General features: G+C 68.9%; 37 protein-coding genes and 1 pseudogene. 17 read left to right on the plus strand and 21 right to left on the minus strand.

Annotation, left to right across the window (positions count from 1 at the left end; genetic code table 11):
* Positions 1–25 precede the first annotated feature (25 nt).
* Genes secD through ACFVM3_RS30745 form a run of 3 tightly spaced genes read right to left on the minus strand, consistent with a single transcriptional unit; the run spans position 26 to position 3,355 of the window.
* Entirely contained in the window at positions 26–2,299 is a 2,274-nt protein-coding gene (gene secD, locus ACFVM3_RS30735) for a protein translocase subunit SecD (protein ID WP_378443435.1), read from the minus strand.
* 57 nt (positions 2,300–2,356) lie between these two features.
* Positions 2,357–2,749, minus strand: a complete 393-nt coding sequence (locus ACFVM3_RS30740; RefSeq protein ID WP_378443436.1) for a hypothetical protein — start codon at positions 2,747–2,749, stop codon at positions 2,357–2,359.
* Between the two features lie 30 nt (positions 2,750–2,779).
* Entirely contained in the window at positions 2,780–3,355 is a 576-nt protein-coding gene (locus ACFVM3_RS30745; RefSeq protein ID WP_378443471.1) for a TetR/AcrR family transcriptional regulator, read from the minus strand.
* Positions 3,356–3,436: 81 nt separating this feature from the next.
* On the opposite strand from ACFVM3_RS30745, the gene ACFVM3_RS30750 reads away from it, so the two are divergent.
* Complete coding sequence (locus ACFVM3_RS30750; protein WP_378443437.1) at positions 3,437–3,766, plus strand: rhodanese-like domain-containing protein; 330 nt, start codon at positions 3,437–3,439, stop codon at positions 3,764–3,766.
* Here ACFVM3_RS30750 and ACFVM3_RS30755 read toward each other — a convergent pair.
* Positions 3,757–4,407 (minus strand): maleylpyruvate isomerase family mycothiol-dependent enzyme, encoded by a 651-nt coding sequence (locus ACFVM3_RS30755; RefSeq protein ID WP_378443438.1) that lies wholly within the window; start codon positions 4,405–4,407, stop codon positions 3,757–3,759. The two genes, ACFVM3_RS30750 and ACFVM3_RS30755, sit on opposite strands and share 10 nt — an antisense overlap.
* 104 nt (positions 4,408–4,511) lie before the next feature.
* Between ACFVM3_RS30755 and ACFVM3_RS30760 the strand changes: the two genes are divergently transcribed.
* Both ACFVM3_RS30760 and ACFVM3_RS30765 read left to right on the plus strand, forming a co-directional pair.
* Entirely contained in the window at positions 4,512–4,925 is a 414-nt protein-coding gene (locus ACFVM3_RS30760; protein WP_378443439.1) for a RidA family protein, read from the plus strand.
* Positions 4,926–5,097: 172 nt separating this feature from the next.
* Entirely contained in the window at positions 5,098–5,538 is a 441-nt protein-coding gene (locus ACFVM3_RS30765; protein ID WP_378443440.1) for a hypothetical protein, read from the plus strand.
* A gap of 25 nt (positions 5,539–5,563) precedes the next feature.
* Here ACFVM3_RS30765 and ACFVM3_RS30770 read toward each other — a convergent pair whose 3' ends face one another.
* Positions 5,564–11,944, minus strand: a complete 6,381-nt coding sequence (locus tag ACFVM3_RS30770) for an Ig-like domain-containing protein (RefSeq protein WP_378443441.1) — start codon at positions 11,942–11,944, stop codon at positions 5,564–5,566.
* Positions 11,945–12,182: 238 nt separating this feature from the next.
* Between ACFVM3_RS30770 and ACFVM3_RS30775 the strand changes: the two genes are divergently transcribed.
* Positions 12,183–13,109 (plus strand): hypothetical protein, encoded by a 927-nt coding sequence (locus ACFVM3_RS30775; protein ID WP_378443442.1) that lies wholly within the window; start codon positions 12,183–12,185, stop codon positions 13,107–13,109.
* On the opposite strand, the gene ACFVM3_RS30780 is transcribed toward ACFVM3_RS30775, so the two are convergent.
* The 6 genes from ACFVM3_RS30780 to ACFVM3_RS30805 form a co-directional block, all read right to left on the minus strand.
* Positions 13,084–13,950: an alpha/beta fold hydrolase gene (locus ACFVM3_RS30780; RefSeq protein ID WP_378443443.1), complete on the minus strand. Its 867-nt coding sequence runs from the start codon at positions 13,948–13,950 to the stop codon at positions 13,084–13,086. The genes ACFVM3_RS30775 and ACFVM3_RS30780 overlap by 26 nt on opposite strands.
* Positions 13,947–14,165: a hypothetical protein gene (locus tag ACFVM3_RS30785; RefSeq protein ID WP_378443444.1), complete on the minus strand. Its 219-nt coding sequence runs from the start codon at positions 14,163–14,165 to the stop codon at positions 13,947–13,949. Before ACFVM3_RS30785 ends, ACFVM3_RS30780 begins: the two co-directional genes overlap by 4 nt.
* Before the next feature lie 157 nt (positions 14,166–14,322).
* Complete coding sequence (locus tag ACFVM3_RS30790; protein ID WP_378443445.1) at positions 14,323–15,021, minus strand: TetR/AcrR family transcriptional regulator; 699 nt, start codon at positions 15,019–15,021, stop codon at positions 14,323–14,325.
* Positions 15,022–15,231: 210 nt separating this feature from the next.
* Positions 15,232–16,770: a S8 family serine peptidase gene (locus tag ACFVM3_RS30795; RefSeq protein WP_378443446.1), complete on the minus strand. Its 1,539-nt coding sequence runs from the start codon at positions 16,768–16,770 to the stop codon at positions 15,232–15,234.
* A gap of 27 nt (positions 16,771–16,797) precedes the next feature.
* On the minus strand, positions 16,798–18,255 hold the full coding sequence (locus ACFVM3_RS30800) for a trypsin-like serine protease (RefSeq protein WP_378443447.1): 1,458 nt from the start codon (positions 18,253–18,255) through the stop codon (positions 16,798–16,800).
* 159 nt (positions 18,256–18,414) lie between these two features.
* Positions 18,415–21,234, minus strand: a complete 2,820-nt coding sequence (locus ACFVM3_RS30805) for an ATP-binding protein (protein WP_378443448.1) — start codon at positions 21,232–21,234, stop codon at positions 18,415–18,417.
* Between the two features lie 383 nt (positions 21,235–21,617).
* Between ACFVM3_RS30805 and ACFVM3_RS30810 the strand changes: the two genes are divergently transcribed.
* The 3 genes from ACFVM3_RS30810 to ACFVM3_RS30820 all read left to right on the plus strand — a co-directional run bounded on the left by ACFVM3_RS30810 (position 21,618) and on the right by ACFVM3_RS30820 (position 23,931).
* Entirely contained in the window at positions 21,618–22,208 is a 591-nt protein-coding gene (locus ACFVM3_RS30810) for a papain-like cysteine protease family protein (RefSeq protein WP_378443449.1), read from the plus strand.
* A gap of 4 nt (positions 22,209–22,212) precedes the next feature.
* The gene (locus ACFVM3_RS30815; RefSeq protein WP_378443450.1) at positions 22,213–22,965 is read left to right on the plus strand and encodes a hypothetical protein; all 753 of its coding nucleotides are present in this window, start codon (positions 22,213–22,215) and stop codon (positions 22,963–22,965) included.
* Positions 22,966–23,052: 87 nt separating this feature from the next.
* Positions 23,053–23,931: an alpha/beta fold hydrolase gene (locus ACFVM3_RS30820; RefSeq protein ID WP_378443451.1), complete on the plus strand. Its 879-nt coding sequence runs from the start codon at positions 23,053–23,055 to the stop codon at positions 23,929–23,931.
* Here ACFVM3_RS30820 and ACFVM3_RS30825 read toward each other — a convergent pair.
* Positions 23,916–25,418: a flavin-containing monooxygenase gene (locus ACFVM3_RS30825; protein WP_378443452.1), complete on the minus strand. Its 1,503-nt coding sequence runs from the start codon at positions 25,416–25,418 to the stop codon at positions 23,916–23,918. The two genes, ACFVM3_RS30820 and ACFVM3_RS30825, sit on opposite strands and share 16 nt — an antisense overlap.
* 48 nt (positions 25,419–25,466) lie before the next feature.
* Between ACFVM3_RS30825 and ACFVM3_RS30830 the strand changes: the two genes are divergently transcribed.
* From ACFVM3_RS30830 to ACFVM3_RS30850, 5 genes are all read left to right on the plus strand, one after another.
* Entirely contained in the window at positions 25,467–26,099 is a 633-nt protein-coding gene (locus tag ACFVM3_RS30830) for a TetR/AcrR family transcriptional regulator (protein WP_378443453.1), read from the plus strand.
* 199 nt (positions 26,100–26,298) lie between these two features.
* Positions 26,299–27,081 (plus strand): alpha/beta fold hydrolase, encoded by a 783-nt coding sequence (locus ACFVM3_RS30835; RefSeq protein ID WP_378443454.1) that lies wholly within the window; start codon positions 26,299–26,301, stop codon positions 27,079–27,081.
* Positions 27,082–27,180: 99 nt separating this feature from the next.
* Positions 27,181–27,318 (plus strand): hypothetical protein, encoded by a 138-nt coding sequence (locus tag ACFVM3_RS30840; RefSeq protein ID WP_378443455.1) that lies wholly within the window; start codon positions 27,181–27,183, stop codon positions 27,316–27,318.
* A 239-nt stretch (positions 27,319–27,557) separates the two neighbouring features.
* Positions 27,558–27,752 carry a hypothetical protein gene (locus ACFVM3_RS30845; RefSeq protein ID WP_378443456.1) on the plus strand — a complete coding sequence of 65 codons (195 nt, stop codon included), beginning with the start codon at positions 27,558–27,560 and terminating at the stop codon, positions 27,750–27,752.
* Positions 27,753–27,766: 14 nt separating this feature from the next.
* On the plus strand, positions 27,767–27,904 hold the full coding sequence (locus ACFVM3_RS30850; protein ID WP_378443457.1) for a hypothetical protein: 138 nt from the start codon (positions 27,767–27,769) through the stop codon (positions 27,902–27,904).
* A gap of 811 nt (positions 27,905–28,715) precedes the next feature.
* Here ACFVM3_RS30850 and ACFVM3_RS30855 read toward each other — a convergent pair.
* Both ACFVM3_RS30855 and ACFVM3_RS30860 read right to left on the minus strand, forming a co-directional pair.
* Positions 28,716–29,893, minus strand: a pseudogene (locus ACFVM3_RS30855) (DUF222 domain-containing protein).
* A gap of 122 nt (positions 29,894–30,015) precedes the next feature.
* Positions 30,016–31,068, minus strand: a complete 1,053-nt coding sequence (locus tag ACFVM3_RS30860; protein WP_378443458.1) for an FAD-dependent oxidoreductase — start codon at positions 31,066–31,068, stop codon at positions 30,016–30,018.
* A gap of 81 nt (positions 31,069–31,149) precedes the next feature.
* Between ACFVM3_RS30860 and ACFVM3_RS30865 the strand changes: the two genes are divergently transcribed.
* On the plus strand, positions 31,150–31,713 hold the full coding sequence (locus tag ACFVM3_RS30865) for a TetR/AcrR family transcriptional regulator (RefSeq protein ID WP_378443459.1): 564 nt from the start codon (positions 31,150–31,152) through the stop codon (positions 31,711–31,713).
* Here ACFVM3_RS30865 and ACFVM3_RS30870 read toward each other — a convergent pair.
* From ACFVM3_RS30870 to ACFVM3_RS30895, 6 genes are all read right to left on the minus strand, one after another.
* Entirely contained in the window at positions 31,710–32,705 is a 996-nt protein-coding gene (locus ACFVM3_RS30870; protein ID WP_378443460.1) for a TerC/Alx family metal homeostasis membrane protein, read from the minus strand. The genes ACFVM3_RS30865 and ACFVM3_RS30870 overlap by 4 nt on opposite strands.
* A gap of 39 nt (positions 32,706–32,744) precedes the next feature.
* Entirely contained in the window at positions 32,745–33,659 is a 915-nt protein-coding gene (locus ACFVM3_RS30875) for a LysR family transcriptional regulator (RefSeq protein WP_378443461.1), read from the minus strand.
* Positions 33,656–34,837, minus strand: coding sequence for a glycine C-acetyltransferase (locus ACFVM3_RS30880; protein WP_378443462.1), 1,182 nt, complete (start codon positions 34,835–34,837; stop codon positions 33,656–33,658). Before ACFVM3_RS30880 ends, ACFVM3_RS30875 begins: the two co-directional genes overlap by 4 nt.
* Entirely contained in the window at positions 34,837–35,868 is a 1,032-nt protein-coding gene (tdh, locus tag ACFVM3_RS30885; protein ID WP_378443463.1) for an L-threonine 3-dehydrogenase, read from the minus strand. The genes ACFVM3_RS30880 and tdh overlap by 1 nt, the downstream gene beginning before the upstream one ends.
* 70 nt (positions 35,869–35,938) lie before the next feature.
* Entirely contained in the window at positions 35,939–36,619 is a 681-nt protein-coding gene (locus ACFVM3_RS30890) for a GNAT family N-acetyltransferase (RefSeq protein WP_378443464.1), read from the minus strand.
* A 55-nt stretch (positions 36,620–36,674) separates the two neighbouring features.
* Complete coding sequence (locus ACFVM3_RS30895) at positions 36,675–37,355, minus strand: TetR/AcrR family transcriptional regulator (protein ID WP_378443465.1); 681 nt, start codon at positions 37,353–37,355, stop codon at positions 36,675–36,677.
* An 88-nt stretch (positions 37,356–37,443) separates the two neighbouring features.
* On the opposite strand from ACFVM3_RS30895, the gene ACFVM3_RS30900 reads away from it, so the two are divergent.
* Positions 37,444–38,199, plus strand: a complete 756-nt coding sequence (locus ACFVM3_RS30900; protein ID WP_378443466.1) for a sigma-70 family RNA polymerase sigma factor — start codon at positions 37,444–37,446, stop codon at positions 38,197–38,199.
* A gap of 6 nt (positions 38,200–38,205) precedes the next feature.
* On the opposite strand, the gene ACFVM3_RS30905 is transcribed toward ACFVM3_RS30900, so the two are convergent.
* Entirely contained in the window at positions 38,206–39,945 is a 1,740-nt protein-coding gene (locus tag ACFVM3_RS30905) for an ABC transporter ATP-binding protein (protein WP_378443467.1), read from the minus strand.
* Positions 39,946–40,019: 74 nt separating this feature from the next.
* Here ACFVM3_RS30905 and ACFVM3_RS30910 point away from each other — a divergent pair, with 74 nt between their 5' ends.
* From ACFVM3_RS30910 to ACFVM3_RS30920, 3 genes are read left to right on the plus strand one after another with little or no spacing between them, the layout of a single operon-like run.
* A complete protein-coding gene (locus ACFVM3_RS30910) occupies positions 40,020–40,589 on the plus strand; it encodes a TetR/AcrR family transcriptional regulator (protein ID WP_378443468.1) in 570 nt (189 codons plus the stop codon).
* A gap of 52 nt (positions 40,590–40,641) precedes the next feature.
* The gene (locus ACFVM3_RS30915) at positions 40,642–41,205 is read left to right on the plus strand and encodes a hypothetical protein (RefSeq protein WP_378443469.1); all 564 of its coding nucleotides are present in this window, start codon (positions 40,642–40,644) and stop codon (positions 41,203–41,205) included.
* The gene (locus tag ACFVM3_RS30920; RefSeq protein WP_378443470.1) at positions 41,178–41,498 is read left to right on the plus strand and encodes a CPBP family intramembrane glutamic endopeptidase; all 321 of its coding nucleotides are present in this window, start codon (positions 41,178–41,180) and stop codon (positions 41,496–41,498) included. The genes ACFVM3_RS30915 and ACFVM3_RS30920 overlap by 28 nt, the downstream gene beginning before the upstream one ends.
* Positions 41,499–41,620 lie beyond the last annotated feature (122 nt).

Genomic DNA, 41,620 nt, shown 5'->3' on the forward strand with positions numbered 1-41,620 from the left:
GGGAAAGTCCACAAAGGACCGCTGATCACACCACCGCGCCGTTGTCGTCCCGCTGCCGCGCGGGCGACGCCTTCCGCACGGGCCGCCCCGCCCCGGGCCACCGCTTGTCGAGCAGGATCGCGACGGGTCCGGCGGTGGCCACTGTGGACACTGTGCCCGCGACGAGACCCAGCAGGAGCGCGAGGGCGAAGTCGGCCAGCGATCCGTCCCCGAGGAACAGCAGCGCCCCGAGGACGAACAGCACCCCGATCCCGGTGTTGATCGTCCTCGGCAGCGTCTGCAGGACCGCCGTGCCGACGACCCGTGAGAACGGCTCCTTGCGGCGTTGCCCCCGTACCTCCCGCACCCGGTCGAAGACCACCACCGAGTCGTTGACCGAGTAGCCGATCACCGTCAGCAGTGCGGCGAGGAAGACACCGTCCATGGACTTGCCCAGCCAGGCGAAGATCCCGAGAATGATCAGGACGTCCTGCGCGAGCGCGGCCACGGTGGCCACGCCGAGCCGCCAGTCGAACCGGACCGCCAGGTAGATCAGCTGCGCCAGCACCGCGAGGCCCAGCGCGATCATCGCCTTGGTGCGCAGTTCGGCGCCGAGGCTCGGGCCGATCCGCTCGTCGCGGATCTCGGTGGCGTCGCCCGCGACCCCGGCGACGGCGGTCCGGATCCGCTCGGTGGCGTCCTCGTCGATCGGCTCGGTGCGGACGGAGATGTCCTTCTCCCCGGACGTCTGCACGACTGCGCGGGGGAATCCGGCGTCGGAGACCGCGTCCCGGACCCGCTCGACGTCCGCGGGCGCCGAGGTGCTGTATTCGACGACCCTGCCCCCGGTGAACTCGACACCGAGGTTCGGTCCCGCCACGAACAGTCCCGCGATCGCGGCGATGACGACCGCGCCCGCGACCATCAGCCAGTGCCGGGGTTTCCCGAGGAACCCGGGATCACGGCGGTTCACCCACCGCCGGACCCGGCCCTCGTGGGTGAGCCCGGACAGCCGCGGTTTGCGCGCGACCACGCCCCGCATCGTGAGGTGCAGCAGCAGACGCGTGAGCACGAGCGAGATGAACAGCGCCACGACGACACCGATCGACAGCGTCACCCCGAATCCGCGCACCGGGCCGGACGCCAGCCAGAACAGCAGCCCCGCGGCGAGCAGGGTGGTCACGTTCGAATCGACGATCGCCGACAGCGCCCCGCTGAACCCGCGGCTGACCGACCGCGGCAGCGAGCCTCCCCGTTTGACGGAGTGTTCTTCTCTCGCCCTTTCGAACACGAGCACGGTCGCGTCGACGGCCATACCGATCGCCAGAACGAATCCGGCGAGCCCTGGCAAGGTCAGTGTCGCGCCGACGGCGAGCAGCGCGGCGTAGGACACAGCGGCGTACGCCACCAGCGTGCCCACGGCGATCAGCCCGGCCAGGCGATACACCGCGAGCAGGAACAGCGCGGTCAGCGCCAGGCCGATCACGGCGGCACGGGCGCTGGCGTCGATGGCGGCCGCGCCCAGGGTGGGCCCGACGGTCCGCTGCTCGATGATCTCGACCGGCGTCGGCAACGCGCCCGCGTTGATCAGCAGCGCCAGATCCTTGGCTTCGGCAGGCGAGAACTGCCCCGTGATCTGCGTGCTCCCGCCGACGATCCCGACACCGCACGCGACCTGCGGGCTCACCTGCGGCGACGAGATCACCTTGTCGTCGAGCGCGATCGCCACCCGGCGGGTGGGATCACCCGGCGGCGAGCAGGCGGCCTGCCCGGTCAGCCGCTCCCAGGCACGACCGGCGTCCCCTTTGAAGTCGACCGAAACGAGCCACCCACCGCCGCCCTGCGAGTCGATCGACGAGAGCGCCTCGTCGACACCTTCACCGGTCAGCGCGGCAGGCCCCAGCGTGATCGGCTGCCCGCTCTCGTCGTTGAGGACGCGGGAGTCCGCGGCGCCGGGGGCGAGTACGGGATGGAAGGACAGTTGCGCGGTCCGGCCGATCACCTCGACGGCCTCGCGCGGATCCCGCACGCCGGGCAGTTCGACGATGATCCGGTTGTCACCGGAGCGGGCCAGCATCGGCTCGGCGACGCCCAGTGCGTCGACCCGCCGTCGCAGCACTTCGAGTGTCCGGTCGGTGGTCTCGGCGTCGGCGGTGACGGTGGGCGAATCCTTGGTCTCCAGCACGATCTGCGTGCCACCACGCAGATCGAGCCCCAGACGCGGGGCGGTGGTCAGCAACAGGTACACGGTCGCGGCGAGGACGACCAGCGAGACGACGGCTCGCCCGGTCATGGCTCGCCGCGCGGTTTCGCGCGGCACGAAGTTCTCCTCGAGGGGTTTCCCGGTTCGGGCACGCGGACCGCGCGCCCGTCAGCTTCAGACGGCAGCCGGGAAAGGAGGAGCGCGATCGCCCAGCGCGAGGCGGTTCGCCGCGCGCGAGGGCGGGGTGACGTCTTCGTGGAGTTCGCTCAGGCGGAGCAGCGTCGTGGACGCCGGCCCATGCGGGACGGTGCCGAAGAGAGGCAGGTCACCGTGACCGTGCACACCCAGGAGCGCGGGTTCGGCGGCGAGCCTGCCCGCGGCGCGCACCGGCGCGACGGCCTTGGAGGCCGAGGAATCGACCGTCGTGTTCGCCCCGCGCGGCTCGTCCGCCGAAGCGGAGCCGCCCGTGTGGAGCGCGAGGAACAGCCCGAGCGCGGTCAGCACGGCGGCGAGCAGCGCCGGCACGGCCTGCCTGGCCGCCCGGTACCTCCGGCTCTCCACCATCATCGACGCACTCCTGGGGTTCTCGCCGACACCCTACTGGGATCCGGCCAGCCGCCACAGCCGCGTGATCCCGGTGCGGACGCGGTCCTCCCCCAGTTCCGGCAGCAACGCGGTCAGATGTTCGGCCGCGAGCGGGGCCAGCAGGGCGTGCGCGGCGTGCTCGGGGTCGGGTGTGCCGTCGAGCAGGATCGCGACGTGCCGGTGCCAGAACCGGTAGGCCCCGATGCGGTAGCGCGCCCCGGGCGCGGCGGTCTCCGACATCCGCACCAGCGGCAGGTGTTCGAGCACGTAATCGAGGTACGCGTCGGCGAAGGCAACGAGCCGTTCGACCGGCGGAGCGCCAGGGCCCAGCGGGGGCGGGCCGTGCAGGATTCCTTCCTGGAGCAGGCGTTCGCGCGCGTCCAGCAAGGCGACGGCCAGCCCCGCCTTGTCACCGAAGCGGCGGAACAGCGTGCCCTTGCCCACTCCGGCGGCCGCCGCCACCTGATCCATCGACACCGCCTCGACGCCGTGCTCGGCGAACAGCGCGGCAGCCGCGTCCAGGATCGCGGCCCGGTTGCGGGCGGCGTCGGAGCGCTCCCTGGGCGGTGGCGTGCGCAGGAGTTCCAGCGAGGTTGCAGAAGCGGACTGCGGTCCGTTATGGTCGTGAGGCACATCCGGACTATAGTCCGATTAACTGGAGGTAGCGACATGACCGCACTCATCACCCGTGACGAACTGAAGGCCGCGATCGACGCGAAGACCGTGACGGTGGTCGACGCACTGGGTGGCGAGTACTACGCCAAGCAGCATCTGCCCGGCGCCGTTCCCCTGGTCCTCGCCGACGTCGACGCGGACGCCGCGACCGTGCTGCCCGATCGCGGCGCCGCCATCGTCACGTACTGCTCGAACCCCGCCTGCCCGAACAGCGGCCAGGTCGCCGACCGGCTCACCGCCCTCGGCTACACCGACGTCCGCAAGTACCGGGAGGGCATCGAGGACTGGGCCGGCGCGGGCCTGCCCGTCGAATCTCAGTCCTGAGCCAGGACACGCTTCCGCAGGATCGGGACCCCGGCGCCGTCGAGTTCGGCGAGGTGGGCCGCCCGTCCGGTCATGGCCATGATCAGCGCCAAGGTCGTGCCCGAGACGAGCGGCCCTGACCCCGTGGCGAAGGGACCGTCGGTGGCTTGCAACCGCAGCCCGCCGATGCGTCCCTTCGCCATCACCACCAGGTCCGACCCCCGGTAGTACTCGGCCAGCGCGGTGAGGACGTCGATCGGGTGGTCGCGGCGGATACCGAGCGGACGACGGATGTCCTCGCCGTGCACGATCGTCTCGCCGAGCATCGCCATCTTCGGCAAAGGGGGTTTCGTCGTGCTGGCGACGACGCCGCGGAACCGCTCCAGCGTCTCGGCGCCGTCGTCCCCCATCTGCTCGGCCAGCCGCATGGCGACCTGCTTGTCGAAATCCCACCGGCAGCGGATCACGCCCGCCAGCCACCGCAGCGGGGTGAGGGTCGCGGCCGAGGTGACATGCGCGAGCACCTCGCGCACCGTCAGTCCCGCGCACAGCGACGGTGTTCTCCACTGCTCCTCGGTGAGCCCCGCCAGGTCGTCCGCCAGTGCCGCCCGCTCGGCGTGGATCAGCGGCCAGACGTCGGTCTTCGTTCGTGGCTCGGTCATCCGGAGTCCCTCCAGTCGTCGTTGTCCGGAGGTGAGACTCCCGCCGCGGCCCGGAATCATCGGTACTTTGGAGGCGATTTCCTTGGTGGACGAGAGAGGGCCCGATGATCCAACGCTGGAGTCCGGAGACCGTGGCGGCGCCGATCGGCCCGTACAGCCATCTGGTCCGCGTTCCCGCAGATCACGAACTCGTCGTCGTGTCCGGGCAGGTCGGCGTCGGGCCCGACGGCGAACTCGCCGGCCCCGACGCCGAGTCCCAGACCCGGGCGTTGCTCGCCAACCTCGAACGGCTTCTCGAAGCCGCGAGCGCCGGACCGGAACATCTGGTGAAGGTGTTCAGCATGCTCTCCGGCACCGAGCACCTCGCCGGGTTCCGCACGGCGATGCGCGAAACCTTCAGCCGCTGGTACCCGGAAGCGGACTGGCCCGCCCAGTCGCTGATCGTGGTGGCGGCACTGGCGAAGCCGGAACTGGTCGTCGAGGTCGAAGCGCTGATCGCGGTGCCGAAGACCAGGTGACGGTGCCTCACGCCGCGCGTAGGTGACGGCTCGGTCCTTCTTGCCCGGAGTCACCTCCGCAAGGGATTGTTTTCGCTCGGGCGCAAAGGTGTGGCCTTTGCCGGCCTGCCACTCCATTCTCCTAAGCGCCGTCGCGGCCATCAGGGCCGGGCGATCGATACGGGAGTACACCATGAAGAACCGCACGCGATTTGGCGTGGTCGTCGCGGCATTCGCCGCCGCCCTGTTCGTTCCGGCCTCCGCAGGCGCGGATACGGCGCCGGCCGCGGAAACCCAGGCCGCTTCCTGTAGCAGCGGGAACGAAGGTCACTGGTACATCCCTGACGGAGGGGGCTCTCAGGCGGGCAGTCTCTACTGGCACGACTACAACGAAAGCACCGGAAACGACCAAGACAACTTCAAGATCGTCGACCGGCCTTTCGATGCGCAATCCTCGTCCCTCTGGGTGAAGAACAACTACACCGGAAAGTCCTATTACAAGCACGTCTACAGCGGCGAATCCTATTGCATGGGCGTGGGGAACATCCCCAACGGCAAGACGGCCAGCTGGAAAGCCTGCGGTTGGGACGACGGCGCGGTCGTCGCGTGCAGGACAGGCACTATCACCGAATAAGGCCGTTCCAGAATCGCCCGCGTTCCTAGGACTCCCGACGCCTCCGTCCGGCGAGGAGCAGCAGCGCGCCGATGGCCAGCATGCCCAGCGCCAGCACCGTCATCGTCTTCACCGGTGAGCCGGTCACGGCCAGCCCGGGCGGACGCGGGGTCGCCGGCGGCTGCGGGTTCGGCTTCTCCGGCGGCTGGGGCGTCGGGGGCTCCGGCGGCACGCGGGTGTCGGTGCCGCAGTCGGGGTTCGCCGAACCCGGCGGGCAGTTGCCGCCCGGGGTGTCCGACGTGACGACGTTGTGGAGGCGGTGGTCACCGGTCGCCGGCTTCCGCACGGTGACGGCGTAGGTGACGGTGGCCTTCTCCCCCGGCTTGAGCTCGCCCTTCCACGTGAGCTTCGGCGCGGAGTAAGTGACCGTGCCCGCGCTGGCCTTGGCGGTGCCATCGAAGGTGGCGTCGTCCAGCACCTGGGTCAGATCGTCGGTGAACGTCGCGTCGTCCACCGGGGCCTGCCCGGTGTTCTCCACCGTGACGGTGTACGTCACGACCTCGCCCGGTTTCGCCTCCGTCTTGTCGACGGTCTTCTTGATTTTCAGGCTGGACAGGGGCGTCGTCGTGCCGCACTTCGGATCCTTGCTGCCCGGCGGGCAGTTGCCACCCGGAGTGCCGGAGGTGATGACGTTGGCGAGTTTGCCGTCACCGTCGGTCTTGGTCACCTTGACGCTGTAGGTGACCGTCGCCGTCTGCCCGATCTCCAGATCGCCGGTCCAGGTCAGCTTCGGTTCCTCGTAGGTCACCGAGCCGATCGTCGCCGCACCGTCCTTCTGGAACACCGCGTCGTCGAGCACCTCGGTGAGGTCGTCGGTGAACGTCGCACCGGTCAGCTTCGTCTTGCCGGTGTTGCGCACGGTCACCGTGTACTTCACGACGTCGCCAGGGTTCGCCGTGGTCTTGTCCGCCTTCTTCTCCAGCGCGATGCCGGGCACCGGGGTGACGGTCGAGCACGCGGGGTCGTCGGACTGCGGCGGGCAGGTGCCCGGGGTGTTGGTGCTGACGGTGTTCCGCAGTTCGTGGTCGCCGGTCACGGGGTCCTTCACCTTCACCGAATACTTCAGCGTGGTCGAAGCACCCACCGGGAGATCACCGGACCACACCAGGTTCGGCGCGGCGAAGGCGAACTTCCCGGCGACCGGGGCCGCCGTGGCATCGTCGGCGTAGTCGGCGTCGTCGAGCACCTCGGAAAGGTCGTCCGTGACCCGTGCGGCGTCCTCGCCGACCAGGTCGACCTTGCCGGTGTTGGTCACGACGACGGTGTACGTGACGACGTCACCCGGGTTCGCGGTCTGCTTGTCCGACGTCTTCTTGACCGTCAGTTCGCGGGACGGCACGTCCGCGACACAGTTCGGGTCGGTCGAATCCGGCGGGCAGTTGTTGCCCGGAGTCTCCGATGTGACCACATTGGACAGCTTCTTGTCGCCGGGGTTCGGGTTCTTGATCTTGACCGTGTAGGTGACGGTCGAGGTCTGCCCGACCTCCAGCGAACCGGCCCACGTCAGCCTCGGCGCCGCGTACGTGACGCCGCCGATGGTCGCCGCGCCGTCGTTCTGGTAGTCGGCGTCGTCCAGGACTTCGGTCATGTCGTCGGTGAAGGTGGCGTTGTCCTGCTTGGTCTGCCCGGTGTTGGTGACGGTGATCGTGTACTTCACCGTGTCGCCGGGGTCGACCGACTTCTTGTCGGCGGTCTTCTTGATGAGCAGCCCGGAGATCGGGGTGGTCGTGCCACAGTCCGGGTCGGCGGAGCCCGGCGGGCAGTTCCCGCCCGGGGGCTCCGAAGTGACCACATTGGACAGCTTCTTGTCGCCGTCTCCCGGGTTCTTCACCTGGACCGAGTAGGTCACCGTGGAGGTGGCGCCGATTTCGAGATCGCCGGTCCACGTCAGCTTCGGTGCCGCGTAGGTGACGCCGCCGATCGTCGCGGCACCGTCGTTCCGGTAAACGGCGTCGTCGAGCACCTGGGTCAGGTCGTCGGTGAAGGTGGCGCCGGTCAGCTTCGTCTGACCGGTGTTCTTGACCGTGACCGTGTACTTCACGACGTCACCGGGGTTCGCCGACTGCTTGTCGACCGTCTTCTTGATTTCCAGGCCCGAAATCGGCGTTTCCGTGCCGCAGTCCGGATCCGTGGAGCCCGGCGGGCAGTTGCCGCCCGGCGTCTCCGACGTGACCACGTTCTTGAGCCGGTTGTCACCGGTGTTCGGGTTCTTGACCTTCACCGAGTACGTGACCGTCGACGTGGCATCGACTTCCAGGTCGCCGGTCCAGGTCAGCTTCGGTGCCGCGTACGTGACGCCACCGATCGTCGCCGCACCGTCATTCTGATAGTCCGCGTCATCGAGAACCTGGGTGAGATCGTCCGTGAACGTCGCACCGGTCAGCTTCGTCTGCCCCGTGTTCTTGACCGTGACCGTGTACTTCACGACGTCACCGGGGTTCGCCGACTGCTTGTCGACCGACTTCTCGATCAGCAGCCCGGAAACCGGCGTGGTCGTGCCGCACTTCGGATCCGTCGAGCCCGGCGGGCAGTTACCGCCCGGCGTCTCCGACGTGACGGTGTTGATGAGTTTCTTGTCGCCGGGGGCCGGATTCTTGACCTTCACCGTGTAGGTCACCACCGACGTGGCACCGATTTCGAGGTCGCCGGTCCAGGTCAGCTTCGGTGCCGCGTACGTGACGCCACCGATCGTCGCCGCACCATCGTTCTGGTAATCAGCGTCGTCGAGAACCTGGGTCAGATCATCGGTGAACGTCGCTCCCGTCAGCTTCGTCTGACCCGTGTTCCGCACCGTGACCGTGTACTTCACGACGTCACCGGGATTCGCCGACTGCTTGTCCACCGCCTTCTCGATCAGCAAACCGGAAACCGGCGTCGTGGTCCCACACTTCGGATCCGCCGAACCCGGCGGACAGTTACCGCCCGGCGTCTCCGACGACACCACGTTCCTGAGCACGTTATCGCCGTTGTTGGGGTTCTTGACCTTCACGCTGTATGTGACCGTGGAGGTGGCACCGACTTCCAGGTCACCGGTCCACGTCAGCTTCGGCGCCGCATAGGTGACACCGCCGATCGTCGCCGCACCATCGTTCTGGTAATCAGCGTCGTCGAGAACCTGCGTCAAGTCATCGGTGAACGTCGCACCGGTCAGCTTCGTCTGACCTGTGTTCTTCACAGTGACCGTGTACTTCACGACGTCACCGGGATTCGCCGACTGCTTGTCGACCGACTTCTCGATCAGCAGACCCGATACCGGCGTCGTCGTGCCACACTTCGGATCCGTCGAACCCGGCGGACAGTTACCGCCCGGCGTCTCCGAAGTGACCACATTGGACAGCTTCTTGTCACCGGGGTTGGGGTTCTTGACCTTGACCGAATACGTGACGGTTGACGTGGCACCAACCTCCAGATCACCGGTCCAGGTCAACTTCGGCGCCGCATAAGTGACCCCACCGATCGTCGCCGCACCATCGTTCTGATAGTCGGCGTCATCGAGAACCTGGGTCAGATCATCGGTGAACGTCGCTCCCGTCAGCTTCGTCTGACCCGTGTTCCGCACCGTGACCGTGTACTTCACGACATCACCGGGATTCGCCGACTGCTTGTCCACCGACTTCTCGATCAACAGCCCGGAAACCGGCGTCGTCGTCCCACACTTCGGATCCGTCGAACCCGGCGGACAGTTACCGCCCGGCGTCTCCGACGACACCACGTTCCTGAGCACATTGTCGCCGGTGTTCGGATTCTTGACCTTGACCGAATACGTGACCGTGGAGGTGGCACCGACTTCCAGATCACCGGTCCACGTCAACTTCGGCGCCGCATACGTGACCCCACCGATCGTCGCCGCACCATCGTTCTGGTAGGCGGCATCGTCGAGAACCTGGGTCAGATCATCGGTGAACGTCGCACCGGAGATCTTCGTCTGACCCGTGTTCCGCACGGTCACCGTGTACTTCACGACATCGCCGGGATTCGCCGACTGCTTGTCCACCGACTTCTCGATCAGCAAACCCGATACCGGCGTCGTCGTCCCACACTTCGGATCCGTCGAACCCGGCGGGCAATTCCCGCCCGGCGTCTCCGTCGTGACCACGTTCTTCAGCCGGTTGTCGCCCGTGTTCGGGCTCTTGACCTTGACCGTGTAGGTGAACTCGGCGCTCTCCCCCGCGGCGAGCGTGCCCGTCCACGTCAGCTTCGGCTCCACATAGGACACAGAACCGGGCGCGGCGGTCGCGTCGCTCTGGTAGGCCGCGTCGTCCAGTACACCGGTCAGATCGTCGACGACCTTGAGGTCCGCCGCGGTCACCCTGCCGGTGTTGGCGACCGTGACCTTGTAGCGCACGACGTCGCCGGGGTTCGCGGATTCCTTGTCCGCGGTCTTCGTCACCGTGTACGACGGTGACGGCACCTTGGTCTCCGCGCACGCGGCGGTGGGATCGTCCGGGCAGCGGTTGTCCGGCGGGACGACCGGCGGCGGCCCGGCCGGGACGTTCGCGCGGTTCACCAGTTCCTTGCCGATGGCGGCCTCTTCGACCTTCACGCGCACCGTCAGCGTGGCCGTTTCTCCGATGGCGAGGCCGCTCACCGCCCAGTCGATCGGCCCGGTACCGGACGCGGTGCCCTTCGACGGCGTGGAGGACACGTAGGTCGTCCCCGGCGGCAAGGTGTCGCGCACCGTCAGCGCGGGTACGGGGATCACCCCGGTGTTCCGCAGGGTCACCTGGTAGGTCAGGGTGTCGCCCGGGATCGCCTCGGCGAGGTCGACCGTCTTCGTCAGCTGGTATCCCGGCGAGGCGACCGTGTTCCGCACCGTGTTCGACGTGCGCTCCTGCGGGCGCCCGGTGTCCTCACCGCGGAAGGTCAGCTTGGCGGTGTTGTCGAGTTTGGTGCCGTCCGGCACGGAGGCACCGACCTTGACCTTGAAGTCGACCTTCTGCGCTTGCCCCGGCCTCAGGTTCCGCAGGTTGCAGGTGACCAACTGGCCGACGGCCGAACAGTTCGGGTTGGATCCGGCCACGAACGTGACGCCGTCGGGCAGGGTGTCGGTGAGCACCACGTTCGTCGCGGTGTCGAGGTCGGTGACACTGCCGTCGGCGTGCCGGTTGGCGACGTCGAAGCTGTAGGTGATCTCGCCACCCTTGGTGACGTAGCCCGGCGGGTTGTCGTCGGTGTTGCCGACCGGGTCGTTGGCCTTGGTGATCTGGAGGTCGGGTTCGAGCGCGTCGGTGACGAGCCAGATCGTCTGCGGGTACAACGCGTCGCCGACGGTGCCGATCTTCACCTGGAGCGCGGTGGTCCCCGCGGGGACCTTGCCGGTGATGTCGACGCTGCGGGAGTCGTAGCCGACGTTGTTCACCGGGTTGGGCAAGCGCGAAGTGACGTTGGTGCCCGAACCGGTGGCCGTGACCCGGTCGATACGGCTGCTGAACGCGTTGTTGGTCGCCACGCCGCCCGGCGCGGGCATGGCGATGGTCTGGAGACTGGACGCGTCCGGGCCGACCTGAAGGTAGTCGCCGGTGATGGGCGCGTCACCGTCACCCGCGACGATGCCGAGTTCGACGTTGGGCTGACGCGAGGTCGGCGCCTTGATACCGCTCAGCGCGATGGTCGCCGAGCTGGGCGTGGTACCGCCGGCGACCCGCTGCAATCCGTCCCACACCTGCAGGTAGCGCAGCGGCTCGCTGGGCAGTTCGTACGCGACCACCAGCGACCAGCCGCCCCAGCAGCCGAGGTTCGTCCCGCTGATCGACTGGCCTTGGCAGGCCTGGATGTCGGCCACCGTGTACTGCCCGGTGCCGGCGCCCTCCACGAGAGACGTGACGTCGGCGGCGCCACCGTAGGCGTACAGGGTCGGGAACCCGCCCGTGGTGGTCGCGGGGAACCAGTCGTAGGTCTCGGCGGTGATCCGCTGGTACGTACCGGAACCAGGGGTCTTCACGGAGACCTGGTTGCCGCGGTTCCCGTCGCCGGAGGTCCCGTTGCTGGCGACCGGATTGAACTGCCAGTACAGGCGGGCGTTCAGCACCTTCGCACCGGCCGGGACGTTCAGGTTCGCCGCGGAGGCGGTGTTGCCGGGCGCGGCCGGGTCGGTCTTGATCCACGACACCGGGCTCGCGTTACTCGTCGACTCGTTGCAGACCACGCCGACGCCGCACTGGACGACGGAGTTGGCGGCCATCGTGATCCCACCGTGCGCCAGCCCGGAGTACACCGGTTCCGGCCCGATCGGCCGTTCGGTGCCCGCTCCGCGCGGCTGGATCTGGGCGTTCGCGGGCAGCGGGGCCCCCATCAGCAAAGCCACGAGCGCCACCGTGAGCACCGCGATGCCCCGGCGCCACCGATTCCGCCCACGACGTTCCGCCATGCCGCCTCCGCCTCACCCCTCGCTCCCGTCGGCCCAGGTCAGGACGGCGGGGACAGCGAGCCCAAGTGATCGCCATCCTGGTTCGGCGAGATCTCCGACGGCAACCGTGATCGGTGGTGTCGCCTGGATAAAACCCGTTGAGTGGCCCCGAAACCCCCGGACGGGTGATGAAAGCACTGTCCACAACGGACGCGACCGGGAGTGGCGTTTTCAGCCGAAAAATGCCATCGTCGAACACGTGATCGATATTCCTTATCGCGGCTCCGGCCCCTATTGCTACGCCCATTCCCTCGCGATGATGCTCGGCTCCGAGGCGCCGGGAGCCGACGTGCTCGAAACCCTGACCGGCAGTCCCTTCGGCATGCAGCTGATCGGCGGTTCGCTGCCGTTCTTCGACGCCTTCGGCTGGGACCCCGATGTCGGTATCGAAGAGGCCCTCGACGTCCTCGGCTGGCGCGCGGAGACGGCGAGCGAGCCAGATCCGGACGCCGCCTTCGCCCGGCTCGTCGAGAGCCTCGCCGACGGCCCGGTGTTGCTCGGCCCGGTCGAAATGGGGCATTTGCGCCACCAGCCGGGTATGACCGGCCCGATCGGCGCCGACCATTTCCTGGTCGCGCTCGCCGCGGACGACGAGTCCGTCACCGCCCACGACCCGCAGGGCTACCCGTACGCGCGGATCCCCCGAGCGGATTTCGCCGCCGCCTGGCGTGCCGAAACGGTCGCCTACGGCAAACCGCACACGATGCGGACGAAGTTCGCTCGGCACACCGTCGTCGATGAGGAGGCCGCGATCGTGGCGTCGCTTCCCAGGGCGATCAGGCGGCTCAGCGGGGAAGACGACACCGGGCTCCCGCCTGGCACGCTCGGCAACGGCGACGCGGCACTCGCGCTCGCCGACCGGATCGACGACGGCGGCGACCCGGAATCGCGCGGGCTGCTCATCCATTTCGTCGTGCGTCTTGGCGCTCGACGGACCGTCGACGCCGCGGCGTGCCTGCGCCGAGTCGGCCGTGACGAGGCCGCCGCCGTCCTCGTCACGCAGGCTCGGCTGATCGGCTCGTTGCAGTACGACCTCGTCGTCGAGGCCGACGCACGTGCCGCCGCGACCCTCCGGACGCTCGCCCCGACCTACGAAGAACTCAGGCTGGCGCTGACGTCATCCTGACGATTTCGCGGACGATCACCTCGGGCTCGGTCAACGGGACGTAGTGGCCGGACCGCTCGGCGATGACGTGCCTGCCACCGGGTGAGAGGCTCGCCCGGTGAGCGTGCGAGGCGTTCGTCCGCGCCCTCATCCCCGCGGAGAATCCGCCCCCGCCGAGGCCGCCGGACACCACGGTGACCGGGATGTCCCCGAGCACCGGCGGATCCTGCCGCCAGAGGGCCAGTTCGTCGAGGAAGGTGCGGGCCTGCTCACGCTGGGTCCGCACCGTCCCGACGGTGAACGCCTCCCGTTCGAGGTCGCGGCGGACGTCGTCCGGGATGCCCCGCAGCAGACCGCGGAAGAGGACCTTGAGCAGGCCCAGCCGTGCGAGCACGGCGCCGAGCCGGAGCATGACGCGTTCACCGGTGCGGAAGGCGCGGCCGAAGAGGACGTCCGCCGTTTCGTCGGTCGGATCGACCAGCACCAGCCCGGCGATCCGCTCCGGACGGCCGGCGGCGGCCTGCCGCACGATCGGCCCCCCGGCGCTGTGCCCGGCGAGGACGTACGGCCCCTTGCCGAAATGATCGAGGACGTCGTTGAGGTCGTCGGCCATCCGCCGCAGCGTGCGGCCGCCTGGGTCGGGGGCGCTGCGGCCGAGCCCGGACCGGTCGTAGACGATCGCGCGGGCGTGCCGGGCGACCTCCGGCTGGACCGCCGCCCACGACGACCGGGTGGCGGCGGCGCCCGCCTCGAATACGACCGTCGGCCCGGTGGCCCCCTCCGGCCCAGGGTGCACCATCGCGTGGAGCCGCCTGGCGTCGCGGGTGACGACCCATTCCGGCTCGCCTTGGGTGTGGGTCATCCCGCGGTGATCCTCCAGCCGGTGGCATCGCTCTGCCGCCGCCAGAACCCGGCGAAACGTCCTTCCGCGGCAAGGAGTTCTTCGACGGTGCCGTCCTCCGCGATCCGCCCGTCCTCCAGGAACAGCACCCGGTCCGCGTGCCGGATCCCGGCGATCCGGTGGGTGACGATCACTCGCGTCCGGCGTACGGGATCGTCACTGAGCGAGCGGACCACGGCGCCCTCGTTTTCAGTGTCCAGCGCGCTGGTGGCCTCGCCGACGGCCGTGTGCTCCAGCAGTTCGTCCGCCCTGGCGAGCCTGGCGACCTCGGCGACCCTTCGTGGTCCCTGGCTCCGAAACCCCGCATCACCGCGCCCTGAAAGCCGCGCGCCATCACAGATCCTCCCCCGTGGCCGCCAGATCGGCCACCATCTCGGCGACCGGTCTGCCCGGTGGGCAGGACTCGATCAACCCGCGGATCGACGCGGTCAGCAGCATCCGCACGTACTCGGGCCGCGGTACCTCCGGCAACGCGGCGGACGGCCCGGCGAGCCGGTCGTCACGGGACAGCCGGTCGCGGACGGCCTGCCGCTCCCGGTCCAGCCCGTCACCGTCGGCCTCCTCCGCGGCCATGCTGTTCTCCTCGGACGCGGTCATCGCGATGGTCAACGACGCGACCGCTCCGCTGACCACGATCGCCGCGGCGGGCTCGTAACCCCGGCGGACGAGGGCGTCGACCTCGGTGTTCACCAGGCGCTGACCGCCGTCACCACGCGGGAACAGCAACTGGAGGTAGGCGACCAGGCCCGGATACTCCAGCATGAAGGCCCGCATCTGCAGGGCGAACGACAGCAGATGCCGTTCGAGGTCGTGCCGCGGATCGTCCCGGAGCCGCAACTCGGCGAGAATGCTCTCGCCGACCAGCCGCTCGAGCCCCCACCGGCCGTCGACGTGCCGGTACAGGGCGGTCGCGGTCACCCCCAGCCGGACCGCGACCGCCTTGACACTCAGCCGGCGCATCCCCAGCTCACGACCGGCGCGCAGGATGTCGTCCCGCGCGATCATCGCCGGACGGCCACCGATCTTCGGCATTTCGCCCCTTCGTGAGCGCAGAAAGTTACAGGGGGAAACTAAGGGTAGGCTTAGTTGATGTCAAGGCACAGTGCGGACGGTGACCGGAAGCTGCCAAGCGGTTGCCGGACCAGGGCCGGTGCACCCCCGGCGAACGGACACCGGCGGGACCGCCGAAGCGGCCCCGCCGGTGCTTTCCCTTCCCGCCCTGCCGGCGAGTCTCAGCAAGGATCAGAACGTGATGGCGAACCCGTCGATCGAACCGGCGTCGAACCTGTAGACGTCCTGCGCGCTCAGCTTCCAGGTGCCGTTGGCCGCCTCACCGGAGGCGTCGACCGTGAAGGTCTCGTGCACACCGGTGGCCGAGCCGACGCCGCCGGGCTCCTTCAGCCGATAGGCCTTGCCGCTCGGCCCGATCAGATCGAGCACGAGGTCCGCGGTGTAGGTGTGCGAGATGTCCACCTTGACCGGCAGCGAAGCGGAAGCCTTGCCGTCACAGCCTTCCTGGATCACGGAGCTGGTCACCGCCGCCCCGGCGTCCGGAATGGACACCGGAGTGGTGTTCGACTTGGCCTCGCATCGCGGTCCGGGGCCACCGCTGCCGATCGACGAGACGTTCAGCAGCTTGTTCGGCGAGCCACTGCCCGCGTTCTTGAGGACGCCCGCGGTCGCTCCGGTCACCAGCGCGTCCCGGACCTGCTGCGGAGTGGCGCCGGGGTTGGCCGACAGGTACAGCGCGGCCGCGCCGACGACGTGCGGCGTCGCCATCGAGGTCCCGTTCATCACCGCCGAACCGCCGCTGCTCGGGCTCAGCGACGTGATGTTCGAGCCGGGGGCGAAGATGTCGGTGCAACTTCCGTAGTTGGAGAACGAAGACCGGTTGTCCGAGGAGTCCGAGGCGTTGACCGTGATCGCCTCGGGCACCCGAGCCGGGCTCGTGTTGCAGGCGTCGGTGGAGGCGTTGCCCGCCGCCACGCCGTAGACGACGCCCGACGCGATCGATCGCTTCACCGCGTCGTCCCCGACCCCGGGGGCGTCCATGGTCAGGCTCATATTCGCCACGGCGGGCTTCTTGGCGTTGGCCGTCACCCAGTCGACAGCGTCGATGATGCCAGAGTCCGGTCCGGAGTTGTTGCAGCCCAATACTTTCAGTCCGACGATCTTGACTTTCTTCGCGACCCCGTAGGTCTTGCTGCCGATCGTGCCCGCGGTGTGGCTGCCGTGTCCGTGGCAGTCCTTGCCGTCACCACCCATGAAGTCCTTGCCGAGGCTGGCGCGCCCTTCGTACTCCGGGTTCGACGGGTTGATTCCGCTGTCGAGGTCGTACGCGGTGACGCCCGCGCCCTCGTTGGGGTAGGTGTAGGCCTTGTCGAGCGGGAGGCTTTTCTGGTCGACCCGGTCCAGGCCCCATGTCGGGTTCTGCTGGGTGCCGGTGCCGCGTGCGGTGCCGTCTTCGTACACGGCCTTGACCGACGGGTCCGCGGCCAGCTTCCGCGCTTCCGCGGGGGTCATGCTCTTGGCGGAGAACCCGCGGACGGCCGCTGTCCAGACCGAGCGGACCTCACCGCCGTACCGTTTCGCCAGATCGGCCGACGCCGACCGTCCCGCCGCGGCGACGTCATGGAGGACGACGATGTACTGGTCGCCGTAGTGCTCCTTGGCCGGGATCACCACGCCTTCGGCCTGGGCGGCGACGGCCGTTCCGGCGCCGAGGGCGAGCAACGGGCTCAGCAGACCGAGCGCCAGCAGGGTCTTCGTCTTGTCACGCATGGGAATTCCCCTCTGTTTCGGTGAAGATCACTGGACGGTGAGGGTGTACGTGGTGGTCGCGGTCTTGCCGCCGCCGTCCTTGGCGGTCACCGTGACCGGGTACGTGCCCGGCTGGAACGGCGCGAAGACCTGCATGGTCGAACTGCCACCGCTCGACACGCTCTGCGGCGAGAAGAACGGGTTGATCGGCAGCCCCGATCCACTGGCGGACAACATGATCGAGCCGGTGCCCCCGGTCGCGGTGACGATCGCGCCGACCAGCGAACCCGCACGTCCGGATCCCGAAGACGGGTTCACGGTCACCTTCAGGTCGCCGACGGGAGGTTCGCCGGCGCCGACGGTGAGCGACAGGGCCGCGGTGGCCGTCTCGGTGGTGCCCTTACCGGAAATCGTGACCTGGTAGGCCTTTTCCGGCGTCCCGGCGGCGGTCTCGATGGTCAGCTTCGCCACCTCGCCCGCCTTGATCGTGGCGGGCTGGAACGTCGCCTTGGCACCTTCGGGCAACCCCGACGCCGACAGGGTGACGCTCTCGGCGCCGTTCTTGCCAGGCTTGCTCGTGACACTCGCCGACACGTACTTGCCCGGCAGGACCTTCACCGACGACGGCGAAGCCGCGAGAGTGAAGGCGTCGCCTGGCTGCTGTCCGCCGATCTGCTCGGCGACCCAGTCCCCCATCTCGTTGTTGAGCCTGCTGTAGACGCTGTACCAGCGGAAGTCACTGCGGCTCCAGGACGCCACCCCGACGACCTTCCCGCCGACGACGAACGGGCCGCCACTGTCCCCCGGCAGGATGGTCTTGCGGCCGTCGGAGTACCCGGCGCAGATCATCGTCTTCGGGTCGACGCCGTTCTCCACGCCGGTGCACTGGCTCGCGTTCACGATCGGCAGCGTCAGCTTGTGCAGCGTGACGTCCTGTGCGGAGTCGTTGATGTCCTTCTTGCCGTACCCGAGGCTGAACCCGTCCTTGCCCGGCGTCTCCAGACCGGTGTCGGCGGACGTGGCGACCTTCGCGTAGCCGCCGGGCGGAACGGGGATGTCGCCGTCGACGGTGATCACCGCGACGTCGTAACCGTTCCAGGGCTGCGTGAACCTGGGGTGGATCTTGTAGTCGACGGCCTTGAGCTGGGTACCGCCCGCGCTCTTCAGGTCATCAAGTCCATAAAGGACACTCTTCTCACCGGCCAGCTCCTTGCAGTGGGCCGCGACCAGGACCTTCCGCGGCGCGATGACGGAGCCGGAACAACTCTGCCCCTTCGGCCGCGAACCGCCTTCCCGCAGGGCGGCGATGACGTACGGATGATCCTTCACCGACGCCGGCGTGCCGCCGATGCTCTGACCGTGGACACCGCCCGTCGGCAAGGGCGCGGCGTCGGTCGGGGTGATGGCGCGCAGGGGGTCCGCCGGCGCCGCACCGGCGAGACCCGCCGCCGGCGCCAGCGCGGCCAAGGTCAGGGCGACCACGCCCAAGATCCGTTTTCTGCTCACGGTGATTCCTTTCGAGGAAAGCGCGACTGCCCGACAACTGTCGGTCGGCGGCGAAAACGGAACAATAGTGGAATACGGCGATTGCCCCACTATTTAAAGAAACCGCCCTTGACCTGCGGTTTCTCATGCCTTACCCAGCGAATGGACGAATACGTGCCCTTAGGGAATGTCGCTGAGCAGATCAGCGGTCAGGACGGTGCGCGAAGGCAGCCCCAATTTCCGGAGCGCCCGTCCGACGTGGATCTCGACCGTCCTCGGCGACAGGAACAGCCGCTCGCCGATCTCCCGGTTCGTGAGGTTCTGGGCAGCGAGCCTGGCGACTTCGAGTTCCCTCGGCGACAACGCTTCGCCGTAGCCCTTACGGCCGCGCCGCGGCATCTCGGGATCGCACCGCCGCAGCGAGCGACGACAGCGGAGCGCGTCCACGGCGGCACCGAGGCTCGCGTACGTCGTCTCCGCGGTGGTGAAGGACGCGACGGCACGCGCCCGCTCCCCGGCTTCGGAGAAGCAGCCGGCCGCGAGTTCGTCGGCGTAGGCGGCGAAATACGGGAGAGGTAGCGCGCTGTAGGCCTGTGCGGCTCCGAACAGCAGCTCCGCGGCGGGCAGCGTTTCGCCACGCGCCTGGGTGAGCATGCCCCGGCACAGCAGCGCCGACGCGTTCGCGACCGGGGCGTCCTTGCCGTCGATACCCTGCCGGTACTCCGCGAGGAGTTCGCGCGCCTCGACCTGCTGCCCCAACCCGAGCATGGTGCGCACGGCGAACGGCATCAGTTCGGCCGCCCAGACCCAATTGTTCTTGCGGCGCACGGTTTCCAGGCCGAACTCGGCGAGGCGCCTGGCCGCCTGCAGGTCCTTGCCCGCCTGATGGACCGCGACGCGGCCCGCGTACGCCGAAGCCTGCACCGGAACACTTCCCGCGGACAGCGCGAACGCCGCGTCGAAACTGCGCAGTGCCGCCGTCGGCCGGTGCTGCCCGTACTCGTACCAGCCGAGCACCAGTAGCGGCTCGGCCGCCAGCGAACCGTCCTTGTCGACCCGCGTCAGCATCGCCCGCGCCTTCTCCGCGACACTCGCCCACTCCCCCATCGCGAGGTCCAGCCGCAGCTCCGTGCCGTCGGCGAGCGCGTCGAGATAGGGCTGGTGATCGTCCCGGATCAGCCGCCGCGCCGTCGTGAGGTAGGCCCGTGCCACTGCGAAATGCCCGTTCCACGCCACCGCGTCGGCCAGGTTGATGTAGGTGCGGGCCACCTGACGGCAGACCTCTGCCGACTCCGGGGCACGCGGCAGATCGGCGATCTCGTCCCAGGCCTCCGGATCGGCGATCTGCATCCGCGCCGAAAGCCGGTTCGCGGTGATCGCGGCGAGCAGCCCGGCGTCGTGTTCCCCCTTGCTCACCTGGACGGCCTCGTCGAGCCAGCGGAAGTTCTCCTCGACCGGGACGGTGCCGATATGAGGGAGCGCCAACGTGACCAAACCCCTGGCGAGCAGCGCCTGCCGTCTGCCGAGGTCGGCCGCGCCGAGTTCGATCTCGAGCCTGCCCGCTTCGACCTTGCCGACCTGGTTGATCAGCACCTGTCCGAGATGGACCCGGATCTCGCCCCGCGCGGCCTTGCTCAGCGGCCATTCGCGCAGGATCTCCCGCAGCAGCCGGACCGTACCGGCGTGCGCGATACTGCGCGGCAGTTCCCTGCCGAGCCGGACGGCGAACGATTCGCGCGCGGTCCGTGGGAGCTCCGCGTCCCGCAGAGCCGCTTCGAGCAGACGGCTCGCTTCCTCCGTCCGGCCGTCTTCGATGGCGTTGTCGACCGCCACACCGGTCCACTGTGTCCACGCGGTGATGTCCCCCGCCAGCCGCGCGTGACGGGCGATGAGGGACGCGAAGGGGTCTGCGCTCGCGGCGAGCCGGGTGGCGGCGCGTCCATGCATCGCGCACCGCTGAGGTCCGGGAAGCAACGCGTAGACCGCTTCGGCGATCAGCGGACTGCCCGAAACGTAGCGGCCACGGCCGAGATCCCGCAGCAGTCCCGCCTCCACGGCTTCGGTGATCGCGCCGGAGATCTCCCCGTGCGCCGGTGCCGCGACCGCGCCCAGATCCGGTTCCCCGGCGGGCGATTCCAGCACCGCGGCCGCGCGGACGACGTCTTGCGCGGCCGGGCCGATCGCCGCCATCAGACCGGAGACCCGGCTTCGCACGAGTGGCGGCACGGTCGCCGACGCCAGCCTGTCCGCCGTAAGCGCCTCGGCCGTGTCGCCGACGCTCTGGACCAGAGCCGTCAGGTCGACGGCGATCCCGGCCGTGCGCCGGTGCGCGGCTTCGGCGAAATCCGGTGCGCAGCGGCCGAAGGACGCGTCCAGCAGCGTCCGTACCTGGACCGCGGTGAACGCGGCGAGCGAGAACTGCGCGGCGGTCTCGCGCAGCGGCGGGAATCGCCGCGGTCCGCACGCCGCCGCGCTCACCACCACGCTCAGCGGTGATGCCGGGGACGCCGCGAGCCCGCGCAGGAATTCCCACGTGTCGTCGTCGGCGGAGTGGACGTCGTCGAGCACCAGTACCGCGGGTCCACAGCCGGTCAGTACTTCGCGCACGGCGCGGAACTCCTGCTGCCGGACGGTTTCGGCGTCCGCGTTCTCCGGGAAGGGCGGCAACCACGGGGACCATTCGGGGATCAGTCGTCGCAGGACTCCCGTCACCGGTGAGAAACCGGCCGCGTGGGCGGCGGCGACGTCACTCTTCCCGAGCAGCGCGTCGACCAACGGCGCCAGCCGGCACGGCCGCGCGAAGGAGCCGCACCGGGCGGACCAGACCACCCGCGACGCGATCCCGGGATGGGCGGCCAGTTCTTCGAGCAGGCGGCTGCGGCCCACACCCGGTTCGCCCTCGACGACGGCGACCGACGGCGGGCGCGAGGCGACGCGCACCAGTTCGGCCAGTTCGGTGTCGCGGGCCACGAACACCGGTGCCGCACCGATCGTCGGCATGCTCGGGACCATACCGATCGGACACCCGCCGAAAGGCGGGAACACGAACAGTGACCGGGGTCCGCGCGCTTTCCGCTGGTCCACACCACGGGAGTCACGGTCTCTCCACACCGTTAACTCGAACGGGCCACGCCGACCTGCGGTGGCGGCGACCCCGTATCGGCAATACGGACCCTTAGGTATTGCCGCGAACCTTGCCACGAGGCCACCAGAGGGTGAATCTCAGACTATTCGCAGTGCCCCTCCGTCACCTCCCCACAGCGCACACCCCCTGCTCGCGCCGGTCGGTCACCCAGTCGGGTAGCCGAAGTCCCCACAGTCCCTTACGGGTAGCCACCCGCGCTTGCTTCGCGTTCGACCATCCAGTTAGGAGTGTTCCGACGGTGAAGACCTCATTCAGGCGCGGGCTGGCCACCGCCTTCGCCGGTGTCGCCGCGTTGGTCGCCTTGCAGGCGCCCGCTTCCGCGGCGCCCGCCGTCACGGCGGCCACCACGATCCCGATCAGGATGCAGGCACAGGAGAAGAGCAACTGGTGCTGGGACGCCAGTGGCAACACGATCGCCGCGTGGTGGGGGCATTCCCTCACCCAGACGAAGTTCTGCCAGATCGCGCACAACGAGTCCGGAACGGACTGCGCGAACAACCAGGGCTACCTGAGCGATCAGCAGCGGGTGTTCCGCTGGCTGGGGTTCAGCAACGTCGGCACCTACAGTTCGTCCGGCCAGACGCTGAGCTTCGCCTCCATCAAGGGCCAGGTCGACGCGCGGCAGCCGATCGGCACCCGGATCGGCTGGCGTAACGGCGGCGGGCACATGCACGTGCTCTACGGCTACGACAACACCAACGGCGCGACGACGGTGTACTACGGCGACCCGTGGGGATCGAGCCCCCGCTACAACCAGATGAGCTACAACGCCTACCGGTCCAACAACTCGTTCACCTGGACCCACACCGTCTACGGGATCAAGGACTGAAACCATGAAGCGAACCTTCCTCGGCGCCACGATCCTCGCCCTCGGACTGTCGCTGGCGCTCGGCGGCCAGTCCTCCGCCGCCGACGCCCCCAGCGGCGCGCCCACCGCCGCCGACCTCGCCGCGGTGTCCACAGTGGTCACCAGCGACGCGACCACCCAACGGCTCGCGAAGGTGCAGTTCCCCGGCGCCGCCAAGGCGGACACGGCCGTCGCCGCCAGAACCGCCAAGGCGGATCCGCGGACACCGGTCGCGGTCTACCAGCCGACCGCGGCCTTCATCGCCGGTACTTCCTCCGTGCCCGCCGAACTCGCCTACGTCGCGACACCCGCCACACTGGGCAACGGCGACGCCGCGACCGTGTGGTCGCAGCGCGAGGGCTCGGGGTGGTCGGTCTACAACGTCGCCTCGGGTGACGTCGAAAAGCGCCTCGCGGCGCGGGCAGGCAAGGGCTACCTCCTGAGCGAACCTCAGGCGGGCGCCTGGTACGCCGTCGACGGGGACACCGTGACCGTCCTCGACGGCTCGTCCGTGGCGAAGACCGGCGAGGCGATGACGCTCGCCGCCTACCGCGCGGCTCTCCAGAGCCGCTACGGCGACAAGCTGCCCGGCTCGACCTACGACCGCACCGGCGCCGCCGGCGGTTACGGTGCCACGCCGGTGGGCGACACCGACGTACCGTGGTGGCCGTACGCGCTCGGCGCGGTCTTCCTCGCCGCCTCGGGCGCGGCCGTCACTCTGCGGCTCCGCAGGCAGTAGGCGCCTAGGTGCCAGGACCGCGCGGGGTCCCGGCACCTCCGCGTTTTTCGGATGCGTGACCGGTGGACCGGCTGTGATCATGGCGGCGTGGACTTCAAGATCGATGACCCGGCCAGGCTGGGAAAGACCGGTCTACCCGACGGACGCGTCCTCGGCTGGGCCGAGTGGGGGCCCCTCGACGGCGAAGTCGTGCTGCTGATCCCTGGCGCGGCGACGAGCCGCCGTCTGGGTCTGCCCGCCGGAGTGGTGGAGTCGCTGAACGTCCGGCTGGTCACGGTCGACCGGCCGGGACTCGGCTCTTCCAGCCCGCTGGCGGATCGCACGTTCGCCGATTTCGCCGCGGACATCGCCCATCTCGCGGACGAACAGGGTTTCGGGGCCCCGCCGATGATCGCCAATTCACAGGGCGCCCCGTTCGCCTTCGCCTGCGCCGCGGCGGGAGCGGCCGGCCCGCTCGCCATCGTGTCCGGCGCGGACGAGATCAGCAGGCCGGAGTTCACCGGGAAGCTACCCGAGGAACTGGCGGGCCTGGTCGCTCTGGTGGCTTCCGATGCCGCCCGCGCGGAAGCCGTCTTCACCGGTTTCGACGCCGACGCCCTGTGGAACCTGGTGACGCGCTCCGCGCCGGACGCCGATCTGGCGGTCTACACCGCTCCGTCGTTCGAGTCCGCCTACCGCCGGGCGATGGCCGAGGCGTTCGGCCAGGGCCCGGCGGGGTACGCCCGCGACACCGTCCTCGCCATGGGCAGCTGGCCGTTCGCGTTGTCTTCGATCACCGGTCACGTCGATCTCTGGTACGGCGAACTGGACCGAAGCCACTCTCCCGACAATGGGGTCACCCTCGCCGGCCGCCTTCCCGATGCCACCCTCCGGGTCGTCCCCGGCATCGGCGGCGCGGTCCTGTGGACGCACACCGCCGAGGTCCTGCGCGCACTGCTCGGCAGGGACGGTCAGGCGAAGGTGTAGTCCTCGAGCGGGAAGCTCCCCGCCTCCTTGATGGCGTTCAGAGTGGAGGACGGGCGGAGCAGGGTCGCCTCCCCGTGCGGGTTGAAGTAGTAGCTGTTCGCCGGGGCGCAGTTCCCGAGGGTGAAGATCGAGTCGCCGAGGCGTTCGGTCATCCGGTCGAGGAACGCGTCGTTGGCCTCCTGCGTGACCTCGAACTCGGTCGCACCGCGCCGCCGCATGGCGCCGAAGAGCCGGTCCATATGCCGCATCTGGGTCTCGATGGTGGTGAAATAGGACAGCCCCGAGTAGGAATACGGGCTGTTGAGCGAGATGAAGTTGGGGAACTTCGGGACCGCGACCCCCGCGTAGGCCTGAAAACGGTTCTCCCGCCACCATTTCCCGAGGTTCCGGCCGTCGCGCCCGATGATCTCGATCGCCGGGAAGTTCGCCTCCCACAGGTCGAATCCGGTCGCCAGCACCAGGACGTCGATGTCGCGCCGCCCGCCGTCGGCGGTCTCGATGCCGGTCTCGTCGATCTTCGCGATCGAGGTCGTCTCCAGGTGCACGTGGTCCTTCGTGAAGGCCGGGTAGTACTCGTTGGAGAACGTCGGGCGCTTGCAACCGAACGAATAACGCGGCGTCAGTTCCGCGCGCAGCCGCGGATCCCGCACCTGACGGCGCAGGTGCGCCTGGCACCACAGCTTGCCGAGCCGGTTCGCCATCGGCAGTTGCTTGTAGTGCAGGACACCGGACACCATCATCAGTTCCAGCAGCGCGGTCCCCGTCAGCCGGGCGGCCCGCTGGGTCAGCGGGACCGCGGCGAACGCGCGCCGCACCGCCTTGGGCACCGGGAAGTCCAGTTTGGGGCTCACCCAGATCGGCGTCCGCTGGTACACGGTCAGTTCGCGCGCGACTTTCGCGATCTCAGGGATCAGCTGGACCGCGGTCGCGCCGGTGCCGATCACCGCGACCCGCTTGCCGTCGAGGTCGTACTCGTCGTCCCAGGCGGTGGTGTGGATGACCTTGCCGCCGAACGTGCCGATCCCGGCGATGTCGGGTTTCTTCGGCTGGGACAGGAAACCCGTAGCGGTGAGGAGATACTTGGCGGTGACCGGCCCGCCATCGGCGAGCGAGACCGTCCAGTGCGCGTTCGTCTCGTCCCAGACCGCGCCGGTGACCACCGAGCCGAACCGCATGTAGCGCCTCAGCCGGTACTTGTCCGCGACGTGCTCCGCGTACCGCTTGAGTTCCGCGCCCGGCGCGAAGAGACGCGACCAGTGCGGATTCGGCTCGAACGAATACGAGTAGGTGGCCGACGGGATGTCGACGGCCAGCCCGGGATAGCGGTTCACGTGCCAGGTGCCGCCGAGGTCGGACTCGCGTTCGAGGATCAGGAGGTTGTCGTAGCCGAGCCGGTTGAGCTGGATCGCCGCGCCCATCCCACCGAAACCGGCCCCGACGACCACGGCGTCGTACTGCGCGTTCACCTTCGCGGAATGACGTGTCATTTCCGGAACGGTATGTCATTTGAACGCGCCGGGCAATAAGCTGGCGGGATGACGACGGAGACCCCGGTCAGCAGGGCCGCACGGAAGAAGCAGGAACTACGGCGCGAAATCGTGGAGACCGCGTTCGACTGCTTCGCCGAACGCGGCTACCACGCGACGGGGATCGCCGACATCGCCGCGCGGCTGGGTATCGGGCACGGCACGTTCTACCGGTACTTCCAGAACAAACGGGACATCGTCGACCACGTCATCACGGACCTGGTCGAGAAGGTGGTCGGCGCGCTGGCCGCGGACAACGCGCCGGACGCGGTCAGCAGCCTCGCCGAGTACCGCAAGCAGAGCGCGCGGATCGGCGACGCGCTCGCCCGGATCTTCGGCGGCGACCCGCGGATGGCCCGGTTCCTCCTGCTCGAAGCGGCGGGTATCGACGGCGAGATGCGGGAGCGGGTGATGGACTTCTACGAGACCGCCGCCGAGCTGACCGCCGGCTACCTGCATCACGGCGTCCGCCTCGGCTATCTGCACGAGGACCTGGACATCGACGCCACCGCCCGTGCGATCAACGGCATGATCCTCGCGTCGATCCTGTCCGAACTGCGGGACCCGTCGCCCGAGCGGCAGGCCGCGATGAGCCGCGCGGTCCGCCGGGTCATGTACGACGGGATCGCGGCACGTCAGTGACCGGTGCGCTTCAGGATCGAGGCGGAGGTCACCGTGTGAACCGGAGGACAGGCGCCCCGCCCTCGGTACACCCAGGACGGGGGCGCGTCACGCCCGCCGCCGGCGCCGTCGCGCGGGCGGCGGTCCGACAGATCCACCGGACCGTGCGGGAGGGCGAGTGGCCCTCGGCACGGCTCTGGGAAGACCGAACAGGAGAAGAATGAGCACGCTCCCCCGCACCGGCCACGCCGTCGCCGCCGACGGCACCCGGCTGGCCTACCAGTGGCACGGCACGGGCAGGCCGCTCGTGCTGCTGGCCGGGCAGGCGAACGACCACACGTGGTGGGACCGCACGCGCGGAGACTTCCCGAGCACGATCACCATGGACTACCGCGGTACGGGTGGCAGCGACGCGCCCGATTCCGCTTACTCCACACCGGGTTTCGCGGACGACGTGATCGCGGTCCTCGACGGACTCGGGGTCGGCGAAGCCGATGTCTACGGCACCTCGATGGGTGGCCGCGTCGCCCAGTGGGTCGCCGCGCGGTATCCCGATCGGGTGCGGCGGCTCGTGCTCGGCTGCACCTCGCCGGGTGGCACGCACGGTGTCGAGCGGTCGAACGACGTGCGACTGGCACTGGCGCGGCGGTCCTCCGTGGAAGCACGGGAGACCCTGGAGAACCTGATGTACACCCCCGCCTGGCGAGCGGCCAACCCCGGTCCGTACCGGGTGCTGGGCGCGCACGGTATGCCGCCGCACGCGGTGCGCGGGCATTTGGTCGCGAGCAACACGCACGACGCCTGGGACGTGCTTCCCGAGATCACCGCGCCCACGCTGGTCCTGCACGGTGACGACGATCTGCTCGCACCCGTGGCGAACGCGCCGCTGTTGACGGAGCGGATTCCCGACGCGCGCATGCATCTCTTCGCCGAGGCGCGCCATGCCTACTTCGACGAGTGCCGTCCCGAATCGAGCGAGCTGGTGAGCGACTTCCTCGGGTAGACCATGCCGACCTGGTATGCACCCATCGCGGTTTTCTATTTCTCAACCGCGGGGATCACAGCTCATGACGGTCGGCGTTCCGGAGCGAAGGAGCTTCCCTTGCCGCACAAGAAACCCGGCGTCATCGCGAACGTGGTCCGCGGTTACCTCGGCAACCTGGTCGAATGGTACGACTGGTTCGTCTACGCCTCGTTCAGCGTCTACTTCGCGGCCAGCTTCTTCCCGAGGGAAACCTGACGGCCCAGTTGCTTTCGGCCGCCGGGCCGCGCTGACCCCTGTCCGTGACGTTGATGGGCTCCGGCTCACTGGCATCGCTCTCACTCCCGGCCATTCGTCGATCGGCATCCTCGCGCCCGTGATCCTCGTGGTCGCCAGGCTCGCGTCAGGTCTCTCGGTGGGAGGCGAGTTCGGTTCGAGTGCGACCTGCCTTTCGCAGATCGCCACTCCGCGGCGACGCGGGGCTGTTGGTGATGATCATGATGCAGTCGCCGCTCACCGAAGCGCAGATGTACGCGTGGGGCTGGCGGATGCCGTTCGTGCTCGGCGCGATCGCCGGTCTCGTGGTGATGTACCTCTGCCGCACCATGGTGGAATCGGAGCAGTTCCAGCGCTCTTCGGCGGCCGGTTCGCCTTCTCGCGGCGGCCTGCGAGTCCTGCTGTTCTCGGGCTAACCATCGGCGGCACCGTGGCGTTCTACACCTTCACCAGCTACCCGCAGAAGTACATGGTGAACACGGCGGCGATCCCGCAGCCCGGCGCCGGCGCCCTCTCCGACCACTGGGACGGCCGCCCGGTGGCCTTCCTGCTCACGATCACCGCATGATCTTCCTCAGCGGCCACACCGTTTTGTCGGCCATCATCAAGGGGAAATGTTCCCCACCAACGTCCGCGCACTGGGAGTCCGCCTGCCCCGCGCCCTGGCGACCGCGTCGGGCTGACCTTCGTCGCGACTTTGATGGTGTGGGAACCTAAGCGGTCTGGTGGGCTGGGAGCGGCTGGCGTTGGTGTTGGCCGGTTGCGCTGGGAGCACGGAGGTACCTGCGGCGCTATGGGTGCCGCGGGGCAGTCGGCGTTGCGCCGACACTCGCGGAATATGGTCCGGTAGCCGTAGCAACCGATCCGCACGGAGCCTTGTCCGCGTGCGCTCGCCGTCGCCGTTTTTCGGCAACGTGGCGGCGGTACCGCGGAAAATCGGCGAACTAGAGGCCCTCGTGTTGCGCTGGGTGGTGCGGCCTCTTACGGCCTGGGTTCGTGGTCGGGTTCCGGCGACGAGCCCGAACATCCGCACTATGGCCGGTATTCGGCGACGGTCGGGTTCATCGTCGGGTATTTGGCGGGGGTGGCCGGATGCGTGCGGCCGCGGCGACGGACTGAGCGTTGCCCTCACGCGGGGCTGGTGGCGCGGCGTCTTGCGGGGTGGGTTCTCGCCGGATTCCGGCGAGAACCTGGACATCTGCACCGTGGCCGGTATTCGGCGACGGGGCTGGCGGATGCGTGCGGCCTCGGCGGGCACGGCGATCAACTGCGCGTTGCCCTCGGGTTGGGCTGGGTGGTGCGGCCTCTTACGGCCTGGGTTCGTGGTCGGATTCCGGCAACGCATCCCCGGGCACCGTGGCCAGTTTTCGGCGACGGTCTCAGAACGGTGGTTGGTCGGTGCGGGGTTCGTGTAGTGGCGGTGGGGTGCTGTCGTAGCTCTGTGCGGTGGGTGTGGTGATGGTGAGGGTGCCATCGGCGGCTAGCCGGTAGGTCCAGCCGGGTTCGTCTTTCAAACGGTGATCGCGGCGGCACAGATCCACCAGTTCGGTGTCGGTGGTGTGGCCGCCGTGCTGCCAGGGCACCGCATGGTCGAGGTCGCAGGCCTGGGCGACGCGGTGGCAGCCGGGTCTTCGGCATTCCCGGTCCCGCACCCGCACGAACTCGCCCAGCCCGGCGGTGGGCCGATACCGGCCCCGTCCCAAATCCAGGACTTGCCCGGAGAGTGGGTCGGTGATGATCCGCCGCAACACCGTGTCCGGTCCCGACGCGATCTCCCGGGCCAGAGACCCTGGGATATGCCCGTGTCCGGCCAGCTCGGCCGGTCCTCGTTCACGCCGAGGTAGGTGTCGAGGTCCATGTAGAGGAACACCTCGGACCGCTCAGCCTTCCCGCCTTGGCTGCCCAGCAGGAGGTCGAGGGCGACATCGGCGCGCAGTTGATCCAACGTGCGGGTCTCACCGCCGGTTTTGAGGGCGCGTGCTTCGCGGTCGATCCGGGTGTAGGCGGCGGCGACCTTCTCCACCGGACCGTCCTCGACCTCGATCGAGGCGACCCCGGTCTCGCCGTGCCGGAGCGACAACCGGCGCCCCGCCCGGTGCCGCTCCGCACGCCGGGCGGCACCGTCCCGGTCGGCCATGATCGCCGCGTGGCTCGCCGCCTTCCGGATCTGCTCCGAATTCCGGCCGGGCAACCGATCCTCCAACACCACATCCACCGCACGCGCGTCCTCGTCGGACAACCACGCCGTCGCGGTCGCGACTTTCATCGCCCCATAGCCGCCCACCTCCCCCCGGTCCAGCAACCCGAGCGTGCGCGGCAGCCGGGTCGTCAACGCCGCCGCCGTCGACACCAGCCCAGCAGCGTGACCATCCACAACCGACAAAGCGAACGCGACCTCCTGCACCACACTCGCCGCACCACCACGATGCCGGTTCAGCTGCGCCAACGCGCGGAACCGGACCGCCTCCAATCGCGCGATCCCTTCCGACGCCGCCACAGCAGCGTCGACAGCATCCTTGTCCTCCAACGAATCCAGCGCGGCATTGACCTCCCTCAACACGTCAGAAGCAATGATTTCCTTGAGTAGCGCCACAGTGGCATTGCGTGTATCCACACCCAGAAGCTACAACCGACCACCGACAATTTCCGAACCCACGAGAATCCCCTTACCGGGCAACACTAATCCCGCTCAAGCAACCCTTCGGCGCCATTCTCCAGCTTCCGCGCGATTTCCTCCGACCGCGGCGACATGGTCTTCTCGTAGAGCGCGACAGCCTCACCGACAGAAGCAGAACCGGCCAACGCGAGGGCGAGCTCACAGGCATCGACCATGGCCAGGTTGACGCCGACACCGAGCGGCGGCATCAGGTGAGCCGCATCGCCGAGCAGGGTCACCCAAGGCTTGTGTTCCCAGGTGTGCGGGACGGGCAGGACGTACAACGGGCGATCGACGTACGGCCCGTCGTTCTCGGTGATCATCCGCAACATCGACGGCGACCAGCCGGAAAACGCCTCGAGCAGCCGACTTCGGACATCCGACGTCGACCCGATCCAGTCCGCGGGCAGGCGCTGGATGATGTAGACCCGGATGTGGTCGCCGCTGTTGCGCTGGGCGTAAAGGCATCGCTCGCCGTCGGCCGCCATCGCGCTGCCCTGGCCGACCAGTTCGGCGAGTTCGGGGTGCGCGTTCTCGACGTCGTCGAACCACGCCTCCAGGAAGGTGATCCCGGCGTATTCGGGCACGGCCGCCGAAACCGCCGGTCGGACGCGTGACCACGCGCCGTCGGCGCCGATGACCAGATCCGTCTCGACCGTCGTTCCGTCTGTGAACAGCAAGCGCCCGGGAGCCTCGACCCGATCCAGGGTCCGTCCCCAATGGACAGTGCCCGGCTCCAGCGAGTCGAGCAGGAGACCGCGCAGCTGACCGCGGTCGATCTCCGGTTTGAACATCTCCCCTTCGGCAGGGACATGGTGCTCCAAGAGACGCCCAAGAGGATCCAGTTTGCGCATCTCCTGCCCTTCCGGGCGAGCGAGGGCGAAGAACTCGTCGAGGAGGCCGGCTTCGCGCAGGGCCAGCTGCCCGTCGCCCGCGTGGAGGTCGAGGGTGCCGCCCTGGTTCCGCGCCCGGGGATGCGGGTCGCGGTCGTAGACCGTCACGGGGATGCCATGTTTCTGCAGGATGCGGGCGCAGGTCAGGCCACCGGGGCCCGCTCCGATGATGCTGATGGTCATGACCCCAGAAAAGCAGAACGAGTTAAAAAGTGCAACGAGTCAACTTAGTGACCGTGACAACTCATGCGGTAAGGTGCGCTCATGGAGACACCGGGACGGCGTGAACGCAAGAAGGCGGCCACCCGCCAAGCGCTGGCGGACGCCGCGCTGAAGTTGTTCCTGGAGCGCGGCTACGACCAGGTGAGCATCCGCGACATCGCCGAGGCGGCCGACGTCTCGACGACGACGCTGTTCAAACACTTCCCTGGCAAGGAGGCATTGGTCTTCGACGAGTCGCAGGACCGCGAAGCACGTTTGGTCGCCGCCGTCCGGAACCGCGAAAAGGGCCAGAGCATCGTCGAGGCGCTGCGCGAGTACGTGCTCGCGACATGGCTTCCGCTCACGACGCATCCCCAGTACGCCGAGTTCACCGCGCTGGTGAGCGGCACCCCGGCATTGCAGGAGTACGGCGAGCGCATGTGGACCCGGCACGCCGCGGCCCTCGGCGCCGCGATCGCTGAAGACACCGGCGCGGACGAAGGCGACATCGCCTGCAACGCGCTCGCGCGATTCGTGCTGGACATACCGGCCCTCACCCGGGGCCGCCAGGACCCGCGGGAGGACGTCGAGCGGATCTTCGACCTCCTCGAACGAGGCTGGCGCTAGTCCTCGTCGTGGCGGGATCCGCGCAGCGAGCCCGGATGTGCCTTGGCGGACGGATCCTTGCGGGTCTTGACCAGACTCGCCACCGTCACCACGACGAGGATGCCGATGATCACCGCGAGGCTGACCGGCGTCGAGATCTCCGGAACGCTCTCGTCGATGTCCACGTGCGCCCAGTGCAGGATCAGCTTGATCCCGATGAACCCGAGGATCACCGCGAGCCCTGCCGACAGGTACACCAGGCGATCGAGCAGGCCCTTCACCAGGAAGTACAGCGCCCGCAGGCCCAGCAGGGCGAAGGCGTTGGCCGCGAAGACCAGATACGGCTCGTCGGTGACACCGAAGACCGCGGGGATCGAGTCCAGCGCGAACAGCAGGTCGATCCCGCCGATCGCGAGCAGCACCACGACCAGCGGCGTACCCACCTTCTTCCCGTCCACGCGGGTGACGAGCTTGCCACCGTCGTATTCGGTGGACAGCGGCAGCAGACGGCGCGCGGACCGCACCACCACGTTGTTCTCGACGTCCGGATCCTCGTCGCGGTGCCGGAACAGCTGGATGCCGGTGTAGATCAGCAGCAGCCCGAACAGCAGGAACATGAAGGAGAACAAGGAAAGCAGCGTGGCGCCGAGCGCGATGAAGATCGCGCGCATGATCAGCGCGACGACGATCCCGAACGTGAGCACCTTGTGCTGGTGTTCCTCGGGCACCGCGAAAGTGCTCATGATGATCACGAAGACGAAGAGGTTGTCGACGGACAAGCTCTTCTCGACGATGTACCCCGCGAAGTACTGCTGCCCGAAGTCGCCACCGTGCGCGAGCGTCAGCCAGACACCGAACGCCACCGCGACCAGGATGTAGCCGATAGACCAGGCCACCGCCTCGCCGAACCCGACCTTGTGCGGCCGCACGGCCGCGAGGATGAGATCGAGGGCCAGGAGCCCGAGCACCAGCCCGATCGTGACGGTCCAGGTGAGCACATCGATCTGGAGCATCCGGACCCTGTCTTTCCTTCGGCGGCAGGTGCCAAGATCTTATGTGCGTCTCCCGCGGTCCGCATTCGCATGACCCGGCGCCGCGGCCAGCAATGCGGCGAGCACGGTCTTGAGCAGTGGGTGGTCCGCGCTCCCTCGCCGGACGGCGGCGAACACGCGGCGCAGCGGCGGCTCACCGCGCAACGGGACCGCGACAGCGCCGGGAACGGCGGCGAAAGCGTTACGCGGCACCAGTGCCACGCCTTCGCCCGCGGCGACCAGGGTGGCGATCGCGTGGAAATCGTCGGAAACGTGCCGGATCGCCGGGTTGGCGCACACGATCATCAGCACGTCGCGGCATGGATTCCCGGGCTTCGGCGCGATCCATTCGTCGTCGGCGAGTTCGTCGATGTCCACTTCGGACGATCCGGCGAGCCGGTGCGCGGTGGGCAGCACGACGTCGAAGGGCTCCACGTACAGGGGGAACCGGGTGAGCCTGCTTTCATCCGTCCGTGGCGAGAGCCGGTACTCCTCGGTGATCGCCAGATCGATCTCGCCGTCGAGCAGCAGCGGGATGCTCGCGTGCCCCTCGACGTCCTGCACCTGCATGGTGACCCCGGGCGAACCGGCACGCAGGGAAGCGATCGCCGGCGCGACGACCATCGTGATCGCCGAGGCGAAACTCGCCAGCCGCACCATGCCCTGGACACCGGAATCGAGCGCGGCCAGCGTCGCCCGCGCCCGTTCGAGTTCGGCGGCGACGGCGTTGGCGTGCACCACCATCAGTTCGCCGGCGGGGGTCAGCGAAACCCGCCTGCCCCGGCGGCGAAGCAGCTGCTGGCCGCACTCGGCTTCGAGCGCGGCCAGCTGCTGGGAGACCGCGGACGGCGTCAGGTGCAGCGCCTGGCCCGCCGCCGTCACGGTGCCGTGGTCGGCGAGGGCGCGCAGCACGCGCAGCCGTCGCGGATCGATCATTCGTCCATCATGGACCTTGCCTTCACGAACGCGTCGACGGCCCGGTTGACGTCGTCGGTCGAATGCGCCGCCGACATCTGCGTCCGGATCCGGGCCTTGCCGTGCGGCACCACCGGGTACGAGAACCCGATCACGTAGATGCCCTGGTCGAGCAGCAGATCCGCCATCTTGCCCGCCTTGGCGGCGTCGCCGATCATCACCGGGATGATCGGGTGCTCACCCGGCAGCAGGTCGAAACCGGCCTCGGTCATCCGGCGCCGGAACAGCTCGGTGTTGGCGCGCAGCTTGTCCAGCAGCTCGCCCGAGGACTCCAGCAGTTCCAGCGTGGCGAGCGCGGCCGCGGTGATCGACGGCGCAAGCGAGTTCGAGAACAGGTACGGCCGCGAACGCTGCCGCAGCATCTCGACGATCTCCGCACGACCCGAGGTGTAGCCGCCGCTCGCGCCGCCCAGCGCCTTGCCGAGCGTGCCGGTCAGCACGTCGACCTTGTCCTGGACGCCGAAGAGCTCCGGCGTGCCGCGCCCGGTCGGCCCGGTGAAGCCGACGGCGTGCGAGTCGTCGACCATCACCAGCGCGTCGTAGCGCTCGGCCAGCTCGCAGATCTCGTCGAGCGGCGCGAGGTAACCATCCATCGAGAACACGCCGTCGGTGGCGATCATCCGGTACCGCGCGCCGGACGCCTCCTTCAGCCGGGCTTCCAGATCCGCGACGTCGCGATTGCGGTAGCGCATCCGCTTCGCCTTGCACAGCCGGACGCCGTCGATGATCGACGCGTGGTTGAGCTCGTCTGAGATGATGACGTCCTGATCGGTCAGCAGCGTCTCGAAGAGCCCGGCGTTGGCGTCGAAACAGGAGCTGTAGAGGATCGTGTCCTCGGTGCCGAGGAACTCCGACAGCTTCGCCTCGAGCTCCTTGTGCGGCTGCTGGGTCCCGCAGATGAACCGCACCGATGCCATGCCGAAGCCCCAGCGGTCCAATGCCTCCTGGGCGGCCTTGATCAGCTTGGGGTGATCGGCGAGGCCGAGGTAATTGTTGGCACAGAAGTTGAGGACGTCGCCGTCGCCGACACTGACCGAAGCCCGTTGCGGCCCCTGGATCACCCGCTCACCCTTGTACAGCCCGGCTTCCCGGATCTCGGCGAGCCCGGCCTTGAGGTCGTCGCGCATCGCGCCGTACATCAGTTCTCCGTCCAGTCCAGAATGACCTTGCCGCAGCGGCCTTCCCTGGCCGTCGCGAACGCCTTCTCGTATTCGGTGTAGCCGAACCGGTGGGTGACCACCGGCGAGATGTCCAGCCCGGCCTGCAGCAGCACGGACATCGAGTACCACGTCTCGAACATCTCGCGTCCGTAGATCCCCTTGATCTGGATCATCTTCAGCACCACGGACGCGATGTCGACCGACACCTCGGAAGCGGGGAGGCCCAGCAGCGCGACGCGGCCACCGTGCGACATGTTCGCGATCATGTCGCGCAGCGCCTCGGGCCGCCCGCTCATCTCCATGCCAACGTCGAAGCCTTCGGCCATGCCGAGCCGCTCCTGCGCGTCGGCGATGGTCGAGGAGGAGACGTCCAGCGCGAGGTCGACGCCGACCTTGCGGGCCAGTTCCAGCCGGTGCTCGCTGACGTCGGTGACGACGACGTTGCGCGCGCCCGCGTGGCGCGCGATGGCGGCGGCCATGATGCCGATCGGGCCGGCGCCAGTGACCAGCACGTCCTCGCCGATGACGGGGAACGACAGCGCGGTGTGCACGGCGTTGCCAAGCGGATCGAAGATCGCGGCGATGTCGAGGTCGACCTTGGTGCGGTGCACCCAGGCGTTCATCTCCGGCAGGACGGCGTACTGCGCGAAGGCGCCGTCGGTGTGCACGCCGAGGCCCTTGGTCCTGGCGCACAGATGACGCCGCCCGGCCTTGCAGTTGCGGCAGCTTCCGCAGACCAGGTGCCCCTCGCCGCTGACCAGGTCGCCCACCTTGACCGTCGTCACCGAACGGCCGATCTCGACCACCTCGCCGACGAACTCGTGCCCGATGACCAGCGGCGCGGCGATGGTGCGCGCCGCCCAGTCGTCCCAGGAGTCGATGTGCAGATCGGTACCGCAGATCCCGGCGCGCAGTACGCGGACGGCGACGTCGCCGGGGCCGACGGCGGGATCCGGCACGTCGGTGAGTTCCAGCCCGGGTGCTCGGTCGGCTTTGACCAATGCCTTCATGGCGCGAAGTCTGGCCCGCCCGTGCTGTTCAGTCCATCGCGAGTTTCTGAAATCCCTCGTTAGAGCAACTTCACAAGGAGCCCGGCACCCGGACCGAGACGAAGTCCGGCCGCGGCACCACCTCGAAGCCGATCGACCGGTACAGCCGGATCGCCGAAGTGTTCGTCGCCGCCGCGTGCATCATCGGGCGTTCGCCGCGAGCCCGGATCCCGGCCGCCACCGCGCGGATGAGCCGGGTCGCCAGCCCCTGGCCGCGATACGCCGGGTCGGTGCAGACGGCGCTGATCTCGGTCCAGCCGGGTGGGTGCAGGCGCTCCCCCGCCATCGCGACCAGCTCACCGTCGCGCCGGATGCCAAGATATGTCCCCAATTCGATGGTCCGTTTCCGGAACGGCCCCGGTTTGGTCCGCTCCACGAGGTCGAGCATCTCCGGGACGTCGTCCGGCCCAAGAACGACGGCTTCGGGAGCTTCGGCGGCTTCGAGCGCGACGTCGACCAGCCGGACGCCGGCGATCCTGCCGAGGACTTCCCAGTCCGCCGGGACGGGCAACGCGTTGTGGATGGTGACCGTCTGGCCGGGACCCGCCAGCGCGGCGAGGTCGGCCCACACGCCGTCGTCCGGCTCGGGCGGCAGGGCGAAGAAGGGCGCGATGTCGACCTGGTAGCGCAACACCTGTCCGTAGCGTTCCGCGAAGTGAGCGTGCGGCCCGGTCAGCGAAGCCCAGGCCGGGTCGTCGAAAGGAGTGACCATGATCGCTCCGACATCGAACGCCGGGCTTTCATTCCCGCTCCCGCGTCCTGGGCGCTCAGGTGCCAGGGACCAGCAGCGGCGAGTGCGGATCGAGTTCGATCCCGCGTTCACGGAGCGTGTCGTCGATGACCCGCCAGATCCATCGCACCAGCTGGGCCGCGAGCTCCGGCAGCTCGATGCCGCCGGGGTTTTCCAGCCAGCGCGCGGCACTCGCGTCGACGAGTCCGACCAGCCCGAAGGCGAGCGGTTCGGCGATCCGGCCGTCCAGGTCGAAGGTGTCGAGGTAGTGCTCGAACAGGATGGAGAGCTGCTTCGCGATCGCCGTTTTGACGTCGGTGATGGCATCGCCACCCCGCCCGGCTTGGGAATGCCTGGCGAGATAGCGGTAGAGGTTCCCGTACTCGGCGAGCCAGCCGGTGTGCGCGCCCACCGCGACGGTGATCAGCTGCATCGGCGTGCCGCTCGGATCCCACAGCGGGGCCAGTTCGGCGGTGATGAGCCGGACGGCGCGGGCGGCGATCGCGCGCTGCAGGTCGGCGGCGTCGTCGAAATGCTTGTACACCCGCGTTCTCGCCACCCCCGCCTCGTCGGCGATCTGCTCGGTGGAGACCTCCGGACCGTGCGCGGCGATCGCGCGCAGCGCCGCGTCGACGAACTCCCGTCGACGGCGCTCACGCTGTCCCGCCCAGCGCGCCGCGCGGCCGTCCGGCCTCGGCACGTCGGCTTCAGGTGTCATCCCCCGGAGTTTATCGTCGGGCGGTTAGCGGGTACACTGCCGTACCCGTTACTTTGGGTATGCAGATCGGCCCGTCCGGGAGACCGCGATGAGGGAAGACGTCGACACCACGGCGGACGCAACGCTGCTCGACGCCTACCGCGCCGGTGACATCGCCGCCGGCGAGACCCTTTTCCGGCGGCACGCCGAGCCCCTGCGCAGGATCGCCGCCGGCTGGGTCGCCGAACCCGCCGAACGGGACGACCTCGTGGCCGAAGCGTTCGTGCGGGTCCTCAGCGTCATCCGCGACGGCGGCGGCCCGCGGGAGAACCTCCGCCCCTATCTCGCGGTCACCATCCGGAATCTCGCGGCCAAATGGAGTCGCCACCACAAGCGGGTCGAGCTGTACGGCACGACCCCGGCGGTCGAAGAGGCCGCCGGGACGATCGGCACGGAGGAACTCCTCATCCTTCGCTCGAACGCCCGGCTGGCCTGGACCGCCTACTGCGCGCTCCCCGGCCGCTGGCGGACGGTGCTTTGGCGGACCGAAGCCGAAGGCGACTCGCCGAAGGTGGTCGCTCCGCTGCTGGGAGTCTCGCCCAACGGCGCCTCCGTCCTGGCATTAAGGGCCCGCGAAGGCCTCCGCCAGGCGTTCCTGCAGGCACAGGTCCCCGAAACGGGAACGCCGTGCTGCCAGGAGGCGCGGCGCCGGATGGGCGCGTGGCTCCGCGGCGGCGTGCCGGGCCGCCGGGCGGGCCTGATCGCCGCGCATCTGGCGGACTGCGAGCCCTGCCGCACCGTCGCCACCCGGCTCGACGAGGTCAACCGCGAGATGCCGCCGGGTGTCCGCGCCGTCTCTGCCTGAAGCGGATCAGCCGGGAACGGGGGCGCCCTCCCCCGCGATCTTCAGCGCCTCCACCAGCTCCCGGTACAGCGTGTCGGTGGCGAAGAGGTGCTCATGGCTGCCGCTCGCCCGGACGCGGCCTTCTTCCATCACCACGATGGTGTCCGCGTCGATCACCGTGGACAGCCGGTGCGCCACGGTGACCACGGCGCCTTCGCGGGCCAGCCGCCGGATGCAGTCGTGGATCGCGCTCTCGGTCCGGCCGTCGACCTGCGCGGTCGCCTCGTCCAGCAGCACCACGTCCGGCGTGCGCAGGATCGCCCTGGCCAGCGCGATCCGCTGCCGTTCCCCGCCGGACACCGAGGTCGACGAAAGCGGCGTGTCCAGTCCGTCGTCGAGCGCGGCGATCTTGTCGCTCAGCCGGACCTCTTCGAGAGCCCGCCGCACCTCTTCCTCGGTCGCGTCCGGATGGGTGAAGAGCAGGTTCTCCCGGATCGTCCCCGGCACGATCGGCGTCTCCTGCTCGACGTAGGCCAGCCGGGTCCGCACGTCCGCGTACGGCAGGTCCGCGTACTCGCGTCCGTCCAGCAGCAGTGACCCCGACTCCGGCCGCACGAACCGCATGATCAGCGACAGCATCGTGGTCTTGCCCGCGCCGGACGGCCCGACGATCGCGGTGTGCCCACGCCTCGGGATCTTCAGCGACACCTCCCGCAGCGCCGGATCACCGCCGTAGCCCACGGTCACCCCGCGCAGTTCCAGCACCGGGCCGCCCTGCTCGCCCGCCGGTTTCGTCCGGGCGGGCGCCCGGTCCTCTTCCACTTCGAGCGCGTCCATCTCCCGGATCCGCCCGGCCGCGGCGATCCCCGCCTGCAACGCGGTCATGTTCTGACTCAGTTCGGTGATCGGCTCCATCAGCGCGAACGCGTACAGCAGGAACGCGATGAGGCTCGACACCTCGAGCAGGCCCGCGCCGACCCGCCAGGCGCCGAGGCCGAGGATCACCAGGGTCGCGGCCTGGATCCCCGTCCAGGCCACCACCCAGGCGACGGCCTCGCGCCGCACCGCGCGGACACCGTGCGCGGCGGCGGCTTCCGCGTCGACCAGGATCCGCTGGGACTGCCGGGCTTCGGCACGGCTGGCCTTCACCGTGCGGATCGCTCGCAGCGCGCCTTCGAGGACACCGCCGAGATGGCCTACGCGGTCCTGCGCCTTCTCTTGTTCCTTCGCGATGGCCGGCATGAGCCACGTGAACAACGCGATCACCACGAGCACGGCCGCCACCGTCGTCGCCAGCAGCACCGGGTCGAGCACGCTCATCAGCACCAGGGTGCCGACGAGCATCACCACGCCGTTGATCAGGCCGATCACACTGGACGACGCCGCCTCGCGCAGCAGCACCGTGTCCGAGGTGACGCGGGTGACCAGCTCCCCCGTCGGCCGTTTCGTGATCGCCGGAATCGTCGCGCGGAAGAACCGCCGCACCATCGATTCCCGCGCCTTCAGCACCACCCGCTCGCCGACGGTGCCGAGCAGGATCCATTGCCCCAGCCAGATCACCGCGCCGACCACCATCAGGCCCGCCAACGCCAGCACGGGGCCCGCCAGCGACGCTGACGAACCGAGCGAGTCGAGCACCCATTTCGTGACCATGGGCGTGGCAAGACCGGCCGCCGAACCGAGCAGGGCGAGTACCAGGCCGATCGCGAGTGCCCCCTTGTGCGGTCGCGCGAACGACCACAGCACTTTCAATCGTGGAGTGTTCATGGTTCTCAATGGAACACGAGTGTTCTAAAATCGTCAAACGAGTTCCATATCGGGAGCGAGGTACGGTACCGGCCATGAGTGAGGGTGTGGTCACCGAGACGGGTGTCCGGGCGAGGACCCGGCGCGCGATCCTGGACGCGGCCATCGAGACGTTGACCAAGCAACCGAGCGCCACGTTGGCCGACATCGCGGCGGCGGCGAACGTCGGGCGCACCACGGTGCACCGGTACTTCGCGGAGCGTTCGGATCTGATCGACGCCATCAGTCACGACGCGCTGGACAAGATCTCCCAGAGCACCGAACGGGCCCGGCTCGACGACGGCCCGGTCCCGGCGGTCCTCGCCCGGCTGTGCCAGGAGTACTTCGAGCACGCCGACATCTTCCAGTTGCTGTTCACCATGCCGGATCTGGTGACCCGTCCCGAATGGGCGGAGGAGAGCGACGACGACCGCCGCCTGCTGCGGCTCATCGAACGCGGGCACGCCGAGGGCTCGATCGATCCGGCGATGACGAAGGAGTGGTTGCTGCAACTGCTCTGGAGCCTGCTCTACACGGCATGGGAACTGGTGCGCGAAAAGACGCCGAAGCACGAAGCGCTCACGTTGTGCCTGCGCAGCCTGGAAAAGGTCATCGCGGTCGGCTGAAGTCCTCCGAAGTGATGACGCGGACCCACGCCGCTTCGAAGATCCTGTCCCCGTGACAGAAAAACCGGTACGCGCCTGGGGGATCCTCGTCGGCGGGCTCGCGGTGTTCGTGGCCGCGCCCGCACTGCTGCTGGCGACCGGGCACGACACGATCAAGCCGTCCGCGGATTCGGACAAGGAGCTTTCCCTTGCCGGAGCCCTGATTCCGGCGCTGGCCGGGATCTTGCTGGTTCACGGGATCCCGCTCCACGCGCCGAAACTGCTCCCCGACACGACCGACCGGCGCAGACTCCGGAAGCAGGCGACGGCCTTGGCGCTCATCGCCTTCCTGTGGCCGCTGGCGTTGTTCCTCGTTTCGGTGGCCGGACAGCAGGGGCTGGTCCGCGACATCTGGGCGCTCGCCAAGCCGCTCGTGTTCCTGCTGTTGCCGTTGCTTCTCCTGCGCACGCGAGGGAGCCCGATCCGTTCCGGCTCAAGTGGCTGCCCCGGCAGACCTGGCGATGGCTCGCGCCGATCCCGGCTGTACTCGTGTTCGGCTGGCTCTCCGTCCTCGGCCCGCTCCCCACCTCGGAGGATTACCCGGATCCGGTGTACCTGGCGGTGGGCGCGACGCTGACCTTCTTCACCGCGAACGTCCTCGAGGAGGTCTTCTTCCGCGGCATGCTGCAGACCCGGCTGGAGGCGCTTTTCGGGCGGTGGCCGGGAATTCTGCTGGCTGCCCTGCTGTTCGCGTGGCTGCATCTGCCGACGCACGGCCAGGGATCACTGCCGCTCACCCTCGGCGTGATCGTGGCCTTCCAAGGGTTCTTCGGCCTGTTCACCGGGTATCTGTGGTCGCGCTACCGCAACCTGTGGGCACCGATCGCCGCGCATACCGCGATGAACACCCTGCCCCTGCTGCTGATGTGAGCCGCGCGCCAACGGGTGTCCTGGGCCCTGGGGAGGTGTCGCGAAAGCCACTTTCGGGACACCAGATGTCTCGAAAGTGGCTTTCGCGACATCCGAGACCGCTGGTCACGGTCGGTCGGTCC

Source organism: Amycolatopsis sp. NPDC057786 (genome assembly GCF_042797905.1).
GTDB lineage: Bacteria > Actinomycetota > Actinomycetes > Mycobacteriales > Pseudonocardiaceae > Amycolatopsis.

Coding starts and splice junctions, on each gene's coding strand:
- ACFVM3_RS30740 (WP_378443436.1), bottom strand. CDS start 2,749: ATGATGGTGGAGAGCCGGAGGTACCGGGCGGCCAGGCAGGCCGTGCCG.
- ACFVM3_RS30750 (WP_378443437.1), top strand. CDS start 3,437: ATGACCGCACTCATCACCCGTGACGAACTGAAGGCCGCGATCGACGCG.
- ACFVM3_RS30755 (WP_378443438.1), bottom strand. CDS start 4,407: ATGACCGAGCCACGAACGAAGACCGACGTCTGGCCGCTGATCCACGCC.
- ACFVM3_RS30760 (WP_378443439.1), top strand. CDS start 4,512: ATGATCCAACGCTGGAGTCCGGAGACCGTGGCGGCGCCGATCGGCCCG.
- ACFVM3_RS30765 (WP_378443440.1), top strand. CDS start 5,098: ATGAAGAACCGCACGCGATTTGGCGTGGTCGTCGCGGCATTCGCCGCC.
- ACFVM3_RS30770 (WP_378443441.1), bottom strand. CDS start 11,944: ATGGCGGAACGTCGTGGGCGGAATCGGTGGCGCCGGGGCATCGCGGTG.
- ACFVM3_RS30780 (WP_378443443.1), bottom strand. CDS start 13,950: ATGACCCACACCCAAGGCGAGCCGGAATGGGTCGTCACCCGCGACGCC.
- ACFVM3_RS30790 (WP_378443445.1), bottom strand. CDS start 15,021: ATGCCGAAGATCGGTGGCCGTCCGGCGATGATCGCGCGGGACGACATC.
- ACFVM3_RS30795 (WP_378443446.1), bottom strand. CDS start 16,770: ATGCGTGACAAGACGAAGACCCTGCTGGCGCTCGGTCTGCTGAGCCCG.
- ACFVM3_RS30805 (WP_378443448.1), bottom strand. CDS start 21,234: ATGCCGACGATCGGTGCGGCACCGGTGTTCGTGGCCCGCGACACCGAA.
- ACFVM3_RS30815 (WP_378443450.1), top strand. CDS start 22,213: ATGAAGCGAACCTTCCTCGGCGCCACGATCCTCGCCCTCGGACTGTCG.
- ACFVM3_RS30825 (WP_378443452.1), bottom strand. CDS start 25,418: ATGACACGTCATTCCGCGAAGGTGAACGCGCAGTACGACGCCGTGGTC.
- ACFVM3_RS30830 (WP_378443453.1), top strand. CDS start 25,467: ATGACGACGGAGACCCCGGTCAGCAGGGCCGCACGGAAGAAGCAGGAA.
- ACFVM3_RS30835 (WP_378443454.1), top strand. CDS start 26,299: ATGAGCACGCTCCCCCGCACCGGCCACGCCGTCGCCGCCGACGGCACC.
- ACFVM3_RS30845 (WP_378443456.1), top strand. CDS start 27,558: ATGATGCAGTCGCCGCTCACCGAAGCGCAGATGTACGCGTGGGGCTGG.
- ACFVM3_RS30860 (WP_378443458.1), bottom strand. CDS start 31,068: ATGACCATCAGCATCATCGGAGCGGGCCCCGGTGGCCTGACCTGCGCC.
- ACFVM3_RS30865 (WP_378443459.1), top strand. CDS start 31,150: ATGGAGACACCGGGACGGCGTGAACGCAAGAAGGCGGCCACCCGCCAA.
- ACFVM3_RS30870 (WP_378443460.1), bottom strand. CDS start 32,705: ATGCTCCAGATCGATGTGCTCACCTGGACCGTCACGATCGGGCTGGTG.
- ACFVM3_RS30875 (WP_378443461.1), bottom strand. CDS start 33,659: ATGATCGATCCGCGACGGCTGCGCGTGCTGCGCGCCCTCGCCGACCAC.
- ACFVM3_RS30880 (WP_378443462.1), bottom strand. CDS start 34,837: ATGTACGGCGCGATGCGCGACGACCTCAAGGCCGGGCTCGCCGAGATC.
- tdh (WP_378443463.1), bottom strand. CDS start 35,868: ATGAAGGCATTGGTCAAAGCCGACCGAGCACCCGGGCTGGAACTCACC.
- ACFVM3_RS30890 (WP_378443464.1), bottom strand. CDS start 36,619: ATGGTCACTCCTTTCGACGACCCGGCCTGGGCTTCGCTGACCGGGCCG.
- ACFVM3_RS30895 (WP_378443465.1), bottom strand. CDS start 37,355: ATGACACCTGAAGCCGACGTGCCGAGGCCGGACGGCCGCGCGGCGCGC.
- ACFVM3_RS30900 (WP_378443466.1), top strand. CDS start 37,444: ATGAGGGAAGACGTCGACACCACGGCGGACGCAACGCTGCTCGACGCC.
- ACFVM3_RS30905 (WP_378443467.1), bottom strand. CDS start 39,945: ATGAACACTCCACGATTGAAAGTGCTGTGGTCGTTCGCGCGACCGCAC.
- ACFVM3_RS30910 (WP_378443468.1), top strand. CDS start 40,020: ATGAGTGAGGGTGTGGTCACCGAGACGGGTGTCCGGGCGAGGACCCGG.